Consider the following 55,932-nt stretch of genomic DNA (forward strand, 5'->3'; position numbering starts at 1 on the left):
GAACGGCTGGAAGACGCCGTGCGCGAGGTGGAAAGCATGTCGCAGCTGATCCGCGACATTGCCGACCAGACCAACCTGCTGGCGCTCAACGCCGCGATTGAAGCCGCCCGCGCCGGTGAACAAGGGCGTGGCTTTGCCGTGGTGGCCGACGAAGTGCGCCGGCTGGCGGAAAGCACCACGGGCAGCACCCAGAGCATCCGCCAGCGGGTGCTGGATATTCGCGAAGTGACCGCCAGCGCCTTGAGCCGGATGCGCACCGCCGCCACCCACGCCCACGCCGCCCACACCACGGTGCAGCCAGGGCGCGACAGCATGCAGGCAATTGCCCGACGCAGCCAGAAAGTGGCCAGCCAGGCGCAGGACATTGCCCTGGCCTGCAGCCAGCAGGCCCAGGCCAGCGCCGCCACCGCAGAGGACGTGGCCGCGCTGGATGAACGGGTGCGCGACAATCTGGCCTGCCTGCATCAGGTGGACGCCGGCGTGGTGGCGGTGCGCGGCCAGATTGCCGGCCTGGCGGAACGGGTGGAGCGCTTTCGGGTGGTGCACCGGCGTTAGGCGAGGCGGCAATGCGCAAACAGCCAAAATAGTTTTACTGGGCCAATCAGCACTGCCAAGGGGCGATGCTGATGCGCAGCCCAACCGGGCTTTGCCGTGGCAGACCGACTACCGGCACGGCTTGCCCCGTAGTGGTTTTTTTGCTTGACTCACTAATATCTTAGTAATTAAATCACTGCAATATTAGCATTTGCCCTGAACGGGGCCAGGGAGGTCGGTGCGGCTTCCCCCGGTCAGGCGGTTTTTCTCGGATGGGAGAATTCTGGTGAACACAACAACACCCGCCGTGCGCGGGACGGTATATGGGGTGATCCTGAACAATCGGGATTCGCTGGCCCGCCTGGGCAGTGCGCTGGAAGATGCGCCATACAAGGCCGCGCCCAAGTCGGTGCCGTTGTACCTGAAGCCGGCCAATACGGTGGTGGCCAGCGGCGCTACGGTGTATTTGCCAGCAGGTGAAACAGCCGTGGAAGTCGGTGCCACGCTGGGCGTGGTGTTCAGCGCACCAGCGGCGCGGCTGACGCCTGCACAGGTGGCCGGGGTGATTGCCGGCTATGTGGTGGTGGCCGACCTGAGCCTGCCGCACAGCAGCTACTACCGTCCGGCTATCCGCGAAAAATGCTTTGACGGTGCCTGCCCGGTGGGTGCACGCGTGGTCAGCCCGGCTGAGGCAGGCGAACTGGCCGCAGTGACGCTGAACACCTGGGTGGATGGCGTGCTGACGCAAAGCCGCTGCCTGGCCGACCAGGTGCGCGATGTGCCCACGCTGGTCAGCGAGGTGAGCCAGTTCATGACCCTGAACACCGGCGACATGCTGCTGCTGGGTGTGGTCTGGCAGGCGGCGCAGGCACCCGTGGGGGCGCAGGTGCGGGTGGAAGCCGGCACGCTGGGATCGGTGGAATTTGCCCTGGCGGCAGACAAGGAGCAAGCATGAAACGCGCACGCATTGCCTGGCAAGGGGCGATTCACTCGGTCACGCCAGCCGACGCTGGCCAGGTGCAACTGGCCGATGGCCGTTGTGTGGCCGAACAAGACGTGGTGTGGCTGCCACCGGTAGATGTGGGCACGGTGTTCGCACTGGGCCTGAACTACGCCGACCATGCCAAAGAACTGGCGTTCAAGGCACCAGAAACCCCGCTGGTGTTCCTGAAAGGGCCAAACACGATCATCGGCCATCAGGCAAACACCCGCCGACCGGCTGACGCCACTTATATGCACTACGAGTGCGAGCTGGCGGTGGTGATTGGCCAGCGCGGCAAGCACATTGCCAAGGCCGACGCCTGGCAGTACGTGGCCGGCTATACCGTGGCCAACGACTACGCCATCCGCGACTACCTGGAAAACTACTACCGGCCCAATCTGCGGGTAAAAAACCGCGACGGCTGCACCCCGCTGGGCCCATGGCTGACCGACCGCGACGATATTGCCAACCCGATGGCGCTGGCGCTGACCACTCGGGTGAATGGCGTGACCACGCAAACGGGCAGCACCGCCGACATGATTTTTGATATTCCGACCCTGATTGCCTATTTGTCGTCGTTTATGACGCTGAATCCGGGGGATGTGATTTTGACCGGCACGCCGGAAGGTCTGGCGGATGTGAAGGCCGGGGATGTGGTGGAAACCGAGATTGAAGGGCTGGGCTGTCTGGTGAACCGGATTGTCGATGATCAGACGTTTTTTGCGCCGGCTTGAAAGGGTTGGCCGGGCGTGGACTGCGCTGCGCGCAGGGCTGAATTAAGACGGGGTGGCGCCCCGTATGCGCCCTACTTTCTTTGCTTCGCCAAAGAAAGTAGGCAAAGAAAGGCGACCCGGGACGCCCGCCCTTCGCCTTCGGCTACGGGTGCCCTGCGCTTCTCGACAGTCAGGGCCGGCCCGGAAACTCGCGTCGGCTGCGCCGCCGCTCAAACAACCGTGCCGGACACCCCCCTGACTGTCTGCGATGCTCGGCGGGCTTTACGGGGGGTAAACCGGCGAGATGCCACCGCCTGTGCCATGTTGCTGACCGTATTGTGTCACGCACATGCCATCGCCCCATGGCCGGTATGTGAACGCTAAATTTTTGCTTTTGAGGTCACCATGATCAAACATCTCATCAACGGCCAGCAGGTCGAAAGTGCAGAAACCTTCCAGACCCTCAACCCCGCCACTGGCGAGGTGCTGGCCGAGGTGGCCAATGGCGGGGCCGATGAAATCAACGCCGCCGTCGCCGCCGCCAAAGCCGCCTTCCCCGGCTGGGCCGCCACCCCGGTCAAAGAACGCGCCCGCTTGATGCGTCAAGTCGGCGACCTGATTACCGCCCATGTGCCCGAGCTGGCCGAGCTGGAAACCCGCGACGCGGGCCAAGTCATCGGTCAGACCAAGAAGGCGCTGATTCCGCGTGCGGCGGACAACTTCCACTACTTTGCCGAGCTGGCCCAGCACCAGCATGGCGAAACCTACGACTCCGACACCGGCCACCTGAACTACACCCTGTGGCAGCCGGTCGGCGTGTGCGCGCTGATCTCGCCGTGGAACGTGCCCTTCATGACCGCCACCTGGAAGACCGCGCCCTGCCTGGCGCTGGGCAACACGGCGGTGATGAAGATGTCCGAACTCTCGCCCCTGACCGTCAGCCGCCTGGGCGAGCTGATTTTGGAGGCGGGCGTGCCTCCCGGCGTGTTCAACATCGTCCACGGCTTCGGCCAGAGCGCAGGCGAGCCGTTGATCTCGCACCCCGACGTGCGCTCCATCTCGTTCACCGGCTCCACCGCCACCGGCAACCGCATCGTCAAGACAGCAGGGCTGAAGAAGTTTTCGATGGAGCTGGGCGGCAAGTCGCCGTTCATCGTCTTTGCCGACGCCGACTACGAGCGTGCGCTGGATGCGGCGATCTTCATGATCTTCTCCAACAACGGCCAGCGTTGCACGGCGGGCTCGCGCATTCTGGTGCAGCACAGCATCTACGAAAAGTTCGTTGCCGACTTTGCTGCCCGCGCCGCCCGGCTGAAGGTGGGCGACCCGCTGGATCCCGACACCATCGTCGGCCCGATGATTTCCAAAGACCACTGGAACAAGGTCACCGGCTACATCGCCCTGGGTCAGGAAGAGGGCGCACGCTTGGTTTGCGGCGGCGGCACGCCCGAGCTGCCCGCGCACCTGCAAGGCGGCAACTGGGTGCAGCCCACGGTGTTTGCCGATGTGGACAACCGCATGCGCATCGCCCAGGACGAGATCTTTGGCCCGGTGCCTTGCCTGATCCCGTTCAAGACCGAAGAAGACGCCATCCGCATCGCCAACGACACGGATTACGGCCTGTCGTCTTACCTGTGGACGGAAAACACTGGTCGTGTGTTGCGCATGGCCAAGGCCATCGAAGCGGGCATGTGCTTTGTCAACAGCCAGAACGTGCGCGACCTGCGCCAGCCCTTTGGTGGCACCAAGGCGTCCGGCACCGGGCGCGAGGGCAACCACTACAGCTACGACGTGTTCTGCGAAGCCAAAAACGTCGCTGTTTCTTACGGCAGCCACCCGATTCCGCGCTGGGGCGTGTAAGCGCCGCACCCACCGTCAGGGGCGCGCCACGTCCGCGCTCCGGCCATTACAGAGGAGACAACCAAGTATGGGAAAACTCGCACTCGCCGCCAAAATCACCCACGTGCCGTCGATGTATTTGTCCGAGCAGGACGGCCCGCACCAGGGCTGCCGCCAGGCGGCCATCGACGGCCACCGGGAAATCGCCCGCCGCATGCGGGCGCTGGGCGTGGACACCGTGGTGGTGTTCGACACCCACTGGCTGGTGAATTCCGGCTACCACATCAACTGCGCGCCGTCGTGGGAGGGCATTTACACCTCCAACGAGCTGCCGCACTTCATCAAGAACCTGCCGTTTGCCTACCAGGGCAACCCGGCGCTGGGTCGCGCCATGGCCGAAGCTGCCACCGCCATGGGCGTACACACCCGCGCCCACGACGCCACCAGCCTGGCACCCGAATACGGCACGCTGGTACCGATGCGCTACATGAACGCCGACCAGCAGTTCAAGGTGGTGTCGGTGTCGGCGCTGTGTACGGTGCACAACCTGATGGACTCGGTCACGCTGGGCCGCGCCGTGCGCCAGGCCATTGAACAGCACTACGACGGTACGGTGGCGATTCTGGCGTCGGGCTCGCTGTCGCACCGCTTTGCCCAGAACGGCGTGTCCGAGCAATTCCTGCACAAGGTGTGGGATCCGTTTCTGGAAACGGTCGATCACCACGTGGTCGAGCTGTGGAAAAAGGGCGACTGGAAAACCTTCTGCGGCATGTTGCCCGAGTACGCGGTCAAGTGCCACGGCGAGGGGATGATGCACGACACCGCCATGCTGCTGGGCGCGCTGGGCTGGGACGCCTACCAAGGCTGCGCCGAGATCATCACCCCCTATTTTGGCAGCTCGGGCACCGGGCAGATCAACGCCATCCTGCCGGTGTGATTCCCGCTGGCGCAGTAGTCTTCCCCCCGGACGCCAGTTGGATGAGTTGACCACACGCTAATAGAACACAGGGGTTTTTTACATGGGCGAGATCGTTATGGCCGTCAAGGCCACACATGTGCCATCGATGCTGATTTCCGAGCAACCGGGGCCGGCGCACGGCTGCCGCCAGGCGGCGATTGACGCCGAGCGCGAGATTGGCCGCCGCGCCCGCGAGCGTGGGGTGGACACCTTTATCGTGTTCGACACCCACTGGCTGATCAACGCTGGCTTTCACATTAACAACAACGCGGTGCACGAAGGCCATTACACCAGCCATGAGTTTCCGCACTTCATCCAGGACTTGCCGTATCACTTTCCCGGTAACCCGGAACTGGGTCGGCTGATTGCCGAAGAAGCCACCGCGCTGGGGGTGAAAACCCGCGCCCATGAGGTGAAATCGCTGGATCTGGAATACGGCACCATCCTGCCGATGCGCTACATGAACGGCGACGGCGAGCAAAAAGTGGTGTCGATTGCCGCCTGGAGCACGTTTGGCAGCCTGGAAGAATCGCGCATTGTTGGCGAGGCGGTGGCCCGCGCGGTGGCGCGCAGCGACTGCCGCGCGGCCATTATCGCCAGCGGTTCGCTGTCGCACCAGATCTGGGAAAACCGCCTGGTCGAGCAAGGCTTTAACACCATCAGCCGCGAATTCAACAAGCAGGTGGATTTGCGGGTGATCCAGCTGTGGGAGCAAGGCGACTGGCCCACCTTCCTGCGCATGCTGCCCGAGTACGCCCAGTACTGCACCGGCGAAGGCCGCATGCACGACACCGCCATGCTGTTTGGCGCGCTGGGCTGGGACCAGTACCAGGGCCAGGCGGAAGTGCTGTGTCCGTACTTTGAAAGCTCGGGCACCGGCCAGGTGGTGATGGAACTGCCGGTGGCTGGCCGGGTGGTGCCGTCGTTGGGGTTGGAGATGCCGGTTTCCTGAGACGGAGAAATGGACAGAGGGATTCGCTGTGGTTCTGTCTGGATTCCCGCCTGCGCGGGAATGACGATGTGGGCCGCAATGGGCAGTGGTTTGCTCATGCTGGCGCAGGTGGCGCATCAGCTCCGTCGTCCCCGCGCAGGCGGGGACCCAGACCGGGCCACAGCGAACCCAAGCATCCCACCCGATGCACCGTGACTCACCCAAGCCGCCGCCGACACTCGCTGTGCCAAGTAAGGAGATACCCATGCCACATCTGATTGTCGAATACACCGACAACCTGAAAGCCGAGGCGGAGATTCCCGCCCTGCTGAAAAAATCCAACGACATCCTGATTGCCCAGGGTGGCGTGTTTCCCACTGGCGGCATCCGCGCCCGCGCGCTGTGCCTGTCGGAATACTGCGTGGCCGATGGCAGCTCGGACGATGCCTTTGTTCACCTCACCCTGAAAATTGGTGCCGGGCGCAGCCCGGAGGCCAAGCAGAAAGTAGGTGATGAGTTGTTCGAGATGATCAAGGCGCATTTTGCCGCGCTGTACGCGCGCCGACCGCTGGCCTTGTCGATGGAGATTGTCGAATTCTCCGAGGCCGGCACCTGGAAGCACAACAATATTCACGCCCGCTACCGCAAGGCTTGAGCGGGCTTTCTGGAGAGTTTTCCCATGCTGACCCCCGCCATCCATCTGGATCTGGCCCGCCAGCTGCATCAGGCCGAACAAGGCCGCGAGCAGATTCTAGCGCCGTCGCTGCAATACCCCGACATCACCATCGAAGACGCCTATGCCGTGCAAAAGGCGTGGGTGGCGATCAAGCTGGCCGAGGGCCAGAAGATTGTCGGCCATAAAATCGGCCTGACCTCGCGCGCCATGCAGATGTCCTCGCAAATCAACGAACCGGACTTTGGCACCCTGCTGGACGAAATGGTCTACAAGGACGCCGCCGATATTGCCTGCGCGCGCTTTATCGACCCCATGGTGGAAGTTGAACTGGCCTTTATCCTGAAAGACCGGCTGGAAGGCGAGCAGGTGACCATTTTTGACGTGCTGTCGGCCACCGATTATGTGGTGCCGGCGGTGGAGATCATCGACGCACGCTGCCACCGCATCGACCCGGCCAGCAAGCGCCCGCGCAAGGTGATGGACACCATTTCCGACAATGCCGCCAATGTGGGCATCATCCTCGGCGGGCGGCCGATCAAGCCGCTGGAGCTGGACCTGCGCTGGGTGTCGGCCCTGCTGTACAAAAACGGCGTGATCGAGGAAACCGGCGTTGCCGCTGGCGTGCTCAACCACCCGGCCAACGGCATTGCCTGGCTGGCCAAAAAATTCGCCCCGCATCAGGTGGCGCTGGAGCCGGGGCAGATCATCCTGGCCGGTTCATTCACCCGGCCCGTGAAGGTGAAGGCCGGCGACACCATCCATGTCGATTACGGCCCGCTGGGCAATATCAGCACCCGTTTTGTCTGAGGAGCGCCCGTGATGGACATGCCTGTGAATCCCTTCAAGCGTGCGCTGGCCACTGGCCAGACGCAAATTGGCCTGTTTCTCGGCCTGGCGCACGCCTACAGCGCCGAAATTGTCGCCACCGCCGGTTTTGACTGGCTGTTGATCGACGGCGAACACGGCCCCAACGACCTGCAAGGCATCATTGCCCAGTTGCAGGCGCTGGCTCCGTATCCGGTGCGCCCGGTGGTGCGCACACCAGACCACGACGTGGCGCGCATCAAGCAATGGCTGGATGGCGGCGCGCAAACGCTGATGGTGCCGATGGTGGAATCCGCCGCCGATGCCGCAAAACTGGTGCGTGCCATGCGCTACCCGCCGCACGGCGTGCGCGGCGTGGGCACGGCCATGGCGCGTGCCGCGCGCTGGAATGGCGTGGCGGACTACTTTGCCCGCGCCGATGGCGAAATGTGCCTGATCGTGCAGATTGAATCCACCCACGGCCTGGCCGCGCTGGACGAGATTCTGGCGGTGGACGGCGTGGACGCGGTGTTTATCGGCCCGTCCGACCTGGCGGCGTCGATGGGCCATCTGGGTCAGCCCGGCCATCCCGAGGTCAAGGCAGCGGTGGAAACCGCCATCGGCCAGATTGCCGCCGCTGGCAAGGCCGCTGGGGTGTTTTCTGCTGACCCGGCCACCGCTGGCGCGTATCAGGCTATCGGCGCGCGCTTTCTGCTGGTGGGCGTGGATACCCTGTTATTGCGCAACGCCGCCGTGGCGCTGGCCGACCGCTTCAAGCCCGCCGCCGCTGCCGCTGCCGGTGCTGCCTACTGAGCACTGATCTATTGAGCTGCACACAACCCCCGTGCAGCGATCCTGGCCAGGCGTGCTGCCGCAGACATCAACGCCAGGAGGGTTTCGTGCGCAGCGCTCTTCCCCCATTGCCGATCAAGGAGATTCCCATGCTGACCCTGCAAGACCCGACGCTGCTGCGCAGCGCCTGCTACATCAACGGCGTCTGGACGCTGGCCGACAGCGGCGACACCGTGGCGGTGAGCAACCCGGCCACTGGTGACACACTGGCCCACGTGCCGCGCTGCGGCACCGCCGAAACCGAGCGCGCCATTGCCGCCGCCGAACAGGCGCTAAAAACCTGGCGCGACACCACGGCTGCCGAGCGCAGCCGCATTCTGCGCCGCTGGTTTGACCTGTTGCTGACCCATCAGGAAGACCTGGCGCGCATCATGACTGCCGAGCAAGGCAAGCCGCTGGCCGAGGCGCGCGGCGAAATCGCCTATGCGGCGGCGTATATCGAATGGTTTGCCGAAGAAGCCAAGCGCGCCTACGGCGAGGTGATTCCGTCGCCGTTCAAAGACCGTCAGCTGGTGGTTACCCAGGAGCCAGTGGGCGTGTGCGCGGCCATCACGCCGTGGAATTTCCCGTCGGCGATGATCACCCGCAAAGTGGCCCCGGCGCTGGCCGCCGGCTGCACCATCGTGCTCAAGCCCGCCGAACAAACCCCGCTGTCGGCGCTGGCGCTGGCCGAACTGGCCGAGCGCGCTGGCGTGCCAGCCGGCGTGTTCAGCGTGGTCACCGGCAAGGCTTCGGCAATTGGCGCGGTGATGACCGCCAGCCCGGTGGTGCGCAAGCTCACCTTCACCGGCTCGACGCCGATTGGCCAGCTGCTGATGCAGCAATGCGCCGGCACAGTCAAAAAACTCTCGCTGGAGCTGGGCGGCAATGCGCCGTTCATCGTGTTTGACGACGCCGACCTGGACGCCGCCGTGGCCGGTGCCATGGCGTCGAAATACCGCAACGCCGGCCAGACCTGCGTGTGCTCCAATCGCTTTCTGGTGCAGGACGGCGTGTACGACGCCTTTGCCGCCAAGCTGGCTGCTGCGGTGGCGGCACTGAAGGTGGGCAATGGCATGGACGACGGCGTGACCCAAGGTCCACTGATCGACCAGGCGGCCATTGCCAAGGTGGAAGAACTGGTGCAGGACGCCGTCAGCAAGGGGGCCAGGGTGGTGGCCGGTGGCCAGCGCCATGAATTGGGCGGCACCTGGTACGCGCCCACCGTGCTGGCGGACGTGACCCCCGCCATGGCGGTGGCCAGGGAAGAAATCTTTGGCCCGGTGGCACCGTTGTTCCGCTTCAAGACCGAAGCCGAAGCGATGCAGATGGCCAACGACACCGAATTTGGCCTGGCGGCGTATTTTTACTCGAAAGACCATGGCCGCGTCTGGCGGGTGTCCAGGCAGCTGGAGTACGGCATGGTTGGCGTCAACACCGGGATGATTTCCACTGAAGTGGCACCGTTTGGCGGGGTGAAATTGTCTGGCGTAGGCCGCGAAGGCTCCAGCCATGGCCTGGCTGAATACATGGAAACCAAATACCTGGCACTGGCCGGGCTGTGAACGGCAGGGATGCGGCCACGGCGTGGCGAAGGTGAAATCCCGTTGAGCGCAGTTTGTTGAGTGACTTCCCCGCCCCACGCTGTGGTGAATTCTGGATTCCCGCCTGCGCGGGAATGACGGGGTGGGGTGCTGCGAGTGGTGTGTCGTATTCCGCCACCCGATTGACGCCCACCCCCGCGTCGTCCCCGCGCAGGCGGGGACCCAGGCAAGGTGCCACGACGTGGTGACGGTGAAAGTGCGTTGATCGTGGTTGGTTGAGTGATTCCCTCGCCCCACGCTGTGGTGAATCCTGGATTCCCGCCTGTGCGGGAATGACGGGGAGGCGTGCCGCGAGTGGTGTGTCGTATTTCGCCACCCGATTGACGCCCACCCCCGCGTCGTCCCCGCGCAGGCGGGGACCCAGGCAAGGCACCACAACGTGGTGACGGTGAAAGTGCGTTGATCGTGGTTGGTGAGTGACTTCCCCGCCCCACGCTGTGGTGAATCCTGGATTCCCGCCTGCGCGGGAATGACGGGGTGGGGTGCCGCGAGTGGTGTGTCGTATTCCGCCACCCGATTTACGCCCATCCCCGCGTCGTCCCCGCGCAGGTGGGGACCCAGGCAAGGCACCACAACGTGGTGACGGTGAAAGTGCGTTGATCGTGGTTGGAGAGTGACTCCCCCGCCCCACGCTGTGGTGAATCCTGGATTCCCGCCTGCGCGGGAATGACGGGGTGGGGTGCCGCGAGTGGTGTGTCGTATTCCGCCACCCGATTGACGCCCACCCCCGCGTCGTCCCCGCGCAGGCGGGGACCCAGGCAAGGCACCACAACGTGGTGACGGTGAAAGTGCGTTGATCGTGGTTGGTGAGTGATTCCCCCGCTCCACGCTGTGGTGAATCCTGGATTCCCGCCTGCGCGGGAATGACGAGGTGGGGCACCGCGAGTGGTGTGTCGTATTGCGCCGCCCGATTGACGCCCACCCCCCGCGTCGTCCCCGCGCAGGCGGGGACCCAGGCAAGGCACCACAACGTGGTGACGGTGAAAGTGCGTTGATCGTGGTTGGTGAGTGATTCCCCCGCCCCACGCTGTGGTGAATCCTGGATTCCCGCCTGCGCGGGAATGACGGGGTGGGGTGCCGCGAGTGGTGTGTCGTATTGCGCCGCCCGATTGACGCCCACCCCCGCGTCGTCCCCGCGCAGGCGGGGACCCAGTAGCCCCCATGGCAAGCCACCGTGGATTTGCCCGCCCTTCGGCGCTCAAGGCCGGGGGCGTGGCTTTTGCCCGCGCAGTGTTTGTGCATTCTGTGCACATCGGCACACGCAAGATGACGGCTAACCTTGCTGTCTTTACCCTGAGCCTCCCCCATTGTCTGTCAGGAGCCCTGATGTTTTCTCGTCCACCCTTGCCGGCGGCGCGGCTGATCGTGCTGCTCGGCGCACTGGTTGCCTTCGGGCCGCTCGCCATCGACCTGTATCTGCCGGCGCTGCCAGCGATGGCCAGCGGGCTCGCCGCGTCGGCGGAAAGGGTGCAACTGTCGATTACCGTCTTCCTCGCCGGCTTTTCGCTGGGCATGCTGTTCTACGGGCCGATTTCCGACCGCTATGGCCGGCGCACGGTGATGCTCTCCGGCATCGTGCTGTTTGCCGCGGCCAGCCTGGCCTGCATGCTGGCGACGGCGGTCGAGCAACTGATCGTTGCCCGCTTCGTCCAGGCGCTTGGCGGTGGCGCAGCCTCGGTGCTGGCGCGCGCCGTGGTGCGCGACGTGTACACGCCGACCGAAGCGATCCGCAAACTCTCGCTGATGGCCATGGTGACGGCGATTGCGCCGCTGCTGGCACCGCTGCTCGGCAGCCTGCTGCTCGTCCAGTTCGGCTGGCGCGGTACCTTCGCTGCCGTCGTGCTGTGGGGCGTGCTCAGCCTGCTCGTCGTCTGGTTCCAGTTGCCGGAAACCCTGCCGGCCGAGCAGCGCGGTCAGCTGCCGCTGAGTCGGGCTTTTGCCATCTACGGCAGCCTGCTTGTCGATCCGGTGGCGCTCGGCCTGATGCTGGCCGGTGGCATGTCCTTCGCCGCGATGTTTGCCTACATCACGGCCAGTCCCTTCTATTTCATCGAGCTGCACGGCTTTTCGCCCTTCGCCTACGGCCTGCTCTTTGCGAGCAACGCGGTTGGCATCTTCGCCGCCAATTACGCCAACAGCCGCCTGGTCAAGGCCAGGGGGCCGGTTGTCATGGCCGGCATCGGTAGCGGCCTGGGCTTTTTGGGCGCGGTGCTGCTGTGGGTTGCGGTTGGTGTGAACGACGCACTGCCGGCGGTGATCGTCGGTCTCTTTATCGTGGTCAGCATGACCGGCCTGCTCGGTGCCAACTGTGTCGGTTTGCTGATGGCGCGTTATCCGCAGAACGCCGGCGCGGCTGCCGCGCTGTTCGGGGCCAGCCAGTTCGGTCTGGGCATGCTGGCCAGTGCAACGATCAGTTATTTCCATAGTCCAAACGGCCAGGCGATGGCTTGGGTCATTCTGGTTGTTTCGGGTGTTTCCCTGCTTGGCTGGTTCATGTTTCGAGTGTGCGGCCATCGCGGTCAATGATTCGAAAAGCTTGGGAGAGACGACATGAATGCTGCTGCCTACCGCGAGGCCGAGGCCCATCTGGCCAGTGATACCCAGTATCTTGGGGTGCGTGCCGAGCATGCGCTGGGCCGCCCTGATGCGACGCTGTTCAGCCTCGACGTGGATGAAGCATCCACCCGCCTCTCCGCTGTCTATAACACCAACCGCCTGCACCTGGCGGGACGGGCGCAGGATTTCCGGATGCGGCTGCGGACTTCGCAAATCGGCAGCCTGGGCCTGGCAACGCTGGCTTTCGGGACCGAGATCGATATTGAACAGTCGGGTGATCGCCCCTTTGTTCTGGTCACGACCCAGATCAGCGGCTTTTCCCGGGTGACGACCCCAGCCGGAACGGCTGCCGGCGGGCGCGGCTTCGTGGTCGTCGATTCGGCGGGGCAACTGGTCAGCAAACGCTTCAGTGCCGACAGCGAGCGCTGCAATGTGCGGGTCGATCAGGCGGCGCTGGATGCCAAATGCGCAGCCTTGCTGGATCGGCCGCTGGACAAGCCGCTGCGCTTTTCGCCCTTTGGCTGCAACAACGGCCTGGTCGAGCGGCGCTGGATTGGCCTGCTGCAGATGTTGCTCGGTTATGTCGGCATGCCGGTGCCTGCATCGTCAGGGCCAATTATTCACAACCTGGAAGAAGCGGTGCTGCTGCACCTGCTGCTCGAGCACGAGCATTCGTACAGCGACGCCTTGCGCCATCCGGCTGCTGGCCTGGCACCGCGCCATGTCAAGCGGGCCGAGGATTACATTCGCGCCCATGCCCGGGAGGCGCTGACGCTGGAACGGCTTGCGGCGGCAGTGGGGTGCAGCATTCGCACGCTGTCCGACGGCTTTCACAAGGCGAGGGGCACGACACCGATGAATTTCCTGCGCCAGGTGCGCATGGCCGGCGCGCGCAGCGATTTGCAACAGGGGCCGGCAGTGGGCGGTGTTTCAGAAATTGCGCTGGCCTGGGGCTTCAATCACCTGGGCCGTTTTTCCGCCGACTATCGCCGCTGTTTCGGCGAATCCCCCTCGGAAACCCTGCGCCGGGGGCGCTGAACCAAAATCCGCCAGATGCGGACAAGCATCGCCGGATCCGGATAGTTGCCGGCGGGGTGTCTTCCTATGATGTATTGGTTGGCTTGATGCCCATCGCGCCAACCACATGAGGAGACATCTAAATGAGAATTTTGCCAACCCGCCGCCTGCTCGTCGCCGGCCTTGCCCTGGCAGCAGCCCAGGCCAGCCAGGCCCAGGAAGTGACGTTCAGGATTGCCCATTTCCTGCCCGCTGTTGCCTCGACCCAGAAAGTCGTGCTGCAGCCCTGGTGCGACGAAATGGGGAAGCTGTCCAATGGACGCATCAAGTGCCAGTTCTATCCCTCCCTGCAGTTGGGCGGCACGCCGGCCCAGCTGGCTGATCAGGTCAAGAACGGTGTTGCCGACATCGCCTGGACCGCACCGGGATATTCGACCGGACGTTTCCCGAAAACCGAGGCCCTTGAACTGCCCGGCGTACTGCCTTTGGGGGGCCTGCTGAGCGGGCGTGCCATCTGGACGTTTTTTGGACAACACCTGACGGGTGAATACAAGGATTACAAAGTGCTCGCCATGCACGGTGACGGCGGCATGAATATTCACACGGCGACAAAACATCTGGCAAGCGCCGAGGATTTCAAGGGCGTCAAGCTGCGCTCACCCAACCGGACCATTGCCCGCACGCTGACCGCGCTGGGTGCGACACCGGTGGCCATGCCGCCCGCCCAGGTGACCGAGGCTATCTCGAAGGGCGTCGTCGATGGTGCCTCGGCGGTGTGGGAAGTGATGTTGCCGACCAAGCTCGACGAAGTGACCAAATTCCATTTCGAAACGCCGGCTGATCGTCCGGTGATGGGGGCCACCGTGCTGGTGCTGCTGATGAACAAGCAGAAGTACGAATCCCTGCCGGCTGATCTCAAGGCGATTGTCGACAAGACCTCGGGTTTGCCGCTGGTCGAGCGTTACGGCAAGGCCTGGGATGAGGCCTCGATGGTGGCCCGCAACAAGGTCAAGGCGGCACCGGGCCACACCGTGACCGTCGTTTCCGGCGCGAAATACAACGCCATCCTGAAGCAGGCCGAAGTGGTCGAAAAGGAATGGCTGGCCGATGCCAAGGCCAAAGGCATCAACGGCGAAGCCCTGCTTGCCGCTGCCCGTGCCGCCGCCCGCAAGCCGTCGAACTGAATAACCAGCAAACAGGAGCAAAGCCATGAGCAAGTATTACGACCATCCCCAGCGCTTCGGTGAGGAAGAGTGGAACGCCCGCATCAAGCTGGCCAGTGTTTACCGCATCTTCGCCTACCTCGGCTGGGACGAGCTGATCTACAACCATATCTCGCTGCGCGTGCCGGGGCCGGACAAGCATTTTCTGATCAACCCGTTCGGCCTGCACTACAAGGATGTCTGCGCTTCCAACCTGGTCAAGGTGGACATCAAGGGCAATATCATCGGCCACGCCGACTGGCCGATCAATCCGGCCGGCTTCACCTTCCATTCGGCCATCCACGACAAGGTGGCGGACGGGCACTGTGTGATGCATGTGCATACGACGCCGACCCAGGCGGTCTGCTGTCTGAAAGACGGACTGTCGTACAGCAACTTCTACGCGGCCCAGCTCTACGGCAAAATTGCCTGGCACGAGTTTGAAGGGATTACCGTCCATCTCGACGAAGGCGAACGCATCCTGGCCAGTGCCGGCGACAAGCCGGTGCTGATGCTGCGCAACCATGGTCCGGTGGTGATTGGCGCGACGCTGGCGCAGGCTTTTTCGCTGATGTGGCTGGTCAACCGCGCCTGTGAAGTGCAACTGGCCTCGCAATCGATGGGTGCCGTGGTCGAGATTCCTGAGCCGGTGCTGAACAAGTGCGTTGCCGATTCCTTGAATTTTGATCCCAAATATGGAGCAGGCGAGGATGCGTTGGCAGCATTGACCCGGATCATCGACCGGCTCGATCCGTCGTATCGCTACTGAGTCATCGCGACGGCCTGCCGTGTGGCCCGGTGCCGGTTGAGTCGCGTGCCTGGCCGATGCGTTCACGTGTCGGCCAGTTTTTTTTGGGGGATGCTGGCGTGTTGCGCTGCGATAAGAACAGACGGGAGACAAAGATTAAATTAATATATTAGTATTAACGCGTATCCGCGTGTGGCCGGCCCACTTTGGTTTCTTAATGACTGATCTGTTTTTGCCTGATTGATTACGCTGGTTCCTGTGATGCCCATGCCTTCTTCCCTCCCCGATTACCGCGCCCCTCATGGCCGGTGGCGGTGTCTGCCTGGCCTGCCCGTCGCCATCCTGCGCGTTTGCAGCAGCATCAAAATCAGGCTGTCCGATGAATGTACGTTTGCAATGGTGGCAAGCATCTGATGGTTCTCCCTGCCGGTATGCGCGCCCTAGCGCATCGTAATTTCCGTTTTTATTTTGCCGGCCAGGCGGTATCGATTCTGGGCTCGTGGATTCAGCAGGTGGCCATGGCCTGGCTGGTGTACCGCATCACCGGCTCTGCCGCGCTGCTGGGCGTGACCGCGTTCGCCGCGCTGATTCCGCAGCTGCTGATTGGCCCGCTGGCCGGCGCGTGGGTGGACAAGCACGACAAACGCCGTGCGCTGTTATGGGTTCAGGCGCTGCTGACCACGCAGGCATTGCTGCTGGCGTGGCTGACCTGGATGGACTGGGTCAGCGCCTGGCTGCTGGTGGCGATGTCGGCGCTGATGGGGGTGCTCAATAGCTTTGACACGCCCTTGCGCCAGTCGCTGATCAGCGCGTTTGTGGGCCGACGCGAAGATTTGCCCAATGCGCTGGCACTGAACGCCATGCTGTTCAACAGCGGACGCTTCATCGGCCCGCCGATTGCCGGCCTGCTGCTGGCCAATCTGTCGGAAGCCGCCTGCTTTGCCGTCAATGCGCTGTCGTTTCTGGCGCTGATTGCCGCTGTCAGCAGCATTCGCCTGCACGCCCTGCCCAGGGCGCAGGGCTCGATGGGCGATGTGTTCCGGGAAGGGGTGGTGTACGCCTGGCACACCTGGCTGGTGCGCATGCTGATTCTTACCCTGATTGCGCTCAACCTTACCGCCTCGGCTTACGCGGTGCTGCTGCCGGTGTTTGCCCGCGACGTGTTTGCCGGCGACGCACGCACGCTGGGCTGGCTATGGGGCGCGGCGGGCTGCGGCGCGTTTTTGTCCACGTTGTATCTGGCCACCCGCCAGTCCATGCCTGGCCTGGTGCGCAGCATTGTCTGGGGCGCGGCCATGAGCGCGCTGGCGCTGGCGGTGTTTGGCCTGACCCGTCAGCTGCCGGTGGCGCTGGCCGCCATGGTGGTGTTGGGCTTTGGCATTTCGGTCAGCAATGTGGGCATCAATATGGTGCTGCAAAGCACCGCGCCCGACCGGCTGCGCGGTCGGGTGGTGTCGTTTTTCACTTCGGCACGCTTTGGCTTTGACGCGCTGGGCGGGCTGATTGCCGGCGTGCTGGCCACTGCGCTGGGCGCGGGGGTGACGCTGGCGCTGGAAGGCGGCGTGCTGCTGGGCTTTGTGCTGTTTCTGCTCAGCCGCCACCGCGCCTTGCGCCAGGCGATTGACCGGCACGACCCGGCGGCGCACTGAGTCAAGCATTCGATGCCACGCCATTTTGGCCTGGCAGGACGCTCCCTTTTGCGCGCAGGCAGCGCCGATATCAGCCGATACGGGCCACCACTTCGATTTCCACCTTCACATCACGCGGCAAACGCGCCACCTGCACGGTGGAGCGCGCCGGGGTGTGGCTGCCAAAGCGGGCGGCGTACACGGCGTTCATGGCGGCAAAGTCGTTCATGTCGGCCAGAAACACGGTGGTTTTCACCACCTTGTCAAAACCACCACCAGCGGCGGTCAGCACGGCGTGCAGATTGTCCAGCACCTGGGTGGTCTGCACCGTCACATCGCCGTCCACCAGCTCGCCAGCGGCGTTCAGCGGAATCTGGCCGGAAGTGAACAGCCAGCCGTCCACCGCCACGGCTTGGGCGTAGGGGCCGATGGCTTGCGGGGCGTCGGGGGTTTGGATGATGTTCATGAAAGCTCCAGTAAAAATGGCGAAAAAATCGGTTTGGGTGGCAATCTGCCGGGGCGTGCGCGTGCAGAAAACAGCGGGCCAGACCGGCAGTATAGTGGCTGTGGCCCGGTGAAGTTCCGGTTTAAACCGCCTATTGGCAGGGAATTCAGCTGGTTTGCCGCCTCCGTGCCTGCCGCGTGCTTATCCGCCCGGTTTGGCCAGTGCCAGCCAGGCCATGGTGGCTAGCACGCCCAGCGCCAGGCCATACGCCACCCCACGCTGGGCGGCAGTCTTGCCCCGTTTCAGCGCCACACTGCCCAGCGCGATATACACCAGCAACAGCCACAGCTTGCCGGCCAGCCACGGGTGCTCCAGCGGGTTAAGCCGGGCTTGAATGGCCAGGGTAACGCCGGCGACCAGCAAGACGGTGTCGATCAGGTGCGGGGCGATGCGCCAGAAGCGCGCCCGCAAGGCCAGCGGTCGCCAGGCGCGCAGCCCGCCACGGAGGATAAACAACAGCGCGGTCAGCGCCACGCAGCTCAGGTGCAGGTGTTTAAGGGCAAGATAGCTCATCGGCAGATCATAGCGTGGGGGCGGAAGGCTGGCTATCCCGCGCGCCACGCCAACCCCAGGCGGCGCATGCCGTATAATCCGGCTTTTGGCCAAGGCCACAGGACACTCCCATGCAACACGAAGAATTTGCGCTGGACAAGGAATACATCGCCCTCAACGACCTGCTGAAGGTGTGCGGGGTGGTCGATAGCGGCGGTGCCGGCAAGGCGCTGGTGGCCAGCGGCGCGGTCAGCGTCGATGGCGCACAGGAGCTGCGCAAAACCTGCAAGATTCGCCCAGGCCAGACGGTCAGCGGCGAAGGGTTTGAAATCCGGGTGACGGCGGCGGCATGAGCGCAAGCGACGACGAGATTTTCGACCCGGAGCCCGAAGCCCCCGAACCGCTGGCCGACGGGGCCTGCTGCGGCAGCGGCTGTGAAAACTGCGTGCTGGACAGCTATCAGGCGGAGCTATCGGCTTACCGGCTGAAACACTGGCAGTGGGTGCAGCGGCAGGCCCAACGCCAGGCTGGCCACGGCGCTGACGGGGCAAGCTGTTAGAATGCCGCTTTTACTTCAAGGCATGCTGCCATGGCCAAGCTAGATTTGCACTGCCACTCCACCGCTTCCGACGGTGCCTTGCCGCCCGATGAGCTGGTGGCGCGTGCGGCGGCGCGTGGCTCGCGCATGCTGGCGCTGACCGACCATGACTGTACCGCCGGGCTGGCGCTGGCGCGTCAGGCCGCTGAGCAGGCCGGGCTGGATCTGATCAACGGGGTGGAAATCTCGGTGTCCTGGCAAAAGCGCGCCGTGCATATTGTGGGCCTGGATATCAACCCGGACTGCCCGGCGCTGGTGGCCGGGCTGCATTCGGTGCGTGAAGGCCGGGTGGAGCGCGCCCGGCGCATGGGCGAGGCGCTGGCCAAAATTGGCATTCATGGCGCGTTTGACGGCGCGCTGCAGCGCTGTGGCAACCCGGAAATGATTGGCCGCACCCACTTTGCCCGGTTTCTGGTGGACAGCGGCGAAGTCAAAAATGTCGCGGCGGTGTTTCGCAAGTATCTGGTCAAGGGCAAGCCCGGCTATGTGGCGCACGAATGGGCGACGCTGGCCGATGCGGTGAGCTGGATTCGCCAGGCCGGCGGCATTGCGGTGATTGCCCACCCAGGCCGTTATGAAATTGGCCGCATGCTGATGGAACAACTGGTCGAGGACTTCAAGGCCGTGGGCGGCGAAGCGATTGAAGTGGTCAGCGCCAGCCACACCCTGGATCAAAGCCATAAGTTTGCCCTGCTGGCGGCGCGGATGGAGTTGCTGGCCAGCGCCGGCAGTGATTTTCATGCGCCCGGCGAAGGCGGGCGCGATGTGGGCCTCACGGCCAATTTACCCCCGATTTGCGTGCCGGTGTGGAGCCGCTTCAGCCCACCCCGCGCCACGCCAAGCGCTGACTGAAACGACGCTGCCAATCATGTCCCAACTGTTTCATATTCATCCCGACAATCCGCAGGCGCGGCTGATCCGCGAAGCGGTCAAACTCATCCAGCAGGGCGGGGTGGTGGCTTACCCCACCGATTCCTGCTACGCGCTGGGCTGCCATCTGGGCGACAAACGGGCGATGGAGCGCATCATGGCGATTCGCCAGCTGGATTTGCGCCACCATTTCACCCTGGTGTGCCGTGATTTGTCCGAACTGGGCAGCTACGCCAAGGTAGACAACGCCCAGTACCGCCTGCTCAAGGCCGCCACGCCGGGTGCCTTCACCTTTATTCTGCAAGCCAGCAAGGAAGTGCCCCGGCGCACCCTGCACCCCAAACGCAACACCATCGGCCTGCGCGTGCCCGAGCATCCGGTGGCGCAAGCCTTGCTGGAAGGGCTGGGCGAGCCCTTGCTGTCGTGTACGCTAATGCTGCCCGGCGAAGCCGAGCCCCCCAGCGACCCGCTGGAGATTCGCGACCAGCTGCAAAACCAGCTGGAGCTGGTGATTGACGGCGGCTATTGCGGGGTAGCGCCCACCACGGTGATCGACCTGACCGACAGCGCGCCCCAGCTGATTCGCCGGGGCGCTGGCGACTGGATCAAGCTGGGGCTGGAACCCTGACGCCAAAATCTGGCCCAAGCCCTCACGCGCCGCCTCCGGCCCGCCGGCGGCTTTTGTCTGCCTGTTACCTTAGGATCGCCATGGACGAGCTGAATCTGATTCAAAAAATCGCGGTATTTGCCTTGCCGGTGATTTTTGCCATCACCGGCCACGAGGCCGCGCATGCCTATATGGCCCGCTACTTTGGCGACAACACCGCCCATCTGGCCGGGCGGACCACGTTCAACCCAATCCGGCATATCGACCCGATTGGCACCGTGCTGCTGCCGCTGCTGTGCCTGGCAGTGGGTGGCTTTATCTTTGGCTGGGCCAAGCCGGTGCCGGTGCGCTTTGACAAGCTGCGCCAGCCCAAGCGCGACATGCTGTGGGTGTCGGCTGCCGGGCCGGGGGCCAATTTGCTGATGGCGGTGCTGTGGGCGCTGCTGTTCAAGCTGGCGCTGGCAATGAGCAACGACTACACCGAGCCGATGGCGCTGATGGCGCAGGCCGGCATTCTGATCAATGTCATGCTGATGGTGCTTAACCTGCTGCCCATTCCGCCGCTGGATGGCGGGCGCATGCTGATGAGCGTGCTGCCCAACCGCCAGGCCTGGCAACTGTCGCGGCTGGAGCCTTACGGTATGTGGATCCTGATTGGCCTGATGGCCACCGGCCTGTTGTCGGTGCTGATGAACCCGCTGGTCAAGGCCAGCTATCGTTTTCTGAATGCCTTGATATAATTCTGCGTCATCCGGGCCGCAGGTGTGGCCCGTGGACGAATCCAACCCCGAAAGTCCTCCATGTATTCCGAACGTGTTCTTTCCGGCATGCGCCCGACCGGCAGCCTGCACCTGGGTCACTACCATGGTGCGCTGAAAAACTGGGTGAAACTGCAAGGCGAGCATGAGTGCTTTTTCTTTGTGGCCGACTGGCACGCGCTGACCACCAGCTACGACGACCCGTCGATCATCGCCAAAAGCACCTGGGACATGGTCATCGACTGGCTGGCCGCCGGGGTGGATCCGGCCCAGGCCACGCTGTTCATCCAGAGCCGGGTGCCCGAACACGCCGAGCTGCACCTGTTGCTGTCGATGATCACTCCGCTGTCCTGGCTGGAGCGCGTGCCGACTTACAAGGACCAGATCGAAAAACTGTCGCACAAGGATCTGGGCACCTACGGCTTTCTGGGTTACCCGCTGATGCAGTCGGCGGACATCCTGATTTACCGCGCCATGTTCGTGCCGGTGGGCGAAGACCAGATTCCGCACATCGAAATCACCCGCGAAATTGCCCGCCGCTACAACCACATCTATGGCCGCGAGGCAGGCTTTGAAGAAAAGGCCGAAGCCGCAGTGAAAAAGATGGGCAGCAAGAAAGCCCGCCTGTACGAAGACCTGCGCACCCGCTACCTGCAGGGCGGCGACGAAGAAGCGCTGGAATCGGCCCGCGCGCTGCTGGCTGACACGCAGAACCTGTCGATTGGCGACCGTGAGCGGCTGTTTGGCTACCTGGAAAACAAGGGCAAGGTGATTCTGGTCGAGCCGCAGGCGCTGCTGACCGAAGCCAGCCGCATGCCCGGCCTGGATGGCCAGAAGATGTCCAAGAGCTACGGTAATGGCATCTTCCTGCGCGAAGACCCGGCGTCAGTCAGCAAAAAGGTGCGCAGCATGCCCACCGACCCGGCGCGGGTGCGCCGCACCGACCCCGGCGATCCAGAAAAATGCCCGGTGTGGCAGCTGCATCAGGTGTACACCGACGCCAACACCCACGACTGGGTGCAAAGCGGCTGTCGCAGCGCCGGTATTGGCTGCCTGGACTGCAAGCAGCCGGTGATTGACGGCATCCTGGCCGAACAGCAGCCGATGTTTGAACGCGCCCAGCAGTATCTGGACGACCCCACTCTGGTCAAGAGCATTGTGGCCGATGGCTGTGAGCGGGCGCGCCAGATTGCCCAGGAAACCATGCGCGACGTGCGCGAAGCCATGGGGCTGGGTTACGTGTGACTGTCACGCCATCTGGCCTGACCTTGCCGGGTTGGGCCATCCGCCTCAGAGGCGGCCATGACTGAGCTGGCCGCTTCCCCCGCCCCTCCGGTGATGCCGCCGCTGGCCACCCTGTTTGGCGAAGCGGTGCAGGACGCCCCGCACGACCTGTTTATTCCTCCAGACGCCTTGCGGGTGTTTCTGGAAAGCTTTGAAGGCCCGCTGGATCTGCTGCTCTATTTGATCCGCAAGCAGAATCTCAATGTGCTGGATATCCCGATGGCGCGCGTGACCGCGCAGTATATGGATTACATTGGTGCCATGCGCGCCGAGCGCATGGAGCTGGCCGCCGAATACCTGCTGATGGCGGCGCTGCTGATTGAAATCAAATCGCGCCTGCTGCTGCCGCGCCCACCCAGCGACGACGAAGCCGAAGTGGACGACCCGCGCGCCGAACTGGTGCGCCGGCTGCTGGAGTACGAACAAATCAAGCTGGCAGCGCTGGCACTGGACGCGCTACCGCAGGCCGAGCGCGACTTTGCCTGGCTGGCGGTGCTGGTGGAGCAAAGCGCCGAAGTGCGCCTGCCGGATATCTGCCCCGCCGACCTGAAAACCGCCTGGCTGTCGATCCTGGCCCGCGCCAAAAACACCCGCCACCATCAGGTGGAACAGGACAGCCTGTCGGTGCGCGAACAGATGAGCCGCATCCTGCGCTACCTGAATGGCCGCGGCCATGTGGGGTTTGACGAGCTGTTTGAGCTGGAACTGAGCGTGCCTTATCTGGTGGTGAACTTTATCGCCATTCTGGAACTGGCCAAGGAAGGGCTGCTGTCGATCACCCAGGACGCACCGTATCAGCCGATTTATGTGCGGCTGGGACGGGGGGAGTGAGAGAGTGTAGTGGGCCTCTCAGAAGTGATAACGATCATCCGCGCAAAGGTGAACATATTTCCAGGAGCCATCACGTCCTGCGGTGGCGCGATAATGTGCCAAGGCTTGCTGGCTCAGTAATGCGTGACAGTGTTGCCAATGTGCTGTATGCCCGATGTGGCAGGCAATCTCCGGATGTATCCATCCCGCAAACCATTGCACGCGCTGTAACAGCAGGTGCAGGCTATTTACGGTATGCCGTGGCCGACGAGGGATAAAGCCGAGTACGCCGCGCGCATCAAACTCCGGGGTGGTCCAGATGGCATCATGATGGCCGATTCGGTTTCGCACATCGCGCAGGCGCTGTAGTAGCCTTTCCACTTGTAGCTTGAACTGCCTGTCCCCATGTGGCAATCCTTGGGGTGCATAGGGAAACACGGTCTGCAGGATGACCGTGTTCAGCCCCTGTGGCTGGCTTGCGTGCCACAAACCCGCAATCAACTTCTCCCAGAAACCAAACGTAAGATGCGCGACAATATCGTCAGGCGTGATCAACGGCTTTTTTATACGGCCCTCAATCTTAGCGATATCCTCTTGCTGGCGTGTGTCCATGCGGTGTCTGGCCGGAAACGGCTTGGCTTTTGCAGAGACGGGATTGGCGCGCGCGCGCATCCAGTCAAATGAATCACAATTGCCATAATGTCGGGATAGCGCACGATGCAACGCATTGCGTAAAAACACCTCAAAATCGCCCATCACTGGCCATAGGGCAGCGGCAACTGCTTGTGTCCAAGCATATGCCCCAAGCAAATCTTCCTCAGATTGCGTGCAGAAGAAATGGGAAATGGTTGCCATGCGTGGTGCAGCAAGATGGTTCAACATGGTGGTCATACCTTGAGAACAATGCAGAAGTTGGCTACAATAATACCTATTGAGACGCTGGTTTTCCGCCCTAAAACAGCGGTCGTGCCAACGTAATTAGAGCCAAAGCCCCACCATGCGTGGGGCTTTGGCTTTCTGGGCCGTCTGCGCCACATGCTTTACCTCTTCCACCTCCCGGCGTGCGCAGCATACTTGGGGGGAGCCGCAGAAATGCGCATACCCACATTCTTGGCGTCGTTTATCTGTTTTTTCTCCTGGGCACGCCCCCTGCCCCGGCGTCAGCAGGCGGATGCGCTACAATAGCCGCATGACTGCCTCTCCCCCTCCCGCCACCGGGGCCGAACCGGTCCTGCCGCCCGAACTGCTGCTGCGCCTGACAGAATGGCGCATGCCGTTTGGCAAGTATCAGGGCCGGGTGCTGGCCGACCTGCCGCTGGGCTACCTGACCTGGTTTGCCCGGCAGGGCTGGCCGCCTGGCGAGCTGGGGCAATGCCTGGCGCTGACTTACGAAATCAAGCATAACGGACTGGGCGCTCTGCTCACGCCGCTACGGAAAGACCCTTCTGCATGAGTATTCAATGGTTTCCCGGCCATATGTTCAAGGCCAAGAAAGAACTGGCTGACAAACTGTCCGATATCGACGCAGTGATTGAAATGGTGGACGCCCGTCTGCCGATGTCCTCGTCCAACCCGATGCTGGCGGCGATGATCCAGCACAAGCACAGCCTGAAAATCCTCAACAAACAGGATCTGGCCGATGCGGCGCAAACCCGCGCCTGGCTGGACTGGTTTGCCGGCCAGCGCAACACCCGCGCCATTGCGCTGGACAGCGGCGATGGCTCGCCCAAGCAAAAAATTCTGGACGCCTGCCGTGCGTTGGTGCCGCACCGGCAGGGCGGCACCAAACCGCTGCGGCTGGTGATCTGCGGGATTCCCAACGTGGGCAAATCCACCCTGATCAATGCGCTGACCGGACGCAAGGTGGCCAAGGTGGGCAATGAGCCCGCCGTGACCAAGGCGCAGCAGCGCATCCAGCTGGCCGAAGACGTGATCCTGTTTGATACCCCCGGCATGCTGTGGCCCAAAATCGAACATGAAACCTGTGGCGACCACCTGGCTGCCAGCGGTGCCGTCGGGCGCAATGCCATGGACGAAGAAAGCGTGGCGCTGGCGCTGATTGCCACCCTGCAACGCCGCTACCCCGCCGACCTGGCCCGACGCTACGCGCTGGCCAACGTTGAGGGTGAAGATTTTCAGGTGCTGGAAGCCATTGGCCGCAAGCGCGGGGCGGTGCGCAGCGGCGGCCATGTGGATCTGCAAAAGGCGGCAGAAATTTTGCTGACCGACTTTCGCAGCGCTACCATTGGCCGTATCACCCTGGAAACACCCGAAGAATGGCAGGACATCGCCGCCGAAATCGAACGCCGCCGCGCCATTGAGCGCGAACAGCAGGCACTGCGCGACGCCGAACGCAAGGCGCGCCGCGCTGGCGGCCGTCGTCCCAACCCGCTGCAAGACGAGGATGACGATGCCTGAGGCCACTGGCCTCAGAAGCAGCGCCCCCGTGATGGGCTTTTTTGACTGACTTGAACCGGACTTGACTCACCATGCTGATCCACACCGTTGACTTCAAAGTGCTTTCCGATGGCCGAGGTTCACTGATTTCGCTGGAAGGCGGCAGCGCCGATGTGCCGTTCGACATCCAGCGCGTGTACTACATTTTTGGCGTGGGTGAAGGTGTGGTGCGTGGTGCGCACGCGCACAAACGCCTGCGCCAGGTGGTGGTGTGCATGTCTGGGAGCTGCCGGATGGTGCTGGACAATGGCCTGGGCGTCAAAGAAGACATCGTGCTGGACACGCCCACACGCGGCCTGCTGATCAGCAGCATGACCTGGCGGGAAATGCACGATTTCACCCCCGACTGTGTGCTGGTGGTGCTGGCCGACAGCCACTACGACGAGAGCGATTACTACCGCAATTACGACGATTTTCTGCGCGCCGCGCGCGGCGCAGCCTGAGCCTTCCCATCCTGATGGGTGCAGCTCAGGCCTGACCGGCAGGCCTTACGCCAGCGCACGCAAGGCGTCGCGCAAGGCACCCAGCGCGTCATGAATGGCGCGCTGGGTGTCCTCTTGGCGTGGCCACAGCAGATGCAGCCAGTCCAGCTGATTGGCAACCGAATCCCACTCGCGTGCCGTACCCAGCCGCTGGCGCAGCGCGGCATAGCGTTGCCGCAGCTGCTCGCGCGCGGCAGCGTCGGTCAGTGGCGAGGGGGCATGGGGCAGGTCAATCAGGCAAGCCCAGAGCGCGGCGGTGCGCTCGGCGTCGATTTCGGCCACGGCGTGGAAAAAGCTTGCTTCAGTCCGGTTGCGCTGTCGGGCGTCTTCCTGGGCCAGGGTCAACCACTCGGCCAGTTTTTCGGGGGGCGGTGCAGGCTGGAGGGCGTGACTCAGCGCCAGACCATCCAGCGCATTCAACAAGGCGTAGTAACGCAAGCCACCCTGTGCTTGCGCCACCTGATCCGCCCGCTGATACTGCTCGCACATGCGCTCCAGCCAGTCTGGATGCCCCAGCGCGGCTTGTGTGCTGGCGTCATTCTGCAAGGTGTGCTGTACCTGGCCAATGCGCTTGTACATGGAGGCCAGCAGATTATGGCGCTCGCTGGTGGCTTGCAGCGCCAGCACGGCACGCAGCCGTTGTTCACCTGAAGCCAGCAAGGCTTTGCCTGCATCGGTCTGTTTCTGTTCGAACAAGGCAACGGCGTGGCGCACTTCCAGATTGCCCAATTGTTCCAGCGCCTTGACGCTTAAACCAGCGTCCTCCTGTGCCAGCGCTGCCCGGTAATGTGCAATGGCATTGTCGCGCTCACCCAGATCGGCATGAATGGCCGCCAAGCGGGCGCGCAATGCGCCATGGTCAAAATAGCGGATGCGGCAGGCGGCTTCGATCTGCGCCAGCCGGGTGCGCACCTGCACGCGCTGGGCGTCGTTCTGGTAAGCCTGGATGCGCGCATGCAACTGTTCCAGATCGCCCAGCGCCTGGCCGACATGGCTGTAATGCAGCACCGGAGCCTGGCCCTGGCTGGCGGTCTGGGGCGTGTTGCGCCGCCGCAGTTGATAGCGTTCGTCGCCATACGCCTGGTAAGCCCCCCAGGTGTTGCGTGCCGGATAGGCCTGGTAAGTGGCTTCGCGGGCCATTTGCAGCGCATCGCCAAAACGTTTGCCTTGCAACATGGCGTGGTGAAAGGTCAGGGCAAATGTGCGCGCGGCCTGGTCATCCACCGCCCAGCCAGCCGCCACCACCGCCTTGCAGCCCATCTCGATGAAAGCCGTGGCCAGATTGGCCGCCAGCGCGCCCCAGCGTGGCTGGGCGTCGGCCTGCATGCTGCCCAGATGGCAGCAGTTGAGAAACACCAGTTCCGGCACATGACGCAGCTTGCTGATCTGCGCGCTGGTCAGCCGTGCCTCGCGCCCCAGTACCAGCCCACCGGGTTGCGCCGGATCTTCGCTGGCTTCGCCATGCGCTGCCAGGTGGATCACCTGGTATTCGCCGTCGAACAGCGCCAGCACCAGTTGTTCGCCGCTGACATCAATCAGCGATTCCACCTGAAAACTGGCGGTGTCGCGGTACAGCGCCGCCAGGGCTTTGGCCTCTTGCCGGGCACCGGGCAAGATGGGCAGATGGCTTTGCGTATCGCCCAGCGCCAGCATGCGCGGGGTATTCACCGTGCGCACGGCGCAGCGCCCGTGCGGGCTGGCCAGCTGACGCACCAGGCCGATGCGGGTGGCCAGCGGGGCCTCGGCATCCGGACGTTCGTCGCGCATCAGCTCCCATGGGTACACCGCCGAGACGGCATCCACCCCCAGCACCAGGCCGCGCAGTTCGTGCAGGGTGGGTTTCATCGCGTTGGGGATCATCAGCTCGAACAGCGCGCGCGACAGGCCGGATTGATTCAGCGTGGAATGGGTGGCGTTGCGGATCAGGCCATCGACCAACTGACGCTGATTGGGCTCTTCATTCACTTCATTGCGCGCGCGGTCGGTCACCAGGGTGAAGCGCAAGCTGCCCGGTTCGTGGCCTTCGGTGATGTGCACACGCTGCCAGCTGTCGCCAGCGCCGGTCTGGCGGCCACGATAGCCGCCACTGGCCAGCTGCACCTGGCCATCATAGCGCAGGCTGCTGGCATAGCGTCGCTCGCCCAGCAAGTCATCCAGCGTGTCGGCGGCCAGACTGATGGCGCTTTCTTCTTCCTCCCAGAGATGCAGCTGGGCAATGCGCACCGGCTCGCCCTGGCCCTGAGCATCCTGGCCGACGTGGGCGTCGGCCAGCCGCTGATTGGCCTGGGTCAGCGCGTCCAGCCAGCAGCGCAGGCACAGCGCCACGGTCAGCCCACCATAGCCGCTGCCCACCAGCAGGCCATGCACGGTCAGCGCGCGCACCTGGCTGCTGGCGTGCTGGCGGGCATACTCCAGCAAACCCTGGCGCAGGGTGTGGGTCAACTGGCCGGGCTTGAGTTCGCCAATCGGCCCCAGGCCCACCACCAGCGCGCCGCAGCCATGTTCAGGGTCGGGCTGGCAGATCAGGTTCTCACCCACCAGATTGGGGTAGCGTCCCAGCGCCTGGGCCTGGCGCAATTGCCCGTGCAGCAGTTGATCCATGAACAAGGTCGTGCCGCGCAGCGAATCGTTGGCGTAAGCGCCCAGGGTCAGCAGCCCTCGGGCATTGGCCATGCTGCCATGGTGCAGGCAGATGTCGCTGGGCGGTGCGCTGGGGGCTGGCGGCGTGGCCAGCGCATCGGTGCCGCCCAGTGCGGCGGCCAGCAGTTCGTCAGCGCTGGGATAAAGCCCGTGTTCCTCGGCCAGGGCAGGCACAAAGCGCAGCGTGCGGCGGCTGTCACGAATGCCTTGCGGCACACTGGGCAAGGCGCAGCGGCCATGGCGCAGCAGCGCCAGATAATCGGCAAACGCCGCCTCGTGGCGCAGCAGGTCGCCGTGGGCGGCGTCCACATAGCTGATGGCCACCCCGGACGGGCATCCATCCTGCCAGAGCACCCGACCATCGCCGTCTTCACTCCAGGCAATTTCCAGCTGGCCTTGCTGCACGCGCACGGCGGCAGGCGTGCGTGCGCGGCCAGCCACATACGCGCACTGCTCCGGCGGCAGAGGGGATTGCTGCAGGGTCTGGACCACCGCCCGTGCGTGCGCCAGTGCGTCGGCTTCCGGCGCTTGCCAGTTCAGGCGGTGGCGTGCGTCGTCCTGCGCCAGATCGGCCCAACTGCTGGCGGCGAAATAATCCTGACTGACATCCTCTTGCGGCCATGGCAGCAGCTCCAGCACACCGGGATAGTGGCGCACCACCTCCAGCAGCTCGCCTTTTCGCCCAAGCGCTTCGGCCAGCAGGCTCAGACGGCGGGTCAGCCGGTCACGGCCCAGCAGCACGGTCAGCATACTGAGCGACCCCTGGTTAGGCGTGCCAAACTGCACCAGCCGGCCTCCCTGGCGCGTCAACACGCGCCAGCGCGCCGCGCCGCTGCTGTCGGGCTGGTTCAGCGCCAGTCGCGCCACCAAGCCACCCATCGAATGCGCCGCCACATACAGCGGCTTGTTGCGGCGTGCCGCGTGTTCCGCCGCCAGATCAAACGCTGCGGCAAAGCACTTGGCGCTGTCAGCCAGCGATAAGCGCCAGTCGTAGCAGAATGGCCGCGCCTCCATGCCCTGGCTGTCCAGATAGTCGGCAAATGGCTGGTAGTAGGCGGCAGTCCAGCCTTGCACGCTGATGGCATACTCGCTTTGTCCCATGGCATTCACCGCCAGCTGGCGCATCTGCCCGGCACCCAGACTGAGGGGATCCAGCCAGATGCGATTGTCACCCTCTGCCAGGTGGCTGCCCATGATGCCGGGCAGGATGAGCACAATCGGGCCTTGTTGCGCCGCCTGGCTGGCCGAACGGGCAATCGGCTGGCGCGATGGCGCGGCCAGTTGGGTAAAGTGCTGATTGTTGCCGGCCAGCGCATCCAGCAGGGCGCTGACGCTTGGTTTGCGGGAAAAATAGCTGAAGTGGGTCACCTGCTCGCCCGCCAGGAACAACTGCCATAGGCCGCGCCGCCGCGCCGCACCGCCGCTCATCGACGGCGTATTCACCACCAGATCGGTCTGGCCGCCGTAAAATGATTCGGTCAGCCGGCTGGCCAGCCAACTCAGCAGGCTGTCGCCCTGGTAGCTGCCGGCCAGCACATGCACGCTGGCGTCGATGTCCACGTCAGGGGCGTTGAGCAGCGCCACCAGCGGCGAGTCTGGCATCATCGCCGCCAGACCAGGCAACACCTTGGCATCGGTGCGTTCGCGCACCACCGCCAGCAGAAAGTTTTTCAGCGCGTCGTAGGCGTGGCAAACCACCGGCGCACCCAGCAGCTTGAGACCGCCACCCAGCACATTGAGCATTACGCTGGCCCAGCGGTCCAGCCGGCCAGAAGCCAGCGTGGTGCCGCGCACTGGTGCCGCCACGCGCACAAAACGCTCGATGCGCAGTTTCTTGCTTTGCAGCACCTGGCCCAGCTCAGTCAGCAGGACGGCATCTTCGGCATGACCCTCACCCGCATGGGCAAAGGCCTCGCGTTCTGCTGCGGTGAATGGCTCAGCGTCCAGCCGATTGGCGCGCGCCAGCAATTCACCCACCATGCCGCCGCGCGAATGCGACACCACATGCAGCGTCTGGCCGACCGGCAAGGCATGCGCCAGCGCCAGTGCATTGCGGATTGGGCTATCGGTGAGTGAGCGGTGTTCAAAGCCATAGATGCGATTGGAGTAGCATTCGGCCAATTTTTGCCTAGTGCCATCAACCTCCCACAGCTTGGAAAAACTGCCGGTGGTGGATGAGGCGGTGCCATGGATGAATAGCAGCGCCGGCTGTGTGCTGGCCGGCATCGGGCTGTCCAGCGCATTCAGCTGCCAGCACTCGCGATCAATGCGATACAGCCCCTGACGGTTTTCCAGTTCGCGGTCCTGAAACGCGCCAGCGGCGGCCAGCGCCGTCATGCCAGCCGGGCCTTCCTGAAATACAGTCAGCGATTTCAGCAGCCAATGCCCCAGACCATCGCGGGACTGTTGATCGCCAAGGTTCAGCGCAGCGCCAATGCGCAGCACGCCAGCTTGGCTGCCATCACGCGCCTCGCTGCCCAGCAGGGTGTGCGCCTCGTCAGCGGGCAATAGCCATTGCATGCCGTTGTCCAGTTCCAGCAGCAGCACATCACTGTCCTGCAATTCAACCCGAGCCACGCTGGCACCATCACCACGCGCGCCAGCGTTCAGCGCAAAACTGACACCGCGCCAGCCAGAAGCCCCCAGCGGGCTTGTCGCCTCCAGTGGATTCAACGCCGTGCCGGATATTTCCAGGGTAACCATGCCATTTTCCTTGCTGATGGGATAATCAGCACAGCATAGCGGCTTTTGCTCTCAGAGGGTCTAACAGGGGATGACAGCACGAGGCCCGGCGAGATTTTTCCCTCTGCTCCAGCGTCTGCGCCAGATTCTGGCCAGACTCAAAGCGGTGGGTGGCCAGCACTTCGCTGATGCGGCCATTGAAACGTTCAAACCATTCCATCTCCTTGCGTTTATACGGGTATCCCGCATAATTCAATTCATGTACACGGTCACTGAAACCCCAGAATTCCAAGCTCAGGCTCGCAGAGTTTGGTCAGACGACGAACTTGACGGCTTTATTGAGTGGATTGCTTGCAACCCACTTTCCGGGGATGTGATTCCGGGTACGGAGGGTGCGCGCAAAGTACGCTGGGCAGCGCAAGGCAAGGGTAAGCGAGGCGGCGCGCGCGTCATCTATTTCAACATACTGGAAGATGGCGTCATTGTGCTACTGGCGGTCTATGTGAAATCTGAGCAATCCACCATCCCCGCTAAAGCTGTTAAAGGAGCGAAACATGGGTATGAAGAATCTTGATATTGAAAAGGTTGCCAAAGCGATAGAGGTCGATGCCGGTCAGTCCATCGAAGGGCTGCGCGAATCCTTGGCGCAAGCCAGGGCGGGTATTGTCGGGCGCGTGACCACGCCTGAGCAAATCCTGGTGCGCCAGGCGCGGGAGAAGTCCGGACTGACGCAGGCCGCGTTCGCTGAACGGATTGATACGCCGGTAGCAACGTTGCGCGACTGGGAGCAGGGGCGCTTCACGCCGCCCGGCGCTGTGGCCTGCCTGTTGCGCCTGATCATCAAGCATCCCGAGCTGACACACGAACTCACCGCCTGACCTCTGCGCGCTCCGGCGACGCCATCGGGCTGTGGCCTATCTGGTTACGGTGGGTGTCAAACGGCCTTGATCACCATACCGCTCTCGCGCACCCGTTCACCCCATTGTGCAAAATGCGATGCCTAAGTCGCTAAAAACTTTGGCCAGCTCGTCCGAGTCAATGGGCCAATGCTCACGGGTTTGAGCGGGCTTCTTGTCCGCTAAACCGGCCTGTTACACCCTTGAAGCCCGGATGACCAGACTGCCGCACATCCGCTTAACCGTTGGCAGCCGGATGCAGCCAGCGGTTAAGCTCCGCCCGTGCGGCCTGGGCTGTTTCGCTGGCCGTCAGCCCGACCGGACCCACGCCGCGTCGGGCCAGGCGCTCTGCCCCGCGCCCGGCCAGCCAGCAGGCCATTGCAGAGGCGTCAAAGGCCGGGCAGCCCTGGGCCATCAGGCCGGCAATCAGCCCGGTCAGGGTGTCGCCCTGGCCTGCGGCGGCCATGCCGGCGTGGCCGGTGGGGTTCAGCCGGTAGTGGCCACCTGGGCGGGCAATCAGGCTGCCTGCCCCCTTAAGCACTACCACCGCCTGAAACCGCTCGGCCAGCGCGCGGGCGCTGCCAATGCGGTCTGCCTGGCTGTCGGCCACACTGCTGCCCAGCAGGCGGGCGGCTTCGCCGGGGTGCGGGGTCAGCACACAGGGAGCGGGATGCTGGCGTACCCGTTCGGCCAGCGCCGGGTGATGGGCCAGCAGATTGAGCGCATCGGCGTCCAGCACGCAGGGCAGCGGCTGTTCCAGCGCGTGTTCCAGCAGCAGCGCAGCGCTGGTGGCAGTGCCCAGGCCGGGGCCGATGGCCAGCACCGACAGGTCGGGCTGTTCCAGCAGGCTGGCGGCGTCGCGCAGCATCAGTTCCGGATACAGCGGGTCCAGCGGCGGGCACTCGCCGGCAAAGCCGGCAAACACCTTGCCGGCTCCACTGAGCAGGGCGGCACGGGCGGCCAGCAACACCGCACCGCCCATGCCGGATGCGCCGCCGAGCACGGCCACGCTGCCGTAATCGCCCTTGTGGCTGTTGCCGGCGCGCTGCAGCGCATCCAGCGCCAGGCTGTCAGGCAGGTTCAGCGCGCCGCAATTGGCCGGCCAGGGGGGGCACCAGTCTTCTGGCAGGCCAAGGGCGGCCAGGGTGATGTCGCCGCTGTAGTCGCGGCCATCGCCGGTGTACAGCCCCGGTTTTGGGCAGATAAAGGTCAGCGTGGCGTCGGCGCGTACCGCCACCGGCTTGGGCATGCCGCTCCAGGCGTCCAGGCCGGATGGGCAGTCCAGCGCCAGAATCGGGCAGTCCAGGTCATTCAGCCGCTCGACGGTGCGCCGCGCCGAATCCTGCAGGGGCCGGCTCAGGCCAATGCCAAACAGGCCATCCAGCGCCAGCGCATAGCCTTGCGCCTGATCCCAGCCGGACAGTACCTGTCCGCCTGCCGCCCGAAAGGCGCTGAGCGCGGCAATGGCTTCCATGCTGCCGGGCTCGCCCATGGGCAGCAGTGCATCCACCCGGTAGCCACGCGCCAGCAGCAGCGCGCCGGCCACCAAGGCGTCGCCGCCATTATTACCGCGCCCGGTGACGGCCAGCACGCTGGCGCTGGCCGGGTAGCGGGCACCAATCCATTCGGCAATGGCCAGGCCGGCGCGGGCCATCAGGTTGACGCCGGCCTCGGCGGCGGCGGTTTCAATCGAGCGGATGGTGGTCAGGTCAAACAGCGGCATCATGAGCGGGACTCTCCCCAGCGCGGCATCAGCTGGTGCGGGATATGCAGTTGGTCGAGGATGCGGGCGACAACAAAGTCGACCATATCCGCCACCGAGGTGGGATGGGTGTAAAAGCCGGGGCTCGGCGGCAGGATCACCACGCCCAGCCGGGCCAGGCTAAGCAGGTTTTCCAGATGGATCACCGACAGCGGGGTTTCCCGTGGCACCAGGATCAACGGGCGTTTTTCCTTGATGCTGACGTCTGCCGCCCGTTCAATCAGGCTGTCGCTCAGGCCATGGGCAATCGCCGCCAGCGTGCCCATCGAGCACGGGCATACCACCATGGCGTCTGCCGGATTGGAGCCGGATGCCGGCGGGGCAAACCATTCTTCGCGGCCAAACACCGACAGCCGCTCGCCACAGCCGTATTGTTCGCGCCACAGCGCTTGCAGCGCCTTGGGCTGGCTGGGCAGGGTCAGCTGCATTTCCTGCTGGGCGACAATCTGCGCCGCCTGCGAGTACAGCAGCCAGACCCGGCAGCCGGCAGCCAGCAGGTGTTCCAGCAGGCGCACGCCATACGGCAGGCCGGAGGCACCCGTCAAGGCCAGGGTGATGGTGAGAGGGGAAGCCGGAGGGGAAGAAGCAGTCATCGGAGTGGATCGTTTTTCAGCAAAAGGGCGCACACCAGGCCATTGACCAGACCGGTCAGCCAGGCGGCCAGGGCAAAAGGCGGCACAAAATACAAAATGCCGTCAGAGGGAATCAACCACAGCCGCGCCAGCGCCAGCTGGCCGGCCACATGACAAAATGCCGCCACCAGGCTCAGGCTGACTGGGCCAAACAGCCGGCGCGGCAGCAGCCGGTACGCCAGCCCCAGCCCGGCCAGGCTGCACAGCCCGCCGGTCAGGCTGAGAAAAAAGCCGGGGGTGAACAAGCTGCCCAGCAGCAGGCTGGCCGCCAGAATGCGCATCAGGCTGACACTGACCGCCACCCGCCAGCCAAACCGGGTCAGCGCCAGCAGGGTGATGATATTGGCCAGCCCCGGCTTCAGACCGGGCAGCGGGGTGGGAATGCCGGCGTCAACCAGCGACAGTACCACGGCCAGCGCGGCCAGTTGCGCCACGCGCAGGTCGTCGGCGTGGGCGGTGAGGGTCAGGGTGGGAGGGGGTGTCGGCATGCAAGTCAGAAGTTCAGGCTATCGTAGGGCGCATGGCGGCGGGGAATATCAATGGCGGTGCGGTTGGGCAGGCACAGTGCGGTCTGGCCGGGGCGGCTGAGCCAGCCCTGGCGCACACAATACTGGCGTGGACTGGGGTCGCGCAGGATGCGCACCCGACCACTGGCAATCTGCACTTCGGTGGTGCCCAGCGGACCAGGGACTTCAATCCGGCGATCGTGACGCAGGCTCAGTGTGGCAAACACCTGGCCGTTGGCGCGAATCACCACGGTTTCGGCAATGCCATCCTGCCAGAAGCTGACAAAACAGCCCACCACCACAGCGGCCCCGGCCAGCAGCATCAGCCCATCACCAGGGGAGAGCAGCGGCAGCAGCCGGTTGAGCTGGGTGGGTCTCACAGTTGACGATGGCGAATCAGCACCTGCTCGTCGGCAAATGCACTGGCCAGGCGTTGAGCCAAGTAGACCGACCGATGCTGCCCGCCGGTGCAGCCCACCGCCACGGTGAGGTAGCTGCGGTTGTCGCGGGAGAATTCCGGCAGCCAGCGCGCCACCAGGCTGCGGATGTCTTCAAACATCATTTCCACCTGCGGCTCGGCGGCCAGAAAATGTGCCACCGGCTCATCCAGCCCGGTGTATGGGCGCAGCTGCGGATCGTAGTAAGGGTTGGGCAGGCAGCGCACGTCAAACACAAAGTCGGAATCCAGCGGAATGCCATGCTTGAAGCCAAACGACTGCACAATCAGCGTCAGCCGCGAATTGTCGGCGTCCACCAGCTGGCGCACCCAGCCACGCAGCTGGTTGGCGCTGAGGTCGCTGGTGTCGATGCGCTGGCTGAGCTCGTGAATCGGTGCCAGCATCTCGCGTTCTTTTTCGATGCACTCGGGGATGGTCAGCCCCTCTTCCGACAGCGGATGACGACGGCGCGTTTCGGAAAAACGCTTGATCAGTGTTTCGGTTTTGGCTTCCAGAAACAACAGGCGCAGGTCGATATCCAGCTTGCGCAGCTGATGCACGGCAGTGGGAAACAGCGACAGCATCGGCGCGCTGCGGGTATCCACGCTGATGGCCACCCGCTGGTAATGGTAGGCATGGATATTTTCCACCAGCTGCGGCAGCAGGGTGGAGGGCAGATTGTCAACGCAGTAAAAGCCGGAGTCTTCCAGAATTTTCAGGGCGACCGACTTGCCTGAGCCAGACAATCCGCTAATCAGGATCAGTTGCATGTTCCTGCTCTCGAAGGAAACGGGTTTGACGTTCGATAAAGTCGCGGGTGCTATCGATGCCGCGCAGCTGCAGGATGTAGTTGCGTACCGCGGCTTCTACCAGCACAGCCAGATTGCGCCCGGCGGCCACCGGCAGGGTGACCTTGCGCACCGCCACATCCAGAATATCCTGGGTTTCGCTCTGGATATTCAGCCGGTCGAGCTCGCGCATGGATTGATCGGTGGCCTTGACCAGATGGATGATCAGCTTGAGCACTTTTTTCGGTCGCACGGCGGTTTCGCCAAAAATGGTGCGGATGTTCAGAATACCCAGGCCGCGTACTTCCAGAAAATCGCGCAGCACGTCCGGACAGCGGCCTTCCAGCGTTTCCGGGCCAATGCGGTACAGCTCGACCGCATCGTCGGCCACCAGGCCATGGCCGCGCGAAATCAGGTCGAGCGCCAGCTCGCTCTTGCCCATCGACGATTCGCCGGCAATCAGCACGCCCACTTCCAGCACGTCCAGAAATACCCCATGCATGATGGTGGACGCAGCCAGCACCCTGGCCAGGTAAATGCGCAGCACATCCATCAGATAGGGCGATGGCTGGGACGAGGTCATCAGCGGCACATTGTGCTGTTCGCAGTAGCTGCGCAGCCCCTTGGGCAGGGCTTGATCGTTAGCGACGATAATGGCCGAGATGGCCAGGGAAAACAGCTGGTCGAGCATGCGCTTGCCCTCTTCGGGCGATTGCGCGTTGAGGTACTGCACTTCGGCCAGGCCAAACACTTGCACACTATTGGGGTGAATCAGATTGACGTGGCCCACCAGCGCCAGGGTGGGACGCTGGTCGTCGGTATGGATGCGATGATCGCCCCCCGACGTGCCGGCCACCCAGACCAGGTCAAGCTTGTTAACGTTGTCATTGAACAGACGGCGAACGCTGATGCTAGGCATGGGCAGGCCACTCGGCCAGCAGGCGGTACGCGGTGGCCGCGTCGGCGACGGTCAACAGCGTTTCGCGCAGCTGGCGGTTGGAAAATCGGTGGGCCAGTTCGGACAATACCTGCAGGTGCAAGTCATTGGCCTGATCGGGCACCAGCAGGACAAACAGGCTTTGCACCGGTTTGCCATCGGGTGAATCATAAGGAATCGGCGCTTTCAGCCGGATATAGGCCCCGGTGGCTTCTTTCAGCCCCTTGGCCCGGCCATGCGGAATGGCCACGCCCTGACCCAGACCGGTTGACCCGAGTTTTTCTCGGGCAAACAGACAGTCGAACACATCGCTGCGGGCGATGCCATGGCTGTTTTCAAACAGGATGCCGACCTGCTCGAACACGCGTTTCTTGCTGGAAACATCCAGATCCAGCAGCACATGTTCGGGGGACAGGATTTTGGCAATCAAACTCATTGCGTGACCCACGCTTTCACGGAACCGCGCCATTCTACGCCGGTTTGATCCGGCTGGGCAGCGTGCGCATCTGCGCTGCTGACATGGCTGGGAAGAAGGAACGGGCGGAAACCCGCAGGTTTCCGCCGTAGTGGATATCTGGCCGGGAGGAAACCCGACCGCGCCGCCACTTGGGCGCTCATGCCGCCAAGCGGGCTTTAGGCCTCGGTCGGAGCCTGCACCACAGCGGCCTTGTCTGCCGGGTGGTGGTCGGTCAGTTTTTCCTTGTATTTGAGCACCTGGCGGTCCAGCTTGTCAGCCAGGGCGTCCAGGGCGGCGTACATGTCGCTGCTGCTGGCCTCGACATGAATGTCCTTGCCTTTGAGGTGAACGTTCACCTCGGCTTTTTGTTCCAGTTTGTCTACCGACAAGGTCACGGCGACAGAAGTGACGTTATCGACATGACGGGTGATGCGTTCGAGCTTGGCTTCAATGTAGTCGCGCAGCGCGGGGGTAACGTCGAGGTGAATGCCGGTGATTTTCAGGTTCATAACCTTACTCCTTCCTGGAAAAACGCCACGTCCAACGGGACGGGCCGGGTTGAAGCTGTGCGGCGGGACAAGGCCCGCCGCGTGGCCGGCAGGGAGTGGCCTGATGCCCAGGCCGGTCTCCGTCATACTTTCATCGGCCGGCCCACAGCCGGCTTGAGGCCGTGGCACTCAGGCCACGGCGGAACAACATGATCAGATCGACTTGCGCAGGTTGACCGGCGGAATCTGCATGGCTTCGCGGTACTTGGCCACCGTCCGCCGCGCCACCTGAATGCCTTCAGCGCCCAGCATATCAGCCAATGCCGAATCGGAAAGCGGTTTTTTCGGGTCTTCGTTGCCAATCAGCAGGCGCAGCCGCGCCTTGATGGCAGTGGCCGAGCATTCTCCGCCGGAATCGGTTTCCAGCGCGCTGCCGAAGAAATATTTCAGTTCGAAGATACCCCGTGGACATAAAAGGAATTTTTGCGTGGTCACCCGCGAGATGGTGGATTCGTGCAGGCCAAGTTCGTCGGCAATGTCGCGCAGCACCAGCGGGCGCATGCCCACCTCGCCCAGCTCAAAAAACTGTTGCTGGCGCGCCACGATGGCCTCGGATACGCGCAGGATGGTGTCAAAGCGCTGCTGCACATTGCGGATCAGCCATTTGGCTTCCTGCAACTGCGCAGTCAGCTGCGAGCCGCCTTCGCGGTGGTGTTGCAGCAGATGGGCGTACAGCGAATTCACCCGCAGCTTGGGCATCGCCGCCGGGTTGAGCTGGGCGCGCCAGCCTTCCGGGCCTTTGTGCACCATCACGTCGGCCACGATGTACTGGGTGTTGTCGCGACCAAAACCGGCCGCCGGGCGCGGGTTGAGCGAGGCCACCAGCAGGGTGACCGCCTTGAGCATGTCGTCGTCACAGTGCAGCTGGCGCTTGAGCTTGTTGAAATCGCGGTGCGCCAAGAGCGACAGGTGTTCGTTGATCAGCACCTTGGCCAGCGTGCGCACCGGACTGTCCGGCAGGATGGCCAGTTGCAGGGTCAGCGACTCGGCCAGCGAGCGGGCCCCCACGCCCGCCGGTTCAAACTGCTGCAACAGGCGCAGGCCCACTTGCAGTTCGTCGGCGTCCACGCCGAGCTCTTCCGGCAGGTGGGCGGCGAGTTCTTCCAGCGACTGGGTGAGATAGCCATCGTCGTCGAGTTCTTCGATCAGGAAGGTGACCACGGCGCGGTCGCGCGCTTGCAGCGCGTGTTCGGCCACCTGGTCAAGCAGGTGCTCGCGCAGGGTTTTTTCCGCCACCATATTGGCGTGCGGGTCGAAATCGTCGTCGTGGTTGCCCGAACCGCTGCTGGACCAGTCGGACAGCTCCAGCGAATCGGCTGGGCCGTCGTCGTCGCGGCTGGGCTCTGGCGCGTCGTTATTGTCGTTGCCGGGCGTGTCGGCGCTGCTGGCCGGGGTGTCCGCCGTATTGGGCAGGGGATCGGGCTGGCCTTCGTCACGCTCCAGCATCGGGTTGTCGTGCAGGATGTTTTCAATTTCCTGCTGCAAGTCCAAGGTGGAAAGCTGCAAGAGCCGGATCGACTGTTGCAGTTGCGGGGTCAGGGTCAGCTGCTGGCTGACTTTAAGTTGCAGGCTCTGTTTCATTACGCGGGCTTCATCACGCTGTCACACGCCTACAGGCGGAAATGTTCACCAAGATACACCCGTCTGACGTTTTCGTCGCTCACCAGTTCGTCGGGGCGGCCTTTGGCCAGCACGGAACCTTCGTTGATAATGTAGGCATGATCACAGATCGACAAGGTCTCGCGGACGTTGTGATCGGTAATCAGCACGCCGATATTGCGTTCCCGCAGGTAGGCAATGATTTTTTGAATGTCCAGCACGGCAATCGGATCCACGCCGGCAAACGGCTCATCCAGCAGGATGAAGCGCGGGCGGGTGGCCAGCACCCGGGCGATTTCCACCCGGCGGCGCTCGCCGCCAGACAGGGCCAGTGCTGGCGATTCGCGCAGGTGGCCGATATTGAGTTCGTCCAGCAGGCTGGTCAGCTCGTTTTCGGCGTCTTCGCCGCGCCGACCGGCAATTTCCAGAATGGCCAGGATGTTTTCCTCGACCGTCATCTTGCGAAAGATCGATGCTTCCTGCGGCAGATAGCCCAGCCCCATGCGCGCACGCTGATGGATGGGCAGATGGCGGATATCATGCTGATCGATGCGCATTTCGCCACCATCAGCGCTGACCAGGCCAACAATCATGTAAAAACTGGTGGTTTTACCGGCACCATTGGGGCCGAGCAGGCCGACCACTTCGCCACTGCTGATATCCAGCGAGACATCCTTGACCACCGTGCGCTTGCCATAGCGCTTGTTCAGGTGGTGTACCGAGAGCACGCTGCGGCTCATTGGCCATCCTTTTTCTTGGGCTGCAAAATCACCGTCACCCGCCCGCCGCTGCCCTTGGCCGGGCTGGCACCGCCGGTGGGGCCGTTGGCGATGAAGGTTTCATCCTTGGTATTGTAGACCAGGGTCTGCCCCATCACGATGTCCTGGCCACGCTTGACTCTGGCGTTGTCGAACAGTTTAACCAGATTTTTACCGCTGTCGTATTCAATCCGCTGGCCCTGGGCGTCCATCCATTCATTTTTGCCGTCGATTTTCTGGCGGAAAGTGGCCGGGTTGCCGTGAGCCACGGCCAGATCGCCGCCGTTTTTGTCCTGGGTGACCGTCACCTGGGCGGCGCGCAGCAGAATGGTGCCCTGGGTGACCACCACATTGCCCTCGTAAACGGTGATGCCTTTAAGCTGATCCAGGCTGGCGCGGTCGGCTTCGATCTGGATGGGTTTGTCGCGGTCGCCCTGCTCGGCCAGGCTGTGGGCAGAAACGGCAGTCAGCGCCATGGCCAGCAGGCCGGACAGCAGGCGGTCATTGACGGGTCGGAACATGGGTTACCTTTACCTTGGACAGCAGTTTGACCTGCTGGGTGACATCGTTGTAAGTGAAGCCAGTGCTGCGCACCACGCTGGGGCCACGGCTGAGCACCGACAGCGCCGGCGAACGGGCGGTACGCTGCTCGGTGTCAATGGTCAGCTGGCTGCTGACCAGTTTGGCGGTGTCCTGCCCTGGGCTGTAACGCAATACGGTGACCTGACCTGGAAACTGGCTGATGCGGGTTTTCGGGTTATAGCGGCCATTGTCGCCGATGATTTCCAGTTGCAGCACGGCACCGGCGTACTGGCGCAAATGCGGGCGCAGCAAATGAATGGTGGGGTCATTGGGTTGCTGCCAGGCCTGCTGGCCGCTCAGGTGCTGTTTAACCTGGCCCTGGGCGTCAAATACCGTGGCGGTAAAGCCTTCCACCACGTAGTCTGGCGCTTCGGCGCGCTTGTCATGGCTGACGCTGGCGCTGAGCCAGTCGGTCAGCGACTGCAGCCAGAAGGTCAGCCCGGCCAGCAACGCCAGCAGCACCAGCGGAAACAGTTTGTTAGGGCGACGGTTCATGCCAGATACACTGCCAGCGCGTCATCCAGCTTGCCCTGGGCGTGCAGGATCAGTTCGCACAGCTCGCGCACTGCGCCGCGCCCGCCGGCGCTGCCGGTCACGTAATGGGCGTGGCTGCGCACCAGATTGGGCGCATCTGGCACCGCCACGGCAAAGCCCACCTGGCGCATCACCGGCAAATCAATCACATCGTCGCCAATATAGGCACAGTCTGCCGCGCTCAGCCCGGTATCGGCCAGCAGCTGGGCAAACGCCTCGGCCTTGTTGCCTATCCCCTGATACACATGCGCCACGCCCAGCGCCTGGGCGCGCACTTCCACACAGCGCGCCTTGCGGCCACTGATAATGGCCAGCGCCACACCGCTTTTGCGCAGCAGGGTGAGGCCCAGGCCATCCTGCGAATTGAACGCCTTGAGCTCGTCGCCGCTGTCGGTGAGGTAGATGCTGCCGTCGGTCAGCACGCCATCCACGTCCATCACCAGCATTTTGACCGGCCTGGCCAGGGTTTGTACTGTCTGCATAAGCTTTGAATTATCCTGTGTCACACCACGCCCGCGCGCAGCAGATCGTGCATATTGAGCGCGCCCACCAGCAGGCCGGCGGCATCGAGTGCCAAAAGTCCGTTGATCTTGTCCTGCTCCATCCGCTGCAGTGCCTCGGCGGCTAGCCGGTCGGCGGCAATGCTGCGGGGGGTTGGGTTCATCACCTCACCCACCGCGCGGCCCAGGTCAAACTGGCCACGGTCGAGCAGGCGGCGCAAGTCGCCGTCGGTAAACACCCCCAGCAGCCGCTGATTGGCGTCGCACACGGCGGTCATGCCTAAGCCCTTGCGGCTGATTTCGTACAGCGCATCTTTCAGCGCGGTGTCCGGCCCCACCTTGGGCAGCGCCTCGCCGCTGTGCATCACGTCGGCCACCCGCACCAGTAGGCGCTTGCCCAGGCTGCCGCCAGGGTGGGACAGGGCAAAGTCTTCCTCACGAAAATTCCGGGCGTCCAGCAGGGTAAGCGCCAGCGCATCGCCCAGCGCCAGCGCCGCCGTGGTGCTGGCCGTGGGGGCCAGCCCCAGCGGGCAGGCTTCGCGGCTGACGGCGGCGTCCAGATGGACGTCGGCCTCACGGGCCAGGGTGGAACCGGGTCGTCCGGTAATAGCCAGCAGGGCAATGCCCTTGCGCCGCAAGGCGGGCAGCAAGGCGATCAACTCGCTGGTTTCGCCTGAATTGGATAAGGCCAGCACCGCATCCTGCGCGGTGATCATCCCCAGATCGCCATGCGCGGCTTCTGCCGGGTGCATGAAAAAGGACGGCGTGCCGGTAGAGGCCAGCGTGGCGGCAATCTTGCGGCCAATATGGCCCGACTTGCCCATGCCGGTGACCACCACCCGGCCCTGACAGGCCAGGATGGCATCCACCGCACGTAAAAAAACCACATCCAGGCGGGCGGATACCGTCTGGATGGCCTCCGCCTCGGTGGCCAGCACATCGCGGGCCAGCGCCAGGCGGTGCAGGGAAACAGCATCTTCAGTCATACAGCCATCACACGGTATTACCGCAGGTCAACAAGACCGCAAGTATAACCAAGTTATAATGCCCCCGCATCGCGCCCATGGCGCTTACCGGTTGGCCTGACCAACCGCCCGATGGAGAAAATCGCCGCTCATGCATTCGCTTGCCCCTGTTGTTGCCATTTTGCTGGCTGCCGTTCTGGTGGTGGTCTTGTGCCGCCTCTTGCGGGTGCCGGCCATGCTGGGCTATCTGCTGGTGGGCTTTATTGTTGGCCCTGGCGGCTTGCAGCTGATAGCCGATACCGCGCAAACCCGCTTTCTGGGTGAAATCGGCATTGTGTTCCTGATGTTCACCATTGGTCTGGAGTTCAGCCTGGCCAAGCTGCGCGCCATGCGTCAGATTGTGTTTGGCCTGGGTGCGGCGCAGGTGGTAGTCACCCTGCTGGTGGTGATGGCGCTGGTGGTGATGGCTGGTGCCTCGCCGCTCACTGGCTTTGCCCTGGGCTCGGTGGCGGCGCTGTCGTCCACGGCGATTGTCTCCAAGCTGCTCACCGAACGGCTGGAGCTCAACGCCCCGCATGGCCAGCTGTCGATTGGCGTGTTGCTGTTTCAGGACTTGGCGGTGGTGCCGCTGCTGATCCTGATTCCGGCGTTTGCCTCGCATTCTGCCCATCTGTGGCAGGACCTGGGCCTGGCGGCGCTGAAAGTGGGCGGCGTGATGGTGCTGCTGTTCAGCATTGGCCAGCGGGTGATGCGGCCATGGTTTCATCTGGTGGCGCGTCAGCGCTCGTCCGAACTGTTCATGATCAATGTGTTGCTGGTGACGCTGGGCGTCTCCTACCTCACCGAACTGTCTGGCCTGTCGCTGGCGCTGGGGGCGTTTGTCGCCGGCATGCTGATTGCCGAAACCGAATACCGCTATCAGGTGGAAGAAGACATCAAGCCCTTCCGCGATATCCTGCTGGGCTTTTTCTTTGTCACCATCGGCATGCGCCTGGATGTGTCGGTGCTGACCGAGCAATTTACCCTGGTGCTGGTGTTTGGTGTCTTTCTGGTGCTGGGCAAGGCGCTGTTGATGTTTGCCATTGCCCGCTTGTTTCAGTACAAGTCTGGCGAATCGCTGCGCAGTGCGGTGGCGCTGGCGCAGGGCGGCGAGTTTGGCTTTGTGCTGCTGGCGCTGGCCGGCAACCTGGACTTGATTGCCCCGCAGGTGGAGCAATCGGCGATTGCTGCCGTGCTGTTATCCATGCTGGTGTCGCCGTTTCTGATTCCGCGCAGCGACTGGCTGGTGCGCAAGCTGATTCGCGCCGACTGGATGATGCAGGCGGCTGACCTGCACCAGATTCTGGTGTCCAGCATGCTGCGCAGCGAGCATGTGCTGATTTGTGGTTATGGCCGCAGCGGCCAGGCGCTGGCGCGGCTGCTGGAACGCGAATCCATCCCGGTGTTTGCCCTCGACCTCGACCCGGAGCGGGTGCGCGAAGCCGCCGCCGCTGGCGATGCGGTGGTGTTTGGCGACGCAGCCAAAAAAGAAGTGCTGCTCGCCGCCGGCCTGATGCGCGCCAAGGCGCTGGTGATCACCTACTCCGACACCCATTCATCCATCCGTATCCTGCAGGTGGTGCAGCAACTGCGCCCGGATCTCACCGTGATTGTGCGCACGGTGGACGACTCCGATATCGACCTGCTGCGCGAAGCCGGTGCCGATGAAGTGGTGTCGGAAGTGATGGAAGGCAGTCTGATGCTGGCCTCGCAGGCGCTGATGGCACTGGGCGTGCCGCTGAACCGGGTGCTGCGCCGCATCCGCAGCGTGCGCGAAGAGCGCTACAGCCTGTTTCGTGGCTTTTTCCGTGGCGTGACCGATGAAAGCCTGGCCATGGACGACGCCCAGCAACCGCGCCTGGCCGCCGTCACCCTCACCCCTGGCTCGGCTGCCGTGGGCAAGAGCCTGGGCGAACTGCATCTGGGCGCGCTGTGTGTGCAGGTGCGCACCGTCAAACGCCGCTCGGCCCGGCATATCGCCCCGGAACTGGACTTTGAACTGCATGCCGATGACGTGGTGGTGCTACTGGGCACGCCGGAGCAGATTGGCACGGCGGAACTGCTGCTGCTGGGGGGGAAGCATTGACGGGATGCCAGGAGGGTTGATTTTGAGAAAGTGGTTTTTGCAAAAACACCGGCACAGCCACATCAAGGCATGGGATGGCTGCTGACGGTTTTTCCAGCGTTTCCCAAGTATGAAGGGCACCATATCATGACGGATTCAGACACAAGCTTGCACACAAAGGTTGGTTTTATGCGAATTTACCCAAGCAATTTGCCTATATTTGTTTACGGCACGCTGAAGAAGGGTGGCTTGTACCACAGCGATGTGGTCGGGCAAATAGAAGACAGCAAGGATGGCATCGTCAGGGGGGAGCTGTATTACAAGATTTTCCGGAAGAACTGCATACCGGAAGTGACTGCCGCATTCGACCCCCAGGGCGGAAAAAACATCGCCGGAACGTTGCTGTTTCCGCGTGAAAACCAGTATTACAGCTTGCTGGCCAAACTGGATGAGCTTGAATTCAATTTTGATATGGACGGACAGCGTTTACAGCGGAAAGACCGCTTGCGCGTGTACCTGCGCGATATCACGCTGTGCACGACCGAGCATGGGGTGTCTTACCTGGCGTGGTGCTATGTGTATCACCCGATTATCTCGATTCCAAGAAGCAATATCATCAAAAAAGAAAACGGCACGGTGACCTTCAACCCGGAACTTGCCCGGCGCTTGCTGGAAAGTGGCGAGATCAAGGAAGACCGGATGCCATCGTGACGCGTGGCTGGCCATGGCAGGATGCCTCCCCGGGCCATGGCCAGCCACGCGTCACGGATTCTTGAACAGATTGAACTGGTTGGTCAGCTGCTCTTTCAGCACCTGTTGTTTTTCCAGATCGGTTTTCTTGTCTTTCACCAGCGCATTGAAGTCCAGCGCATAGGTGGGCGCGCTCAGTTCGCCGGTGATCTTCAGCGGCACATTCATTTCCTTGGTGTTGGTGAACACCAGAATATTCGGCTGCACGCGCATGGCGTAATCGATGATGCTGCTGACCAGATCCACCTTGCCGTGGCCCTGCAGGCTGAGCAGATTGGCGTTCAGCCGCAGGTCCTGGTTACGCGCCACGCCGTGGTTCAGGTTGAACTGGGCGGTCAGGCTCTGGAACTCAGTGCGCTTGCCGGTGTTTTCCCCCAGCCGGCCCAGCTCGGCAGGCAGGCGCTTGATCGCATCCACCAGGTCCACCCCCAGCAGCGCGCCTTCGGTCAGGCCAACGCGCACCGTGCCGCTCAGGGTTTTGCGTAATTGGGTAAAGGTTTGTCCTTCGGCGGTCAGCGTGGCTTCCAGCCGGCCCTTGCCATCGAGCTGGTCAAAATCGAGCAGGTCGCGCAGCAGCGGGCGGATATTCATGCCGGCCAGGGTTTCATGCACCACCAGGCGCGGTTGTTCGCCGGGGGTGAGCTCCAGGCGGCCATTCAGGTTGCCGCCGTAGATCAGCGCGGTAATGTCTTCCAGCAGCAGCTTGTTTGGGGTGAATGCCAGTTTGCTGCCCACTTGCTGCATGGTGAAGCGTCCGGCAGTCAGTTCGGCAATGCGGATGTCGCCCGTCAGGTTGAGCGCCTTGAGCCAGTCCAGATCAAATTTGCGGTTGCCGTAAAACAGGCCCACGCGATTGCCGGTGGATTCGGCCAGATAGCGGTTCAGGTCGAGTTTGCCCAGGCTGAGGCGGACATTGTGCAAGGGGGTGATAAAACCGTCCTGTTCGCCGGTAAAGTCAAAGCGCTGCCCGTCAATGGTTCCGCTGAGCCGGGTAGACACATGCTGGCGGCCCAGGTTGGCCGTCAGCTCGCCTTTGGCGGTGGCCTTGAGCTGGCCGCGCGGCAGCAGCGGGGTGGCCAGGGTGGTGTCGGCTTTCAGTGGGCTCAGACGGATGGTTTCCCAATCGTTCAGCGTGACCGGGGCTTGCAGGTGGGCGGTGAGGGTGTGTTCGCCAGGCGCTTTCCAGCTCATGGCACCGGTGAGCTGGCGGGCGGTGAGGGTTTGCCAGCGTCCGGCGATGTCACTGAGCTGGCCGGAGAAACTGTAATTGGAGCCCTGGTTGTTCAGCGCGGCGTTGAATTCCAGTGTGGGGGCGTGAAAGCCATCCTTGCCCAGCGACAGATCCGCGCTGGGCATGCGCGCGGTGATGGCTACCGACGGTTCGCGGCTGCTCAGGGTGGCGTGCAGGGTTTCGGCGGTCAGCTGGCGCGACACCGGATTGATGCGCACCGTGCCGGTCAGTTCGGCGCGGCTGTCGCTCAGCCCGGCCAGCAGGCCATTGGCGGTGAGCTTGAAGCTGTCCAGGGTGAATTGTTCGTCAGCCACATTCAGCGGGCTTTCCAGCACCACGCTGGCCTGGTGTTCACCGCTTTTCAGCAGGCCCGCCACGCTGAGCTGGGCGTTGCCGAGCATGCCGCTGGCTTCCAGTGCGCCCTGGTTCAGGCTGAGCTGGCGTTTGAATACCTGGTCGTCCAGTTGAATGTTCAGGTCGGCCAGCTTCAGCCAGTCGAGTTTGACCGCCATCGGCAGCCGGGTCTTGCGCGCCAGCAGGTCGGCAAAGTTCCAGTCGCCCTGGCGGTCACGCTGCAGATTCAGCTGCACACCGTCCAGCTTGATGGCGTGGATGACTTTATTACCCTGAAACAGCGGCAGCCAGGCCAGGCGCACTTCGGCGCGGCGCAAGACCAGAAATGGGGTATTGCCGTCGGTTTCGCTCAGGCTGAGCTGTTCGATCTTGATGCCAGGGCGGGGAAAGATGGCCGGGGTAATCGGGCCAGAGAGGGTGAGTTGACGGCCATCGGTTTGCAGGGCGTCGCCTAACTGCATGCGTACTTGTTCGGCGTCAAACTTGGAGTAAATCACCGTGATCATTGCCAGCAGGGCGGCAATGCCCAACCCGACCAGGGCCGCAATGAGTTTGAGTCGGGGAAGGGTGAACCAGGAAAGACCGGGATTCCATTTCATGGGGCAGTCAAGCTCCGTGATGCGGCAGGCGCCGGGCGTCTAAAAAAGGAGACGATGCACACATCGTCTGCGTGCAGAGCAACAAGCCGGCAGGGGCTTATGGAGCGGGTGAAGGGAATCGAACCCTCGTCTTAAGCTTGGGAAGCTTCAGCTCTGCCATTGAGCTACACCCGCTTGGGAAGTGCGACATTCTTACCGAAAATGTCCGCTTTGGCAATCAGGCCATGGGGCTGATTGCGGTCAGCGCCAGCCGGGCCGCTGGCACCGGGCGCTGATTGATGTGGGTTTTGGCTGTGGTTTCAGGCGCTTGGCGCGGGGATGGCCACGTGCTGGCGGACAAATTCGGCAAAAGTTTCCGCCGGTAGCGGACGGCTGAAAAAATAGCCCTGCGCCTGGTCGCAGGCATGGGCACGCAGAAAGGCCAGCACTTCGGCGTCTTCCACCCCTTCGGCAATGGTGGCCAGGTTCAGGCTGTGCGCCATCTGGATCACCGCACGGATGATGGCCGCGTGTTCATCGCCCTGGTGCAGCTGGCGGACAAACGACTGGTCGATCTTGAGCGTGTCCACGTCAAAGCGGGTGAGGTAGGACAGGCAGGAATAGCCGGTGCCAAAGTCGTCAATCGACAGGCGCACGCCCAGTGCCTTCAGCCGCTGCAGGGTGGAAATCACGTTTTCCACATCGTGCATCAGCATGGATTCGGTCAGCTCCAGCTCCAGGCAGGTGGGCGGCAGGCCGGTGCGCGCCAGGGTGTGGGTGACGCTGTCCACCAGATTGCCGCGCTTGAACTCGACGCCCGACAGGTTGACCGCCACCACCAGCTCGCCCAGCCCTTCGGCACGCCACTGCGCCAGCTGACGGCAGGCTTCGTACAGCACCCATTCGCCAATGGGCACAATCAGGCCGCTTTCTTCTGCCACCGGAATGAACTTGCCCGGCGGCACCATGCCTTGTTCCGGGTGCAGCCAGCGCACCAGCGCTTCGGCACCGACAATCCGGCCTGTGGTCAGGTCCAGCTGTGGCTGGTAGTGCAGGATGAATTCATTGCGCAGCAGCGCATTGTGCAGGCCGTTGCGAATCAGCAACTGCTCGGCGGCATGGCTGCCGTGCTGGCCGGTAAAGAAGCGGAAGGTATTGCGCCCGGCTTCTTTGGCCGCCCGCATGGCCGCTTCGGCTTTTTGCAGCAGGGCGTCGTAGTCGCTGCCGTCATCCGGGGCCAGCGCCATGCCAATCGACAAGGTGGTGTGCAGCGCCTGGTCGGCCACCAGCAATGGGGTAGAAAACGCAGCAAGCAGCGCCTGGGCGCGCTCGGTCAGCGAATGCAGTTCGCGCACATGCGGCACCATCAGCAGGAACTCGTCTGCGCCATGACGCGCCAGCATGTCGTTATTGCCCATCTGGGTGAGCATGCGCGACGCTGCCGCCTTGAGCAGCTGGTCACCCGTGGCCTGGCCCAGCGAGTCGTTGATGGTTTTGAAGTTGTCCAGGTCGATGTACAGCAGCGCCACGCACTCGTCACGCTGGTTGGTGGCCTGGGCAATCGCCTCGTTCAGGCGCAGCTTGGCGCGCTGGCGGTTGGGCAGGTCGGTGAGCGGGTCGTGGTGAATCAGGTATTCGGCACGCGCTTCGGCGGCCTTGCGTTCGGAAATGTCAAAAAACAGCCCGACATAGTGGGTCAGCTGGCCGCTTTGGTCGTGTACCGCCGACAGGCTCAGCCATTCGGGAAATACTTCGCCGTTTTTGCGCCGATTCCAGATTTCCCCATGCCAGTGGCCTTGCTGGCTCAGGCTGGTCCACATGGCTTGGTAAAACGCACCGTCATGGCGGCCCGACGCCAGCAGCTTGGGGGTTTGTCCAAGCACTTCGGCGCGGGTGTAGCCGGTCATGGCGGTGAATGCCGGATTGACCGACACAATCCGCGCCTGGGCATCGGCCACCAGAATGCCTTCGTTGCTGTTCTCGAACACCTTGCCCATCAGGCGCAGGTTATCGGCTTCGCGGCGGCGCTCCAGCACGATGCCGATGATGGATGCGCCGATTTCCAGCAGTTTCAGGTGGAAATCGCTGGGCGAGCGGCTTTCAAAGCTGGACAGGGCAAAGGTGCCAATAATTTCCTGGCCGGCGCGGCGGATGGGCATCGACCAGCAGGCTTTCAGGTTGAAGTCTATTGCCAGGTCGCGCAGGTCGGCCCAGCGCGGATCCATCAGGGTGTCGCTGACAAATACCGGTTGCTGCTGGTAGAGCGCATTACCACACGAGCCGGCATGCGGGCCGGGACACAGCTGCTGCAAACGGGCAATACCTTCCGCCGGCACGCTGGGGGCAGCGTACACATTCAGGCGGCCCTGTTCGTCCAGCAGCATGACCGAACCAACAGCGTTGGGCAGCAGGCGCTCTTCAAGGCGGCATACCTCGTTAATGATGTCCAGCGGGTCATGACCCTGGGCGACCGACTCCAGAATAGCCTGCTGCAGATGCAGGATATCCTGTTGCTCAGCATGGCTGAGCACGGGTTGAGCGGGAACGCCGGGGTCAGTGACCGGGCAAGAACCGGGATTCATGACAGCTCCGGGAATGGGATTGTTTTCAGCTTAGCGGATTTTACCGGTGCTTAACATCCATCGGATACAGTCTTGCATGCCATTTCGGGTCATTTTACTGAAAATTTTTAGCGTGACTGCCAGCGTTGCGCACTCCAGTGCACCCACAGCAGGGTAGCCCACACCACCCAGCCCGACCACAGGGTGTGCGACAGAAAGTGCGCGCCACGCAATTGCTGGCCCAAACCCATCAGCAAACCGAGCAGCAACCCTCCCCACCAGGCAGCCCGCGCCCGGCGCGGATGGCTGTCGTGCCAGACAAAATACAAGGCCATCCAGACAAAGCCGCCCGAGGCATGCCCGGCTGGAAAACAGCGCCCGGCGCTGACGCCGTCGGGCAGGTGGCCAAACAGCGGCACATAGGGCGCATGGCCGCCAAATTCGAGCAAATCCCACGGGCAATGGTAAGGCGACTGGCTTTTCAGCAATGACACCATCAGGCTGGCCAGCAGGGTGGCGACAAACACTGTCAGCCAGCGCTGGCGCTGGGCACGGCTTAGCCCCAGACGCTGCCCGGCCAGCGCCAGACCCAACACCGCCACGCCACCCAGCAATGACAGGTTTTTCAGCCAGACATGGTTGAGCCGTTCCAGCCAGCGGTGGTGTTGCAGCGGAAAATGCCGGCTGACCGGGTCAAACCACGGCTGGGCCAGTGCGTGGTCCAGCTGACCATCGCGCAGCCCCCAGCAGAACAGCCCGGCCAGGAGGGCCAGCCACAGCAGCTGGCGCTGATAAAACGCCCGGCTCAGACACAGTCCGCGCAGCGCGCCATTCAACGGGAAAATTGGGCTCTGAGGGGCCCAGGGCAGGGAAATTGACTTCATGAGGGGAAAGGTCCGGGCAAAGACAGCGTGCCACCTTGCCGCCCTCTGCTTAACCCCGCCTTAACTTGGCATGCCGGCGTTCAGGCGGCAGGAGTCAGGCTGGCCTGCAAAGCCGGGATGCAAAGCGGTTTATGGCGTGACCCGGCCTTTATTATGCTTTTGTTGCAAATAAGCCAGCGCAGGGTGGCGGGTGTGTCAGCAAACCGGGAGACGGTAAATTGCCGCAGTGCAAAAAACCCTTTTTAATACAATGGTTATAAGCAGAACTTGGCGCACCCAATCAGTTTTTGTGATTAGCCCTGTTTTGCCAGCAGGACTAGTATATTTACCTTATGTGAACGCCTGTTCACTTGCGCAGACAAATAGGCCGCCCACGCGGCTTGGCCGGGTTTTTCTGTTGCACCGCAGTGCCAATCTGCACTGGAACAGGCCCACCCTGATGTTTGGGTCTGGCCGTGCGCCAGGCCTCCCCTGTGTTGTTTCTTCCTCGTGTTGACTCCCGATGGCGCTAGCCAAAGGGAGTTTTTTTATCGGCCTTCGCTATGCCCCCAGCCAGCGCCACAGTCCGTACACCACAAAACCGCTGAGGATAGCCGCCAGCGTATGCCGGCTGAAGTAGGCCACCAGCGCTGCTGCCAGCGTGCCGGGCAGATAGGCATTGCCGGGCGATACGTCTACCGCCCCTTGCGGGGCCAGTGCCATCGGCACAATCAGCGCGGTCAGCACCGCCGCCGGCACATAGCGCAGGCTGCGTTGCAGCCAGCCAGGAAAGCGCAGCCGATGGCCAAACACCAGAAAACTCAGGCGGATGCCAAACGTCAGCACCAGCATGCCAAGCACCGCCCAGACCAAATGCAGTGTCATGTTGGCTCCTGTTGTGCCGGGGGTTCTCCCTGGTTTTCCACCCACAGGCCGCCCAGCACCCCCGCCAGCGCCGCCAGCATCAACCCCAGCTTGTAGGGCAGCTCGCGCGCCAGCAGCGCCACCCCACCCGCCAGCAGTGCCGCCACCGCCACCGGGCGCTGACGCAACTGGGGTGCCACGATGGCGGCAAAGGTGGCCAGCATGGCAAAGTCCAGCCCCAGCGCCGCCAGGCCAGGCACATTCTGGCCCAGACCAATGCCCACCAGTGTCCACAGTTGCCAGTTCAGATACATTGCCAGCGACGAACCCAGCCAGTGCCATTGCCCACCGCCAGCCATGCCCTGGGTGCGCAGGCGCTGCTCGACCACCGCAAAAGTTTCATCCGTCAGCCAGAACGCCAGCGGCCAGCGCCAGCGGGCGGGCAGATCGCGGGCGTAGGGCAGCAAGCTGGCGCTATACAGCGCATGACGCAGATTCACCACCAGCGTGGTCAGCCATATTACCGGCAATGCTGCGCCGCCGCTGATCAGGCTGACCGCAACAAACTGCGATGACCCGGCAAACACCAGCGCCGACAGCGCCAGCACTGACCATACCGGCAGGCCGCTGCCAATTGCCAGCGTGCCAAAAATCACCCCAAATGGGGCCGCGCCCACCAGCATGGGCAGAGTATCGCGTGCGCCATCCAGCAATGGCGACCAGCGTGAGGTCATGGTGAGCTCCTGAATGAACGGGTTAAATAACGGCGGCAGGCAGCACTGGCTTGTCGGCACCTTACCTTAAGGGGCGCAACTCCGCCCAGCACACGCCAGATGGGCCATATGCCACGCCCCTGGTGGTGCTGCTCTGCCCGCTGATAGGCCGCCGGGGGAGACCCCGCGTGGCGCGGAAGTCGCGGGCATAGGCTTGATGGCGCGCAGATATGGCAGCGATCGGCATCCGGCATCGGCAGGGACAGAATATTCTGGCACAGCCTGCGCAGAACTGGCTTGAACGATCTTGTGGTTCAGCGGGAGCTGGCGTTAATGGCTTGTGCGCCATCTGCCACTGCCCGATGGGCGCTGATATAATCGCAGCGCGCCGTCGTCCGCCTCTGCGCTGCGACATGATCCATCTCTGAAGAAAGACGCCCCATCCAGCATGGCCACCCGTGATTACAAAAACAGCACGCGCCCTCCCCGCAGTGGCAGCGGTGCAAGCAAGGGCGCTCCGCCGCCGCCGCCGCCGCGTAACACGTCGCCCAGAAAGCCATCCGGGAATACTGGCGGCAGTAAAAAGGGCGTGGTGGTCGGGGTGCTGATCGGTTTGATGGTTGGGGTAGGGGCGGCAGCTGGGGTGGCATTTTATCTGAACCGCGCCGCCACGCCGTTTGCGCCGCGCGAAGCCAAACCGGCCAAGGAAGAACCTGCCGAGAGCATGGTGGCGCTGCCGCCGCCGGATACACCACCGGCCAAACCGGCTGCGCCGCCCGGTCCGGCCAGCCTGGAGCCGGGCGCGCCCATTCAGCGCGCGCCAGATCTGAGTGCCAGCCTGCCGGTGAATCCGCTGCTGGACACGCCACCGCCGCCTGCCGCCGCCGCACCTGTGGCTGCCCCGGCAGAGAACAAGCCAGAAGACAAGCCGGCACGCAAGGCAGAAAAGGCCGAACCTGCTGCGCCGCAAACCCCGGCGGAGAAGCACGCCAAGGCCGAGCCGCCGAAATACGATTTCTATAAAATCCTGCCCGGCAATAACCCGCCGATTCCGCAGGACAAGCCTACGCCAGAAAAAGAGCCGGCCAGCGCCGAGAAAACCAAGCGGATTTATCTGCAGGTGGGGGCTTACCAGAAAGAAGTGGACGCCGACAATATGAAGGCCAAGCTGGCGCTGCTGGGGGTGGAGGCCAATATCCAGTCGGTGAACACCCCGGAAAAAGGCTTGTTGCACCGGGTGCGCGTGGGCCCGCTGACCCGTGCTGAAGACGTTGAGCGCTTGCGCGCCCAGTTGAAGATGAATGGATTGAACCCGACGCCAGTCAAGGCAGACTAAGCCGCAGTTCACGCTCAGCCACGCCAGGCTGGGCGTGTCGGGCGTTATTCAATACTGACAGAAGGAAACTGGCATGATGAAAAAATGGTGGGCAGCCCTGTTGCTGCTGGTGTCGGCCTGGGCCATGGCGGATATTCAACTTGGGCGTGACTACACTGAACTGCGCACCCCGCAGCCTGGCGGCCCTGCTGGCAAGGTGGACGTGATCGAGTTTTTCTCTTACGGCTGCATCCATTGCTATCGGCTGGAGCCGTTTGTGGAAAGCTGGGTGCGCAAGCAGCCGGCCCATGTGAATTTCCGCCGCGAGCAGATTGTCTGGGACAAGTCGCTGGAGCCGCTGGCTCGCCTGTTTGCCACCCAGCGTCAGCTGGGCCTGCTGGACAAGCTGCACAAGCCGGCGTTTGACGCGGTGATGCGCGACAAGCAGAATCTGGCCGACGACAAAGTGCTGCAGCCGTGGCTGAAGGCGCAAGGCGTGGATGTGGCCACGTTCATGCAAACCGCCCAGTCGTTCGGGATGGCCAGCCAGGTGGCCAAGGCGGCCAAGATGACCCGAGATTACCAGGTGGAAGGCACGCCGGTATTTGTGGTGGGCGGGCGTTATGCCACCATGGCGGCAGAACCCAGCCGCCTGCTGCAGGTGGTGGATGAACTGGTGGCCAAGGTTAAATCCGGTCGCTGATCGACTCTGCCAGGGGCCGCGATTGCGGCCCCTGGCGCATGGCTGTTTCTTGAAAGCTGTTGATGGATATTCTGTTCTTGTTCAAGGCCCTGGTGATGGGCGTGGTGGAAGGCATTACCGAATTTTTCCCGATTTCCAGCACCGGGCATCTGATTCTGGCCGGTGATCTGATTGGTTTTGACGATGGCAAGGGCAAGGTATTCGAGGTGGTGATCCAGCTGGGTGCCATTCTGGCGGTATGCTGGGAATACCGTGCGCGCATTGCCAAACTGGCTGCCGGTGTGCCCAATGACCCGGTGGCCCTGCGTTTTGTGGTGGGCTTGCTGCTGGCGTTTCTGCCGGCGGCGGTGATTGGCATCCTCACCATCAAGACCATCAAGCTGTATTTGTTCAATGCCGTGGCGGTGGCGGTGGCGCTGGTGGTGGGCGGGCTGGTTATCCTGTGGGTGGAGTCGCGCCCGCAACAACCGCGAATTACCCGCATCGAAGACCTGCGCCTGCGTGATGCGCTGAAAGTGGGCTTTGCCCAGGTGCTGTCGCTGATTCCGGGCACATCGCGCTCCGGGGCCACCATTATTGGCGGCATGCTGTTTGGCCTGGACCGCAAGGTCGCCACCGAGTTTTCGTTCTTTCTGGCCATCCCCATCATGTTTGCCGCCACCGCCTACGATGTGCTCAAACACTGGCAGGCGTTTTCCCTGGCCGATTTACCGGTATTTGGCGTGGGCTTTGTGGCGGCTTTCCTGTCGGCGTTTGTGGCGGTTCGCGGCCTGCTGCGCTTTGTGGC

The 55,932-nt window shown here is 63.1% G+C and carries 55 protein-coding genes and 1 tRNA gene (2 of these 56 running past the window's edge); 32 read left to right on the forward strand and 24 right to left on the reverse strand.

Annotation, left to right across the window (positions count from 1 at the left end; all coding sequences use genetic code 11):
- The 15 genes from BXU06_RS01520 to BXU06_RS01590 all read left to right on the forward strand — a co-directional run.
- Positions 1-555: the end of a methyl-accepting chemotaxis protein gene (locus tag BXU06_RS01520; RefSeq protein WP_077296188.1), read on the forward strand. The gene continues 1,077 nt to the left of window position 1, outside the view; only the last 555 of its 1,632 coding nucleotides appear in the window; the start codon falls outside the window, past its left edge; it ends in the stop codon at positions 553-555.
- Between the two features lie 265 nt (positions 556-820).
- Entirely contained in the window at positions 821-1,489 is a 669-nt protein-coding gene (locus BXU06_RS01525) for a fumarylacetoacetate hydrolase family protein (protein WP_171982077.1), read from the forward strand.
- Positions 1,486-2,250, forward strand: coding sequence for a fumarylacetoacetate hydrolase family protein (locus tag BXU06_RS01530; RefSeq protein WP_077296190.1), 765 nt, complete (start codon positions 1,486-1,488; stop codon positions 2,248-2,250). Before BXU06_RS01525 ends, BXU06_RS01530 begins: the two co-directional genes overlap by 4 nt.
- 384 nt (positions 2,251-2,634) lie before the next feature.
- Positions 2,635-4,089 carry a 5-carboxymethyl-2-hydroxymuconate semialdehyde dehydrogenase gene (gene hpaE / locus BXU06_RS01535; protein WP_077296191.1) on the forward strand — a complete coding sequence of 485 codons (1,455 nt, stop codon included), beginning with the start codon at positions 2,635-2,637 and terminating at the stop codon, positions 4,087-4,089.
- Between the two features lie 67 nt (positions 4,090-4,156).
- Positions 4,157-5,005, forward strand: coding sequence for a 3,4-dihydroxyphenylacetate 2,3-dioxygenase (gene hpaD / locus BXU06_RS01540; RefSeq protein ID WP_077296192.1), 849 nt, complete (start codon positions 4,157-4,159; stop codon positions 5,003-5,005).
- Positions 5,006-5,087: 82 nt separating this feature from the next.
- Complete coding sequence (hpaD, locus tag BXU06_RS01545; protein WP_077296193.1) at positions 5,088-5,978, forward strand: 3,4-dihydroxyphenylacetate 2,3-dioxygenase; 891 nt, start codon at positions 5,088-5,090, stop codon at positions 5,976-5,978.
- Positions 5,979-6,222: 244 nt separating this feature from the next.
- Positions 6,223-6,612, forward strand: a complete 390-nt coding sequence (locus BXU06_RS01550; protein ID WP_077296194.1) for a 5-carboxymethyl-2-hydroxymuconate Delta-isomerase — start codon at positions 6,223-6,225, stop codon at positions 6,610-6,612.
- A 24-nt stretch (positions 6,613-6,636) separates the two neighbouring features.
- A complete protein-coding gene (gene hpaH, locus BXU06_RS01555; RefSeq protein WP_077296195.1) occupies positions 6,637-7,440 on the forward strand; it encodes a 2-oxo-hept-4-ene-1,7-dioate hydratase in 804 nt (267 codons plus the stop codon).
- A 12-nt stretch (positions 7,441-7,452) separates the two neighbouring features.
- The gene (locus BXU06_RS01560) at positions 7,453-8,250 is read left to right on the forward strand and encodes an aldolase/citrate lyase family protein (RefSeq protein WP_077296196.1); all 798 of its coding nucleotides are present in this window, start codon (positions 7,453-7,455) and stop codon (positions 8,248-8,250) included.
- Positions 8,251-8,378: 128 nt separating this feature from the next.
- Positions 8,379-9,833: an NAD-dependent succinate-semialdehyde dehydrogenase gene (locus tag BXU06_RS01565; RefSeq protein ID WP_077296197.1), complete on the forward strand. Its 1,455-nt coding sequence runs from the start codon at positions 8,379-8,381 to the stop codon at positions 9,831-9,833.
- 1,365 nt (positions 9,834-11,198) lie between these two features.
- The gene (locus BXU06_RS01570; protein WP_171982078.1) at positions 11,199-12,398 is read left to right on the forward strand and encodes a Bcr/CflA family multidrug efflux MFS transporter; all 1,200 of its coding nucleotides are present in this window, start codon (positions 11,199-11,201) and stop codon (positions 12,396-12,398) included.
- Positions 12,399-12,422: 24 nt separating this feature from the next.
- Positions 12,423-13,466 carry an AraC family transcriptional regulator gene (locus BXU06_RS01575; protein WP_077296199.1) on the forward strand — a complete coding sequence of 348 codons (1,044 nt, stop codon included), beginning with the start codon at positions 12,423-12,425 and terminating at the stop codon, positions 13,464-13,466.
- Positions 13,467-13,588: 122 nt separating this feature from the next.
- A complete protein-coding gene (locus BXU06_RS01580) occupies positions 13,589-14,629 on the forward strand; it encodes a TRAP transporter substrate-binding protein (protein WP_077296200.1) in 1,041 nt (346 codons plus the stop codon).
- Between the two features lie 25 nt (positions 14,630-14,654).
- Positions 14,655-15,416 (forward strand): class II aldolase/adducin family protein, encoded by a 762-nt coding sequence (locus BXU06_RS01585; protein WP_077296201.1) that lies wholly within the window; start codon positions 14,655-14,657, stop codon positions 15,414-15,416.
- Between the two features lie 392 nt (positions 15,417-15,808).
- Positions 15,809-17,044 carry an MFS transporter gene (locus BXU06_RS01590; RefSeq protein ID WP_216352521.1) on the forward strand — a complete coding sequence of 412 codons (1,236 nt, stop codon included), beginning with the start codon at positions 15,809-15,811 and terminating at the stop codon, positions 17,042-17,044.
- 70 nt (positions 17,045-17,114) lie between these two features.
- Here BXU06_RS01590 and BXU06_RS01595 read toward each other — a convergent pair whose 3' ends face one another.
- A complete protein-coding gene (locus tag BXU06_RS01595; protein ID WP_077296203.1) occupies positions 17,115-17,489 on the reverse strand; it encodes a RidA family protein in 375 nt (124 codons plus the stop codon).
- 180 nt (positions 17,490-17,669) lie between these two features.
- A complete protein-coding gene (locus tag BXU06_RS01600) occupies positions 17,670-18,041 on the reverse strand; it encodes a SirB2 family protein (protein ID WP_253189496.1) in 372 nt (123 codons plus the stop codon).
- Between the two features lie 110 nt (positions 18,042-18,151).
- Here BXU06_RS01600 and BXU06_RS01605 point away from each other — a divergent pair, with 110 nt between their 5' ends.
- The 7 genes from BXU06_RS01605 (at position 18,152) to BXU06_RS01635 (ending at position 22,968) form a co-directional block, all read left to right on the forward strand.
- Positions 18,152-18,373 (forward strand): RNA-binding S4 domain-containing protein, encoded by a 222-nt coding sequence (locus BXU06_RS01605; protein ID WP_077296205.1) that lies wholly within the window; start codon positions 18,152-18,154, stop codon positions 18,371-18,373.
- Complete coding sequence (locus tag BXU06_RS01610) at positions 18,370-18,579, forward strand: oxidoreductase-like domain-containing protein (protein WP_077296207.1); 210 nt, start codon at positions 18,370-18,372, stop codon at positions 18,577-18,579. Before BXU06_RS01605 ends, BXU06_RS01610 begins: the two co-directional genes overlap by 4 nt.
- Positions 18,580-18,609: 30 nt before the next feature.
- The gene (locus tag BXU06_RS01615) at positions 18,610-19,470 is read left to right on the forward strand and encodes a 3',5'-nucleoside bisphosphate phosphatase (RefSeq protein WP_077296209.1); all 861 of its coding nucleotides are present in this window, start codon (positions 18,610-18,612) and stop codon (positions 19,468-19,470) included.
- A gap of 16 nt (positions 19,471-19,486) precedes the next feature.
- Complete coding sequence (locus BXU06_RS01620; protein WP_077296211.1) at positions 19,487-20,116, forward strand: L-threonylcarbamoyladenylate synthase; 630 nt, start codon at positions 19,487-19,489, stop codon at positions 20,114-20,116.
- A gap of 80 nt (positions 20,117-20,196) precedes the next feature.
- A complete protein-coding gene (locus tag BXU06_RS01625) occupies positions 20,197-20,835 on the forward strand; it encodes a site-2 protease family protein (protein WP_077296213.1) in 639 nt (212 codons plus the stop codon).
- Positions 20,836-20,895: 60 nt separating this feature from the next.
- Positions 20,896-22,098, forward strand: a complete 1,203-nt coding sequence (locus tag BXU06_RS01630; protein ID WP_077296215.1) for a tryptophan--tRNA ligase — start codon at positions 20,896-20,898, stop codon at positions 22,096-22,098.
- A 57-nt stretch (positions 22,099-22,155) separates the two neighbouring features.
- Positions 22,156-22,968 carry a ScpA family protein gene (locus BXU06_RS01635; RefSeq protein ID WP_077296217.1) on the forward strand — a complete coding sequence of 271 codons (813 nt, stop codon included), beginning with the start codon at positions 22,156-22,158 and terminating at the stop codon, positions 22,966-22,968.
- An 18-nt stretch (positions 22,969-22,986) separates the two neighbouring features.
- On the opposite strand, the gene BXU06_RS01640 is transcribed toward BXU06_RS01635, so the two are convergent.
- Positions 22,987-23,829, reverse strand: coding sequence for an Abi family protein (locus BXU06_RS01640; RefSeq protein ID WP_171982079.1), 843 nt, complete (start codon positions 23,827-23,829; stop codon positions 22,987-22,989).
- A gap of 307 nt (positions 23,830-24,136) precedes the next feature.
- Between BXU06_RS01640 and BXU06_RS01645 the strand changes: the two genes are divergently transcribed.
- The 3 genes from BXU06_RS01645 to BXU06_RS01655 all read left to right on the forward strand — a co-directional run bounded on the left by BXU06_RS01645 (position 24,137) and on the right by BXU06_RS01655 (position 25,847).
- Positions 24,137-24,400, forward strand: a complete 264-nt coding sequence (locus BXU06_RS01645; protein WP_150125061.1) for a DUF3820 family protein — start codon at positions 24,137-24,139, stop codon at positions 24,398-24,400.
- Positions 24,397-25,365, forward strand: coding sequence for a ribosome biogenesis GTPase YlqF (gene ylqF, locus BXU06_RS01650; RefSeq protein ID WP_077296221.1), 969 nt, complete (start codon positions 24,397-24,399; stop codon positions 25,363-25,365). Before BXU06_RS01645 ends, ylqF begins: the two co-directional genes overlap by 4 nt.
- A 71-nt stretch (positions 25,366-25,436) precedes the next feature.
- Positions 25,437-25,847, forward strand: coding sequence for an FdtA/QdtA family cupin domain-containing protein (locus BXU06_RS01655; RefSeq protein ID WP_077296223.1), 411 nt, complete (start codon positions 25,437-25,439; stop codon positions 25,845-25,847).
- Positions 25,848-25,892: 45 nt separating this feature from the next.
- On the opposite strand, the gene BXU06_RS01660 is transcribed toward BXU06_RS01655, so the two are convergent.
- Complete coding sequence (locus tag BXU06_RS01660) at positions 25,893-31,229, reverse strand: CHAT domain-containing protein (protein WP_077296225.1); 5,337 nt, start codon at positions 31,227-31,229, stop codon at positions 25,893-25,895.
- A gap of 70 nt (positions 31,230-31,299) precedes the next feature.
- Here BXU06_RS01660 and BXU06_RS01665 point away from each other — a divergent pair, with 70 nt between their 5' ends.
- The gene (locus tag BXU06_RS01665; RefSeq protein WP_253189497.1) at positions 31,300-31,782 is read left to right on the forward strand and encodes a hypothetical protein; all 483 of its coding nucleotides are present in this window, start codon (positions 31,300-31,302) and stop codon (positions 31,780-31,782) included.
- Complete coding sequence (locus tag BXU06_RS01670; RefSeq protein ID WP_077302557.1) at positions 31,769-32,086, forward strand: DNA-binding transcriptional regulator; 318 nt, start codon at positions 31,769-31,771, stop codon at positions 32,084-32,086. The genes BXU06_RS01665 and BXU06_RS01670 overlap by 14 nt, the downstream gene beginning before the upstream one ends.
- 256 nt (positions 32,087-32,342) lie before the next feature.
- On the opposite strand, the gene BXU06_RS01675 is transcribed toward BXU06_RS01670, so the two are convergent.
- The 14 genes from BXU06_RS01675 to BXU06_RS01740 form a co-directional block, all read right to left on the reverse strand.
- Positions 32,343-33,830: an NAD(P)H-hydrate dehydratase gene (locus BXU06_RS01675; RefSeq protein WP_150125062.1), complete on the reverse strand. Its 1,488-nt coding sequence runs from the start codon at positions 33,828-33,830 to the stop codon at positions 32,343-32,345.
- Entirely contained in the window at positions 33,827-34,459 is a 633-nt protein-coding gene (locus tag BXU06_RS01680; protein ID WP_077296227.1) for a flavin prenyltransferase UbiX, read from the reverse strand. Before BXU06_RS01680 ends, BXU06_RS01675 begins: the two co-directional genes overlap by 4 nt.
- Positions 34,456-34,986 carry a Gx transporter family protein gene (locus tag BXU06_RS01685; RefSeq protein ID WP_077296229.1) on the reverse strand — a complete coding sequence of 177 codons (531 nt, stop codon included), beginning with the start codon at positions 34,984-34,986 and terminating at the stop codon, positions 34,456-34,458. Before BXU06_RS01685 ends, BXU06_RS01680 begins: the two co-directional genes overlap by 4 nt.
- Positions 34,987-34,991: 5 nt before the next feature.
- The gene (locus BXU06_RS01690) at positions 34,992-35,384 is read right to left on the reverse strand and encodes a NusG domain II-containing protein (RefSeq protein ID WP_253189498.1); all 393 of its coding nucleotides are present in this window, start codon (positions 35,382-35,384) and stop codon (positions 34,992-34,994) included.
- Entirely contained in the window at positions 35,381-36,211 is an 831-nt protein-coding gene (gene rapZ, locus BXU06_RS01695; protein ID WP_077296231.1) for an RNase adapter RapZ, read from the reverse strand. Before rapZ ends, BXU06_RS01690 begins: the two co-directional genes overlap by 4 nt.
- Complete coding sequence (gene hprK / locus BXU06_RS01700) at positions 36,192-37,148, reverse strand: HPr(Ser) kinase/phosphatase (protein ID WP_077296233.1); 957 nt, start codon at positions 37,146-37,148, stop codon at positions 36,192-36,194. Before hprK ends, rapZ begins: the two co-directional genes overlap by 20 nt.
- Complete coding sequence (gene ptsN / locus BXU06_RS01705) at positions 37,141-37,602, reverse strand: PTS IIA-like nitrogen regulatory protein PtsN (protein ID WP_077296235.1); 462 nt, start codon at positions 37,600-37,602, stop codon at positions 37,141-37,143. The genes hprK and ptsN overlap by 8 nt, the downstream gene beginning before the upstream one ends.
- 197 nt (positions 37,603-37,799) lie before the next feature.
- Positions 37,800-38,132, reverse strand: a complete 333-nt coding sequence (hpf, locus tag BXU06_RS01710) for a ribosome hibernation-promoting factor, HPF/YfiA family (RefSeq protein ID WP_077296237.1) — start codon at positions 38,130-38,132, stop codon at positions 37,800-37,802.
- 192 nt (positions 38,133-38,324) lie between these two features.
- Positions 38,325-39,752: an RNA polymerase factor sigma-54 gene (locus tag BXU06_RS01715; RefSeq protein ID WP_077296239.1), complete on the reverse strand. Its 1,428-nt coding sequence runs from the start codon at positions 39,750-39,752 to the stop codon at positions 38,325-38,327.
- Between the two features lie 29 nt (positions 39,753-39,781).
- A complete protein-coding gene (gene lptB, locus BXU06_RS01720; protein ID WP_077296241.1) occupies positions 39,782-40,510 on the reverse strand; it encodes an LPS export ABC transporter ATP-binding protein in 729 nt (242 codons plus the stop codon).
- Positions 40,507-41,049, reverse strand: coding sequence for a lipopolysaccharide transport periplasmic protein LptA (gene lptA / locus BXU06_RS01725; protein WP_171982080.1), 543 nt, complete (start codon positions 41,047-41,049; stop codon positions 40,507-40,509). Before lptA ends, lptB begins: the two co-directional genes overlap by 4 nt.
- On the reverse strand, positions 41,030-41,605 hold the full coding sequence (gene lptC, locus BXU06_RS01730) for an LPS export ABC transporter periplasmic protein LptC (RefSeq protein WP_077296243.1): 576 nt from the start codon (positions 41,603-41,605) through the stop codon (positions 41,030-41,032). The genes lptA and lptC overlap by 20 nt, the downstream gene beginning before the upstream one ends.
- Positions 41,602-42,126, reverse strand: a complete 525-nt coding sequence (gene kdsC, locus BXU06_RS01735) for a 3-deoxy-manno-octulosonate-8-phosphatase KdsC (protein ID WP_077296245.1) — start codon at positions 42,124-42,126, stop codon at positions 41,602-41,604. Before kdsC ends, lptC begins: the two co-directional genes overlap by 4 nt.
- Before the next feature lie 20 nt (positions 42,127-42,146).
- On the reverse strand, positions 42,147-43,130 hold the full coding sequence (locus BXU06_RS01740; protein WP_077296247.1) for an SIS domain-containing protein: 984 nt from the start codon (positions 43,128-43,130) through the stop codon (positions 42,147-42,149).
- 130 nt (positions 43,131-43,260) lie between these two features.
- Between BXU06_RS01740 and BXU06_RS01745 the strand changes: the two genes are divergently transcribed.
- Positions 43,261-45,234, forward strand: coding sequence for a monovalent cation:proton antiporter family protein (locus BXU06_RS01745; protein ID WP_077296249.1), 1,974 nt, complete (start codon positions 43,261-43,263; stop codon positions 45,232-45,234).
- Between the two features lie 69 nt (positions 45,235-45,303).
- Positions 45,304-45,924 (forward strand): gamma-glutamylcyclotransferase family protein, encoded by a 621-nt coding sequence (locus tag BXU06_RS01750; RefSeq protein WP_077296251.1) that lies wholly within the window; start codon positions 45,304-45,306, stop codon positions 45,922-45,924.
- Positions 45,925-45,975: 51 nt separating this feature from the next.
- On the opposite strand, the gene BXU06_RS01755 is transcribed toward BXU06_RS01750, so the two are convergent.
- The 6 genes from BXU06_RS01755 to BXU06_RS01780 all read right to left on the reverse strand — a co-directional run bounded on the left by BXU06_RS01755 (position 45,976) and on the right by BXU06_RS01780 (position 53,148).
- On the reverse strand, positions 45,976-48,147 hold the full coding sequence (locus BXU06_RS01755; RefSeq protein ID WP_077296253.1) for an AsmA family protein: 2,172 nt from the start codon (positions 48,145-48,147) through the stop codon (positions 45,976-45,978).
- A gap of 100 nt (positions 48,148-48,247) precedes the next feature.
- Positions 48,248-48,321: transfer RNA gene (locus tag BXU06_RS01760), tRNA-Gly, on the reverse strand.
- 125 nt (positions 48,322-48,446) lie between these two features.
- Entirely contained in the window at positions 48,447-50,708 is a 2,262-nt protein-coding gene (locus BXU06_RS01765) for a bifunctional diguanylate cyclase/phosphodiesterase (RefSeq protein WP_216352522.1), read from the reverse strand.
- 107 nt (positions 50,709-50,815) lie between these two features.
- The gene (locus BXU06_RS01770; protein ID WP_077296255.1) at positions 50,816-51,571 is read right to left on the reverse strand and encodes a phosphatase PAP2 family protein; all 756 of its coding nucleotides are present in this window, start codon (positions 51,569-51,571) and stop codon (positions 50,816-50,818) included.
- Between the two features lie 540 nt (positions 51,572-52,111).
- The gene (locus BXU06_RS01775) at positions 52,112-52,435 is read right to left on the reverse strand and encodes an AzlD domain-containing protein (protein ID WP_077296256.1); all 324 of its coding nucleotides are present in this window, start codon (positions 52,433-52,435) and stop codon (positions 52,112-52,114) included.
- On the reverse strand, positions 52,432-53,148 hold the full coding sequence (locus BXU06_RS01780; protein ID WP_077296258.1) for an AzlC family ABC transporter permease: 717 nt from the start codon (positions 53,146-53,148) through the stop codon (positions 52,432-52,434). The genes BXU06_RS01775 and BXU06_RS01780 overlap by 4 nt, the downstream gene beginning before the upstream one ends.
- Before the next feature lie 580 nt (positions 53,149-53,728).
- Between BXU06_RS01780 and BXU06_RS01785 the strand changes: the two genes are divergently transcribed.
- From BXU06_RS01785 to BXU06_RS01795, 3 genes are all read left to right on the forward strand, one after another.
- On the forward strand, positions 53,729-54,463 hold the full coding sequence (locus BXU06_RS01785; RefSeq protein WP_253189499.1) for an SPOR domain-containing protein: 735 nt from the start codon (positions 53,729-53,731) through the stop codon (positions 54,461-54,463).
- Between the two features lie 73 nt (positions 54,464-54,536).
- Complete coding sequence (locus BXU06_RS01790; protein ID WP_253189500.1) at positions 54,537-55,145, forward strand: thiol:disulfide interchange protein DsbA/DsbL; 609 nt, start codon at positions 54,537-54,539, stop codon at positions 55,143-55,145.
- A 62-nt stretch (positions 55,146-55,207) separates the two neighbouring features.
- A protein-coding gene (locus BXU06_RS01795) for an undecaprenyl-diphosphate phosphatase (protein ID WP_077296260.1) crosses the window boundary here: on the forward strand, positions 55,208-55,932 show its 5' portion. It continues 97 nt past the right edge of the window; 725 of the gene's 822 nt are visible here — the first part of the coding sequence; the start codon lies at positions 55,208-55,210; its stop codon lies off the right edge, out of view.

The organism is Aquaspirillum sp. LM1 (assembly GCF_002002905.1).
In the GTDB taxonomy this organism is placed as follows: Bacteria; Pseudomonadota; Gammaproteobacteria; order Burkholderiales; family Aquaspirillaceae; genus Rivihabitans.

Coding starts and splice junctions, on each gene's coding strand:
- lptA (WP_171982080.1), bottom strand. CDS start 41,049: ATGTTCCGACCCGTCAATGACCGCCTGCTGTCCGGCCTGCTGGCCATG.
- ptsN (WP_077296235.1), bottom strand. CDS start 37,602: ATGAGTTTGATTGCCAAAATCCTGTCCCCCGAACATGTGCTGCTGGAT.
- BXU06_RS01560 (WP_077296196.1), top strand. CDS start 7,453: ATGGACATGCCTGTGAATCCCTTCAAGCGTGCGCTGGCCACTGGCCAG.
- BXU06_RS01660 (WP_077296225.1), bottom strand. CDS start 31,229: ATGGTTACCCTGGAAATATCCGGCACGGCGTTGAATCCACTGGAGGCG.
- BXU06_RS01595 (WP_077296203.1), bottom strand. CDS start 17,489: ATGAACATCATCCAAACCCCCGACGCCCCGCAAGCCATCGGCCCCTAC.
- BXU06_RS01585 (WP_077296201.1), top strand. CDS start 14,655: ATGAGCAAGTATTACGACCATCCCCAGCGCTTCGGTGAGGAAGAGTGG.
- BXU06_RS01600 (WP_253189496.1), bottom strand. CDS start 18,041: ATGAGCTATCTTGCCCTTAAACACCTGCACCTGAGCTGCGTGGCGCTG.
- lptC (WP_077296243.1), bottom strand. CDS start 41,605: ATGAACCGTCGCCCTAACAAACTGTTTCCGCTGGTGCTGCTGGCGTTG.
- BXU06_RS01680 (WP_077296227.1), bottom strand. CDS start 34,459: ATGACTGCTTCTTCCCCTCCGGCTTCCCCTCTCACCATCACCCTGGCC.
- rapZ (WP_077296231.1), bottom strand. CDS start 36,211: ATGCAACTGATCCTGATTAGCGGATTGTCTGGCTCAGGCAAGTCGGTC.
- BXU06_RS01685 (WP_077296229.1), bottom strand. CDS start 34,986: ATGCCGACACCCCCTCCCACCCTGACCCTCACCGCCCACGCCGACGAC.
- BXU06_RS01780 (WP_077296258.1), bottom strand. CDS start 53,148: ATGACCTCACGCTGGTCGCCATTGCTGGATGGCGCACGCGATACTCTG.
- BXU06_RS01570 (WP_171982078.1), top strand. CDS start 11,199: ATGTTTTCTCGTCCACCCTTGCCGGCGGCGCGGCTGATCGTGCTGCTC.
- BXU06_RS01625 (WP_077296213.1), top strand. CDS start 20,197: ATGGACGAGCTGAATCTGATTCAAAAAATCGCGGTATTTGCCTTGCCG.
- hpaD (WP_077296192.1), top strand. CDS start 4,157: ATGGGAAAACTCGCACTCGCCGCCAAAATCACCCACGTGCCGTCGATG.
- hpf (WP_077296237.1), bottom strand. CDS start 38,132: ATGAACCTGAAAATCACCGGCATTCACCTCGACGTTACCCCCGCGCTG.
- hpaD (WP_077296193.1), top strand. CDS start 5,088: ATGGGCGAGATCGTTATGGCCGTCAAGGCCACACATGTGCCATCGATG.
- lptB (WP_077296241.1), bottom strand. CDS start 40,510: ATGAGCCGCAGCGTGCTCTCGGTACACCACCTGAACAAGCGCTATGGC.
- BXU06_RS01740 (WP_077296247.1), bottom strand. CDS start 43,130: ATGACTGAAGATGCTGTTTCCCTGCACCGCCTGGCGCTGGCCCGCGAT.
- BXU06_RS01745 (WP_077296249.1), top strand. CDS start 43,261: ATGCATTCGCTTGCCCCTGTTGTTGCCATTTTGCTGGCTGCCGTTCTG.
- BXU06_RS01755 (WP_077296253.1), bottom strand. CDS start 48,147: ATGAAATGGAATCCCGGTCTTTCCTGGTTCACCCTTCCCCGACTCAAA.
- BXU06_RS01750 (WP_077296251.1), top strand. CDS start 45,304: ATGGGATGGCTGCTGACGGTTTTTCCAGCGTTTCCCAAGTATGAAGGG.
- BXU06_RS01655 (WP_077296223.1), top strand. CDS start 25,437: ATGCTGATCCACACCGTTGACTTCAAAGTGCTTTCCGATGGCCGAGGT.
- BXU06_RS01770 (WP_077296255.1), bottom strand. CDS start 51,571: ATGAAGTCAATTTCCCTGCCCTGGGCCCCTCAGAGCCCAATTTTCCCG.
- BXU06_RS01575 (WP_077296199.1), top strand. CDS start 12,423: ATGAATGCTGCTGCCTACCGCGAGGCCGAGGCCCATCTGGCCAGTGAT.
- BXU06_RS01605 (WP_077296205.1), top strand. CDS start 18,152: ATGCAACACGAAGAATTTGCGCTGGACAAGGAATACATCGCCCTCAAC.
- BXU06_RS01675 (WP_150125062.1), bottom strand. CDS start 33,830: ATGATGCCGCTGTTTGACCTGACCACCATCCGCTCGATTGAAACCGCC.
- BXU06_RS01620 (WP_077296211.1), top strand. CDS start 19,487: ATGTCCCAACTGTTTCATATTCATCCCGACAATCCGCAGGCGCGGCTG.
- BXU06_RS01645 (WP_150125061.1), top strand. CDS start 24,137: ATGACTGCCTCTCCCCCTCCCGCCACCGGGGCCGAACCGGTCCTGCCG.
- hpaE (WP_077296191.1), top strand. CDS start 2,635: ATGATCAAACATCTCATCAACGGCCAGCAGGTCGAAAGTGCAGAAACC.
- BXU06_RS01790 (WP_253189500.1), top strand. CDS start 54,537: ATGATGAAAAAATGGTGGGCAGCCCTGTTGCTGCTGGTGTCGGCCTGG.
- BXU06_RS01565 (WP_077296197.1), top strand. CDS start 8,379: ATGCTGACCCTGCAAGACCCGACGCTGCTGCGCAGCGCCTGCTACATC.
- BXU06_RS01715 (WP_077296239.1), bottom strand. CDS start 39,752: ATGAAACAGAGCCTGCAACTTAAAGTCAGCCAGCAGCTGACCCTGACC.
- BXU06_RS01765 (WP_216352522.1), bottom strand. CDS start 50,708: ATGAATCCCGGTTCTTGCCCGGTCACTGACCCCGGCGTTCCCGCTCAA.
- BXU06_RS01590 (WP_216352521.1), top strand. CDS start 15,809: ATGGTTCTCCCTGCCGGTATGCGCGCCCTAGCGCATCGTAATTTCCGT.
- BXU06_RS01580 (WP_077296200.1), top strand. CDS start 13,589: ATGAGAATTTTGCCAACCCGCCGCCTGCTCGTCGCCGGCCTTGCCCTG.
- BXU06_RS01635 (WP_077296217.1), top strand. CDS start 22,156: ATGACTGAGCTGGCCGCTTCCCCCGCCCCTCCGGTGATGCCGCCGCTG.
- kdsC (WP_077296245.1), bottom strand. CDS start 42,126: ATGCAGACAGTACAAACCCTGGCCAGGCCGGTCAAAATGCTGGTGATG.
- BXU06_RS01665 (WP_253189497.1), top strand. CDS start 31,300: ATGACAGCACGAGGCCCGGCGAGATTTTTCCCTCTGCTCCAGCGTCTG.
- ylqF (WP_077296221.1), top strand. CDS start 24,397: ATGAGTATTCAATGGTTTCCCGGCCATATGTTCAAGGCCAAGAAAGAA.
- hpaH (WP_077296195.1), top strand. CDS start 6,637: ATGCTGACCCCCGCCATCCATCTGGATCTGGCCCGCCAGCTGCATCAG.
- BXU06_RS01670 (WP_077302557.1), top strand. CDS start 31,769: ATGAAGAATCTTGATATTGAAAAGGTTGCCAAAGCGATAGAGGTCGAT.
- BXU06_RS01530 (WP_077296190.1), top strand. CDS start 1,486: ATGAAACGCGCACGCATTGCCTGGCAAGGGGCGATTCACTCGGTCACG.
- BXU06_RS01615 (WP_077296209.1), top strand. CDS start 18,610: ATGGCCAAGCTAGATTTGCACTGCCACTCCACCGCTTCCGACGGTGCC.
- BXU06_RS01630 (WP_077296215.1), top strand. CDS start 20,896: ATGTATTCCGAACGTGTTCTTTCCGGCATGCGCCCGACCGGCAGCCTG.
- BXU06_RS01610 (WP_077296207.1), top strand. CDS start 18,370: ATGAGCGCAAGCGACGACGAGATTTTCGACCCGGAGCCCGAAGCCCCC.
- BXU06_RS01550 (WP_077296194.1), top strand. CDS start 6,223: ATGCCACATCTGATTGTCGAATACACCGACAACCTGAAAGCCGAGGCG.
- BXU06_RS01640 (WP_171982079.1), bottom strand. CDS start 23,829: ATGTTGAACCATCTTGCTGCACCACGCATGGCAACCATTTCCCATTTC.
- hprK (WP_077296233.1), bottom strand. CDS start 37,148: ATGCCTAGCATCAGCGTTCGCCGTCTGTTCAATGACAACGTTAACAAG.
- BXU06_RS01775 (WP_077296256.1), bottom strand. CDS start 52,435: ATGACACTGCATTTGGTCTGGGCGGTGCTTGGCATGCTGGTGCTGACG.